This is a genomic window from Paracoccus salipaludis (assembly GCF_002287065.1).
Lineage (GTDB): Bacteria > Pseudomonadota > Alphaproteobacteria > Rhodobacterales > Rhodobacteraceae > Paracoccus > Paracoccus salipaludis.
In genome coordinates this window covers 1-55,806 of the sequence record NZ_NSJZ01000006.1, presented here as the reverse complement: position 1 = coordinate 55,806, position 55,806 = coordinate 1, and the positions used below count along the sequence as shown (strand labels likewise).

Annotated in this window: 47 protein-coding genes, 1 tRNA gene, 1 other RNA gene, 2 pseudogenes and 1 riboswitch (1 of these 52 only partly in view); of the genes and pseudogenes, 21 read left to right on the top strand and 30 right to left on the bottom strand. The window is 68.7% G+C overall.

Going from position 1 to position 55,806, the window contains the following annotated elements:
- Positions 1-1,088 carry the 3' portion of an efflux RND transporter periplasmic adaptor subunit gene (locus tag CK240_RS09185; RefSeq protein ID WP_095640046.1) on the top strand. 124 nt of this gene lie to the left of the window's left edge, so 1,088 of the gene's 1,212 nt are visible here — the last part of the coding sequence; its start codon lies beyond the left edge, outside the window; its stop codon occupies positions 1,086-1,088.
- 3 nt (positions 1,089-1,091) lie between these two features.
- The gene (locus CK240_RS09180) at positions 1,092-4,250 is read left to right on the top strand and encodes an efflux RND transporter permease subunit (RefSeq protein ID WP_095640045.1); all 3,159 of its coding nucleotides are present in this window, start codon (positions 1,092-1,094) and stop codon (positions 4,248-4,250) included.
- A 106-nt stretch (positions 4,251-4,356) separates the two neighbouring features.
- Here CK240_RS09180 and glpX read toward each other — a convergent pair whose 3' ends face one another.
- Both glpX and CK240_RS09170 read right to left on the bottom strand, forming a co-directional pair.
- Positions 4,357-5,325, bottom strand: a complete 969-nt coding sequence (gene glpX, locus CK240_RS09175; RefSeq protein ID WP_095640044.1) for a class II fructose-bisphosphatase — start codon at positions 5,323-5,325, stop codon at positions 4,357-4,359.
- Between the two features lie 96 nt (positions 5,326-5,421).
- Positions 5,422-5,682 carry a BolA family protein gene (locus CK240_RS09170; protein WP_095640043.1) on the bottom strand — a complete coding sequence of 87 codons (261 nt, stop codon included), beginning with the start codon at positions 5,680-5,682 and terminating at the stop codon, positions 5,422-5,424.
- Positions 5,683-5,755: 73 nt separating this feature from the next.
- Between CK240_RS09170 and CK240_RS09165 the strand changes: the two genes are divergently transcribed.
- From CK240_RS09165 to CK240_RS09155, 3 genes are all read left to right on the top strand, one after another.
- On the top strand, positions 5,756-6,382 hold the full coding sequence (locus CK240_RS09165) for a DnaJ domain-containing protein (RefSeq protein WP_095640042.1): 627 nt from the start codon (positions 5,756-5,758) through the stop codon (positions 6,380-6,382).
- A gap of 293 nt (positions 6,383-6,675) precedes the next feature.
- Positions 6,676-8,418 (top strand): single-stranded-DNA-specific exonuclease RecJ, encoded by a 1,743-nt coding sequence (gene recJ, locus CK240_RS09160; protein ID WP_095640041.1) that lies wholly within the window; start codon positions 6,676-6,678, stop codon positions 8,416-8,418.
- A gap of 146 nt (positions 8,419-8,564) precedes the next feature.
- A tRNA-Glu gene (locus CK240_RS09155) sits at positions 8,565-8,639 on the top strand.
- A gap of 89 nt (positions 8,640-8,728) precedes the next feature.
- Here the strand turns inward: CK240_RS09155 and CK240_RS09150 are convergent.
- From CK240_RS09150 to CK240_RS09140, 3 genes and pseudogenes are all read right to left on the bottom strand, one after another.
- The gene (locus CK240_RS09150) at positions 8,729-8,974 is read right to left on the bottom strand and encodes a hypothetical protein (RefSeq protein WP_205957798.1); all 246 of its coding nucleotides are present in this window, start codon (positions 8,972-8,974) and stop codon (positions 8,729-8,731) included.
- Positions 8,964-9,371, bottom strand: coding sequence for a cupin (locus CK240_RS09145; RefSeq protein ID WP_095640040.1), 408 nt, complete (start codon positions 9,369-9,371; stop codon positions 8,964-8,966). Before CK240_RS09145 ends, CK240_RS09150 begins: the two co-directional genes overlap by 11 nt.
- A pseudogene (locus tag CK240_RS09140) lies at positions 9,368-10,246 on the bottom strand (NAD(P)-dependent oxidoreductase); the annotation flags it as partial. The pseudogene CK240_RS09140 and the gene CK240_RS09145, both read right to left, overlap by 4 nt.
- Positions 10,247-10,356: 110 nt before the next feature.
- Here CK240_RS09140 and CK240_RS09135 point away from each other — a divergent pair.
- Positions 10,357-12,981, top strand: a complete 2,625-nt coding sequence (locus CK240_RS09135) for a penicillin acylase family protein (RefSeq protein WP_167650005.1) — start codon at positions 10,357-10,359, stop codon at positions 12,979-12,981.
- Positions 12,982-13,086: 105 nt separating this feature from the next.
- Here CK240_RS09135 and metK read toward each other — a convergent pair whose 3' ends face one another.
- From metK to CK240_RS09120, 3 genes and pseudogenes are all read right to left on the bottom strand, one after another.
- A complete protein-coding gene (metK, locus tag CK240_RS09130) occupies positions 13,087-14,253 on the bottom strand; it encodes a methionine adenosyltransferase (RefSeq protein ID WP_095640038.1) in 1,167 nt (388 codons plus the stop codon).
- A 3-nt stretch (positions 14,254-14,256) separates the two neighbouring features.
- A riboswitch (SAM-SAH riboswitch) is annotated at positions 14,257-14,308 on the bottom strand.
- 26 nt (positions 14,309-14,334) lie between these two features.
- Positions 14,335-15,888, bottom strand: coding sequence for an apolipoprotein N-acyltransferase (gene lnt / locus CK240_RS09125; protein WP_095640037.1), 1,554 nt, complete (start codon positions 15,886-15,888; stop codon positions 14,335-14,337).
- Between the two features lie 809 nt (positions 15,889-16,697).
- Positions 16,698-18,233, bottom strand: a pseudogene (locus CK240_RS09120) (DEAD/DEAH box helicase); the annotation flags it as partial.
- Between the two features lie 263 nt (positions 18,234-18,496).
- Between CK240_RS09120 and argS the strand changes: the two are divergent.
- From argS to nagZ, 3 genes are all read left to right on the top strand, one after another.
- Positions 18,497-20,242, top strand: a complete 1,746-nt coding sequence (gene argS, locus CK240_RS09115) for an arginine--tRNA ligase (RefSeq protein ID WP_095640035.1) — start codon at positions 18,497-18,499, stop codon at positions 20,240-20,242.
- An 80-nt stretch (positions 20,243-20,322) separates the two neighbouring features.
- The gene (locus tag CK240_RS09110) at positions 20,323-21,468 is read left to right on the top strand and encodes an SPOR domain-containing protein (protein WP_095640034.1); all 1,146 of its coding nucleotides are present in this window, start codon (positions 20,323-20,325) and stop codon (positions 21,466-21,468) included.
- Positions 21,469-21,494: 26 nt separating this feature from the next.
- Complete coding sequence (nagZ, locus tag CK240_RS09105) at positions 21,495-22,517, top strand: beta-N-acetylhexosaminidase (protein ID WP_095640149.1); 1,023 nt, start codon at positions 21,495-21,497, stop codon at positions 22,515-22,517.
- A gap of 72 nt (positions 22,518-22,589) precedes the next feature.
- On the opposite strand, the gene CK240_RS09100 is transcribed toward nagZ, so the two are convergent.
- Positions 22,590-23,273, bottom strand: a complete 684-nt coding sequence (locus CK240_RS09100; RefSeq protein WP_167650004.1) for an HAD-IA family hydrolase — start codon at positions 23,271-23,273, stop codon at positions 22,590-22,592.
- 105 nt (positions 23,274-23,378) lie between these two features.
- On the opposite strand from CK240_RS09100, the gene glmU reads away from it, so the two are divergent.
- Genes glmU through CK240_RS09085 form a run of 3 tightly spaced genes read left to right on the top strand, consistent with a single transcriptional unit; the run spans position 23,379 to position 27,210 of the window.
- Positions 23,379-24,722, top strand: a complete 1,344-nt coding sequence (gene glmU / locus CK240_RS09095; protein WP_095640147.1) for a bifunctional UDP-N-acetylglucosamine diphosphorylase/glucosamine-1-phosphate N-acetyltransferase GlmU — start codon at positions 23,379-23,381, stop codon at positions 24,720-24,722.
- Between the two features lies 1 nt (position 24,723).
- On the top strand, positions 24,724-26,541 hold the full coding sequence (glmS, locus tag CK240_RS09090; protein ID WP_095640033.1) for a glutamine--fructose-6-phosphate transaminase (isomerizing): 1,818 nt from the start codon (positions 24,724-24,726) through the stop codon (positions 26,539-26,541).
- 60 nt (positions 26,542-26,601) lie between these two features.
- Positions 26,602-27,210, top strand: a complete 609-nt coding sequence (locus CK240_RS09085) for a phosphatase PAP2 family protein (RefSeq protein WP_095640032.1) — start codon at positions 26,602-26,604, stop codon at positions 27,208-27,210.
- Between the two features lie 4 nt (positions 27,211-27,214).
- Here the strand turns inward: CK240_RS09085 and rarD are convergent, their stop codons facing one another.
- Positions 27,215-28,090 (bottom strand): EamA family transporter RarD, encoded by an 876-nt coding sequence (rarD, locus tag CK240_RS09080; protein WP_095640031.1) that lies wholly within the window; start codon positions 28,088-28,090, stop codon positions 27,215-27,217.
- 133 nt (positions 28,091-28,223) lie between these two features.
- Here rarD and CK240_RS09075 point away from each other — a divergent pair, with 133 nt between their 5' ends.
- Together CK240_RS09075 and CK240_RS09070 are read left to right on the top strand one after the other, a co-directional pair.
- Positions 28,224-29,033, top strand: coding sequence for a TIGR00282 family metallophosphoesterase (locus CK240_RS09075; RefSeq protein ID WP_095640030.1), 810 nt, complete (start codon positions 28,224-28,226; stop codon positions 29,031-29,033).
- Between the two features lie 88 nt (positions 29,034-29,121).
- Entirely contained in the window at positions 29,122-30,900 is a 1,779-nt protein-coding gene (locus CK240_RS09070; protein ID WP_095640029.1) for an SLC13 family permease, read from the top strand.
- Between the two features lie 3 nt (positions 30,901-30,903).
- Here the strand turns inward: CK240_RS09070 and olsA are convergent, their stop codons facing one another.
- The 3 genes from olsA to CK240_RS09055 all read right to left on the bottom strand — a co-directional run bounded on the left by olsA (position 30,904) and on the right by CK240_RS09055 (position 32,844).
- Positions 30,904-31,755: a lyso-ornithine lipid O-acyltransferase gene (gene olsA / locus CK240_RS09065; protein WP_095640028.1), complete on the bottom strand. Its 852-nt coding sequence runs from the start codon at positions 31,753-31,755 to the stop codon at positions 30,904-30,906.
- A complete protein-coding gene (olsB, locus tag CK240_RS09060; RefSeq protein WP_095640027.1) occupies positions 31,752-32,534 on the bottom strand; it encodes an L-ornithine N(alpha)-acyltransferase in 783 nt (260 codons plus the stop codon). The genes olsA and olsB overlap by 4 nt, the downstream gene beginning before the upstream one ends.
- Positions 32,535-32,664: 130 nt before the next feature.
- Positions 32,665-32,844, bottom strand: a complete 180-nt coding sequence (locus CK240_RS09055) for a DUF3553 domain-containing protein (RefSeq protein WP_095640026.1) — start codon at positions 32,842-32,844, stop codon at positions 32,665-32,667.
- Positions 32,845-32,886: 42 nt separating this feature from the next.
- On the opposite strand from CK240_RS09055, the gene CK240_RS09050 reads away from it, so the two are divergent.
- Positions 32,887-33,534: a histidine phosphotransferase family protein gene (locus CK240_RS09050; RefSeq protein WP_095640025.1), complete on the top strand. Its 648-nt coding sequence runs from the start codon at positions 32,887-32,889 to the stop codon at positions 33,532-33,534.
- A 3-nt stretch (positions 33,535-33,537) separates the two neighbouring features.
- On the opposite strand, the gene CK240_RS09045 is transcribed toward CK240_RS09050, so the two are convergent.
- From CK240_RS09045 to ssrA, 3 genes are all read right to left on the bottom strand, one after another.
- Positions 33,538-34,806: a glutamate-5-semialdehyde dehydrogenase gene (locus CK240_RS09045; protein WP_095640146.1), complete on the bottom strand. Its 1,269-nt coding sequence runs from the start codon at positions 34,804-34,806 to the stop codon at positions 33,538-33,540.
- Between the two features lie 5 nt (positions 34,807-34,811).
- Positions 34,812-35,465, bottom strand: coding sequence for a glutathione S-transferase (locus tag CK240_RS09040; RefSeq protein WP_095640024.1), 654 nt, complete (start codon positions 35,463-35,465; stop codon positions 34,812-34,814).
- 73 nt (positions 35,466-35,538) lie between these two features.
- Positions 35,539-35,893, bottom strand: a transfer-messenger RNA (tmRNA) gene (gene ssrA, locus CK240_RS09035).
- Between the two features lie 79 nt (positions 35,894-35,972).
- Between ssrA and CK240_RS09030 the strand changes: the two genes are divergently transcribed.
- Positions 35,973-36,230 carry a PepSY domain-containing protein gene (locus tag CK240_RS09030; RefSeq protein ID WP_095640023.1) on the top strand — a complete coding sequence of 86 codons (258 nt, stop codon included), beginning with the start codon at positions 35,973-35,975 and terminating at the stop codon, positions 36,228-36,230.
- A 15-nt stretch (positions 36,231-36,245) separates the two neighbouring features.
- On the opposite strand, the gene CK240_RS09025 is transcribed toward CK240_RS09030, so the two are convergent.
- From CK240_RS09025 to CK240_RS09015, 3 genes are all read right to left on the bottom strand, one after another.
- Positions 36,246-36,659, bottom strand: a complete 414-nt coding sequence (locus CK240_RS09025) for a PaaI family thioesterase (protein ID WP_095640022.1) — start codon at positions 36,657-36,659, stop codon at positions 36,246-36,248.
- Between the two features lie 46 nt (positions 36,660-36,705).
- Positions 36,706-37,791: a TRAP transporter substrate-binding protein gene (locus CK240_RS09020; RefSeq protein WP_095640021.1), complete on the bottom strand. Its 1,086-nt coding sequence runs from the start codon at positions 37,789-37,791 to the stop codon at positions 36,706-36,708.
- Between the two features lie 84 nt (positions 37,792-37,875).
- Positions 37,876-38,865 carry an ABC transporter substrate-binding protein gene (locus tag CK240_RS09015; RefSeq protein WP_240517362.1) on the bottom strand — a complete coding sequence of 330 codons (990 nt, stop codon included), beginning with the start codon at positions 38,863-38,865 and terminating at the stop codon, positions 37,876-37,878.
- A 240-nt stretch (positions 38,866-39,105) separates the two neighbouring features.
- Between CK240_RS09015 and CK240_RS09010 the strand changes: the two genes are divergently transcribed.
- Positions 39,106-39,810: a 5'-methylthioadenosine/S-adenosylhomocysteine nucleosidase gene (locus CK240_RS09010; RefSeq protein ID WP_240517352.1), complete on the top strand. Its 705-nt coding sequence runs from the start codon at positions 39,106-39,108 to the stop codon at positions 39,808-39,810.
- A gap of 21 nt (positions 39,811-39,831) precedes the next feature.
- Here CK240_RS09010 and CK240_RS09005 read toward each other — a convergent pair whose 3' ends face one another.
- From CK240_RS09005 to CK240_RS08985, 5 genes are all read right to left on the bottom strand, one after another.
- Positions 39,832-40,836, bottom strand: coding sequence for a patatin-like phospholipase family protein (locus CK240_RS09005; RefSeq protein ID WP_167650003.1), 1,005 nt, complete (start codon positions 40,834-40,836; stop codon positions 39,832-39,834).
- Positions 40,837-40,954: 118 nt separating this feature from the next.
- Positions 40,955-41,443 carry a DUF4142 domain-containing protein gene (locus tag CK240_RS09000; RefSeq protein ID WP_095640018.1) on the bottom strand — a complete coding sequence of 163 codons (489 nt, stop codon included), beginning with the start codon at positions 41,441-41,443 and terminating at the stop codon, positions 40,955-40,957.
- Positions 41,444-41,504: 61 nt separating this feature from the next.
- Entirely contained in the window at positions 41,505-42,014 is a 510-nt protein-coding gene (locus tag CK240_RS08995; protein WP_095640017.1) for a ferritin-like domain-containing protein, read from the bottom strand.
- A gap of 159 nt (positions 42,015-42,173) precedes the next feature.
- Complete coding sequence (locus CK240_RS08990; protein ID WP_095640016.1) at positions 42,174-43,121, bottom strand: NAD(P)/FAD-dependent oxidoreductase; 948 nt, start codon at positions 43,119-43,121, stop codon at positions 42,174-42,176.
- A 22-nt stretch (positions 43,122-43,143) separates the two neighbouring features.
- Complete coding sequence (locus tag CK240_RS08985) at positions 43,144-43,890, bottom strand: SDR family NAD(P)-dependent oxidoreductase (RefSeq protein ID WP_095640015.1); 747 nt, start codon at positions 43,888-43,890, stop codon at positions 43,144-43,146.
- A gap of 138 nt (positions 43,891-44,028) precedes the next feature.
- Between CK240_RS08985 and CK240_RS08980 the strand changes: the two genes are divergently transcribed.
- Entirely contained in the window at positions 44,029-44,661 is a 633-nt protein-coding gene (locus tag CK240_RS08980; protein ID WP_095640014.1) for a hypothetical protein, read from the top strand.
- Positions 44,662-44,696: 35 nt separating this feature from the next.
- Here the strand turns inward: CK240_RS08980 and ppk2 are convergent, their stop codons facing one another.
- From ppk2 to CK240_RS08960, 4 genes are all read right to left on the bottom strand, one after another.
- A complete protein-coding gene (gene ppk2 / locus CK240_RS08975) occupies positions 44,697-45,587 on the bottom strand; it encodes a polyphosphate kinase 2 (RefSeq protein ID WP_095640013.1) in 891 nt (296 codons plus the stop codon).
- A gap of 1 nt (position 45,588) precedes the next feature.
- On the bottom strand, positions 45,589-46,515 hold the full coding sequence (locus tag CK240_RS08970) for a homoserine O-succinyltransferase (RefSeq protein WP_095640012.1): 927 nt from the start codon (positions 46,513-46,515) through the stop codon (positions 45,589-45,591).
- Positions 46,515-47,375 carry an ATPase gene (locus CK240_RS08965; RefSeq protein ID WP_095640011.1) on the bottom strand — a complete coding sequence of 287 codons (861 nt, stop codon included), beginning with the start codon at positions 47,373-47,375 and terminating at the stop codon, positions 46,515-46,517. The genes CK240_RS08970 and CK240_RS08965 overlap by 1 nt, the downstream gene beginning before the upstream one ends.
- A 104-nt stretch (positions 47,376-47,479) precedes the next feature.
- Positions 47,480-48,631, bottom strand: coding sequence for an OmpP1/FadL family transporter (locus tag CK240_RS08960; RefSeq protein WP_095640010.1), 1,152 nt, complete (start codon positions 48,629-48,631; stop codon positions 47,480-47,482).
- Between the two features lie 176 nt (positions 48,632-48,807).
- On the opposite strand from CK240_RS08960, the gene CK240_RS18665 reads away from it, so the two are divergent.
- Together CK240_RS18665 and guaB are read left to right on the top strand one after the other, a co-directional pair.
- The gene (locus tag CK240_RS18665) at positions 48,808-49,806 is read left to right on the top strand and encodes a TDT family transporter (RefSeq protein WP_095640009.1); all 999 of its coding nucleotides are present in this window, start codon (positions 48,808-48,810) and stop codon (positions 49,804-49,806) included.
- Positions 49,807-49,879: 73 nt separating this feature from the next.
- On the top strand, positions 49,880-51,328 hold the full coding sequence (gene guaB, locus CK240_RS08950; protein ID WP_095640008.1) for an IMP dehydrogenase: 1,449 nt from the start codon (positions 49,880-49,882) through the stop codon (positions 51,326-51,328).
- Between the two features lie 208 nt (positions 51,329-51,536).
- Here the strand turns inward: guaB and CK240_RS08945 are convergent, their stop codons facing one another.
- Positions 51,537-53,735 carry a sugar nucleotide-binding protein gene (locus CK240_RS08945; RefSeq protein ID WP_095640007.1) on the bottom strand — a complete coding sequence of 733 codons (2,199 nt, stop codon included), beginning with the start codon at positions 53,733-53,735 and terminating at the stop codon, positions 51,537-51,539.
- A 452-nt stretch (positions 53,736-54,187) separates the two neighbouring features.
- Positions 54,188-54,451: a hypothetical protein gene (locus tag CK240_RS08940; protein ID WP_135058816.1), complete on the bottom strand. Its 264-nt coding sequence runs from the start codon at positions 54,449-54,451 to the stop codon at positions 54,188-54,190.
- 464 nt (positions 54,452-54,915) lie between these two features.
- Between CK240_RS08940 and CK240_RS18235 the strand changes: the two genes are divergently transcribed.
- Positions 54,916-55,434 carry a hypothetical protein gene (locus tag CK240_RS18235; RefSeq protein WP_135058815.1) on the top strand — a complete coding sequence of 173 codons (519 nt, stop codon included), beginning with the start codon at positions 54,916-54,918 and terminating at the stop codon, positions 55,432-55,434.
- The last annotated feature ends 372 nt before the right edge of the window (positions 55,435-55,806 follow it).

The window sequence follows — 55,806 nt, the reverse complement described above, 5'->3', positions numbered from 1 at the left end:
CCATCGACTACACCCTGACCGCGCGTCTGCCGGGCCGGATCAAGGCCTCGACGATCTCGGAGGTGCGGCCGCAGGTGTCGGGCATCATCCGCGATCGCCAGTTCGACGAAGGCACCGAGGTCGAGGCAGGTCAGCCGCTTTACCAGATCGAGGACGAAAGCTACGCCGCCGCGGCCGCTGCCGCGCGGGCAGGGGTGGCGCAGGCCCAGGCGAACTTCGAACTCGCCGAGCGCGAGGCGAAGCGCGCGGAAGACCTGTTCAGCAATCGCACCACCTCGGCCGCCGCGCGCGACGCAGCGACCGCGGCGCGCGACGCCGCCGCCGCCGCGCTGCAACTGGCCGAAGCCCAGCTTCAGTCGGCCGAGATCGACCGCGAGCGCACGACGATCCGCGCGCCCATCTCGGGCGTGATCGGCTTTTCGCAGGCCACGCCCGGCTCGCTGGTCGCGGCACAGCAGGTCAGTCCCCTGACCGTGATCCGCACGCTGGACCCGGTCTATGTGGACGTGACCCAGTCGGCGAACGACCTGCTGCGCTGGCGGCAGTCCCAGCATGGCGGCGGCGTCCTGGCCACGGGGCAGGTGACGCTGATCCTGCCCACCGGCGACGAATACCCGGTCAAGGGAGAACTGCGCGCGGCCGAGCCGCAGGTCGAGCCGACCACCGGCATGATCACCCTGCGCGTCGCCTTCCCGAACCCCGAGAAGCTGCTGTTGCCCGGCCTTTATGTCGAGGTCATCCTGCCCCAGATGGAGGAAAAGGGCGTCTATCTGGTTCCCCAATCGGCGGTGATGCGCGACCAGAGCGGCGCGGCAAACGTGTGGGTCGTGGAGAACGGCACCGTTGCGGTGCGCTCGCTGACGGTTCTGACCTCGGACGAGAACAACTGGGTCGTCTCCGAAGGGCTGAATCCCGGCGACCAGATCATCACCACCGGCTTCCAGAAGGTTGCGCCCGGCGCTCCCGTCGAGATTGCACCCGATCCGGCAGAAACGGCGGCGCAATCCGCGCCCGGCGCGGCTTCGGCCCCGGAGGCCCAGGCCGCACCGGGCGCTGAAGCGCCGGCCGCTCCGGCGCAAGGGGACTGAGGCATGGCCCGCTTCTTCATCGACCGGCCCATCTTCGCCTGGGTCATCGCGATCATCATCATGGGGCTGGGGGTCCTTTCGGTCCTGCGGCTGCCCATCTCGCAGTATCCCTCGATCGCCGGTCCCTCGATCGTCGTCACCGCGGTCTATCCCGGCGCCTCGGCCCAGACCTCGGCCGACACGGTCGTGCAGCTCATCGAGCGCGAGATGACCGGTCTGGACGGGCTGAGGAACATCGAATCCTCGACCACCTCGACCGGCATCGCCCAGATCACCCTGAGCTTCGCCCTGGGAACCGATGCCGACATCGCGCAGGTGCAGGTCCAGAACAAGCTTGCACAGGCCGAGGCGGGGCTGCCCGCCGAGGTCACGCGCCAGGGCATCACGGTCGAGAAATCGGCCACGGGCTTCCTGATGGTCGTCGCGCTGGTGTCGTCCGACGGGACACGCACGGCGACGGACCTGTCGGACTATCTCAACTCCTACATGGTCGAGCCGATCTCGCGCCTGACGGGCGTGGGCAAGGTGCAGGTCTTCGGGTCGGAATACTCGATGCGCATCTGGCTGGACCCCACCAAGCTGAAATACTACAACCTCACGCCCGACCTGGTCGTGGGCGCGATCCGCGCGCAGAACGCACAGATCTCGGCCGGCGCCTTCGGCGCGATGCCCGCGCCCGAGGGCCAGCAGCTGAACGCCACGATCACCGCGCAGTCGCTGCTGCGCACGCCCGAGGATTTCGAGCGGATCGTCCTGCGGGCCGAGGTGGACGGCGGGCTTGTCCTTCTCCGCGACGTGGCGCGGGCCGAACTGGGGGCCGAGAACTACGAGATCGCCGGCTTCTTCAACGGCCAGCCCGCCTCGGGCATGGCGGTCCAGCTTGCCTCGGGCGCGAACGCGCTTGAAACGGCCGAGCTGGTCAAGGCGCGCATGGCGGAACTGGCCGAGTTCATGCCTGCGGGGGTCGAATACGTCATTCCCTACGACACGACGCCCTTTGTGCTGCTTTCGATCGAGGCGGTGGTCCACACGCTGATCGAGGCGATCGTCCTGGTCGTGATCGTGATGCTGATCTTCCTGCACAACCTGCGGGCGACGCTGATCCCGACGCTGGCGGTTCCGGTCGTGATCCTGGGCACCTTCGGGATCATGGCGCTGCTGGGCTTCAGCATCAACACGCTGACCATGCTGGCGATGGTGCTGGCCATCGGCCTTCTCGTGGACGATGCCATCGTGGTGGTCGAGAACGTCGAGCGGATCATGCGGGACGAGCATATCGGCCCCGTGGAGGCGACGCGGAGGTCGATGGACGAGATCTCGGGCGCGCTGGTCGGCATCGGCATCGTCGTCTCGGCGGTGTTCGTCCCCATGGCCTTCTTCGGCGGCTCGACCGGCGAGATGTACAAGCAGTTCGCCGTCACCATCGTCTCGGCCATGATGCTGTCGGTCTTCATCGCGCTGACCTTCACGCCCGCGCTTTGCGCGACGATCCTCAAGCCGCACAACGGCACGGCGCAGGGCCGCAGGCAGAGCATGCTGGGCTGGCTGGGCACGAGCTTCGGGGGCTTCTTCGAACGCAACTTCGGGCACGTGACGAACGGCTACGGCGGCATCGTGCGCTTTGCCACCGGACGTCCGCTGATGATGATGCTCGTCTACGGCCTGCTGGTCGGGGGCATGGTGCTGATGTTCCAGCGCACGCCCACCGCCTTCCTGCCCGAAGAGGATCAGGGCGCCCTTCTGACCATCGTGCAGGCGCCCACCGGTACGACCGCCGAGGCGACCGAGGCGATCCTGTCCAGGGTCTCGGAGTACTACACCACCGCCGAGGCCGAGAACGTCGAGTCGGTCTTCTCGGTCCGCGGCTTCTCCTTCGCGGGGCAGGGGCAGAACATGGGCATGATGTTCGTCCGCCTGAAGGACTGGGAGGAGCGTGCCGATCCCGAGCGCTCGGCCCAGGCCATCGGCGCGCGCGCCTTCGGTCCTCTGATGGGCGGCATCCGCGAGGCGATGGTCATTCCCATCGTGCCTCCCGCGGTGATGGAACTCGGCAACGCCAGCGGCTTCTCGGCCTACCTGACGGCGGCCGCCGGCCAGACGCACGAGCAGTTGCTGGAAGCGCGCAACATGCTGCTGGGCATGGCAAGCCAGAGCCCGGTGCTGACGGCGGTGCGCCCCAACGGGGTCGAGGACGCTCCCCAGTTCGAACTGAACATCGACTGGGCCAAGGCGGGCGCCGTGGGCGTGACCGCGACCGACGTGGGCGCCTTCCTGGCCACCATCTGGTCGGGCAGCTATGTCAACGACTTCATCTACGAGGGCCGCATCAAGCGCGTCTATGTCCAGGGCGAGCCCTGGGCCCGGACGGCGCCCCGGGACCTGGAACTGTGGCGGGTGCAGAACGCGAACGGCGATTTCGTCGATTTCTCGACCTTCGCGACGCAGGACTGGGTTTATGGTCCGCAGCAGGTCAAGCGCTACAACGCGCTGTCCTCGATGGCGATCGACGGGATGCCCGCGCCGGGCTATTCGACCGGCGACGCCCTGACCGAGATGGAGCGTCTGGCGGGCCAGCTGCCGCCCGGGTTCGCCCTGCAGTGGACCGGCCTGTCGCTTGAGGAAAAGGAAGCCGGGGCAGGGGCGATGGCGCTTTACGCGCTGGCGCTGGCGACCGTCTTCCTGTGCCTGGCCGCGCTTTACGAAAGCTGGACAATCCCGATCGCGGTTCTGCTGGCGATGCCCGTGGGCGTTCTTGGCGCCCTGATCGGTGCCTGGTTCGGCGGCCAGGCGAACGGCGTCTATTTCCAGGTCGGCCTGCTGACCGTCGTGGGTCTGACCGGCAAGAACGGCATCATGATCGTGGAATTTGCCCGCGAGCGGATGGAAGTCTACGGGGAAGGCGCCGTCGAAGCGGTCCGCAAGGCCGCCGGGCTGCGCTTCCGCCCGATCGTGATGACCTCGCTGGCCTTCGGTCTGGGTGTTCTGCCGCTGGTGCTGTCGTCGGGCGCCGGGGCGGGTGCGCGGCACGCGATCGGCTATGCGACCTTCTTCGGTACCTTCACCGGGACGGCGCTGACGCTGATCTTCGTTCCCGTGTTCTTCGTGCTGATCACGCGGTTGTTCAGCCGCAAGCGCGCAACACAGGAAGCCAAGGCGACTTGAGCGGGCCGGGAAGGTCCCCGTTACCGGGGGGCCTTCTCGTCACCAGAAACGGAACGGCCGCCGCAGGGAACTGCGGCGGCCGTGCCTTTTTGCTGGGGGAGAGGGATCAGCGGATCGGGTTGCGATAGATCATCCGCCGGACCGAGCCGGTCTTGGACCGCATCAGGATCGTTTCCGTCTCGATGAAGTTCGGCTCGCGCCGCAGGCCCCTGACGATCGAGCCGTTGGTGACGCCCGTGGCCGAGAAGATCACGTCCGCCGTCACCATCTCGTCGCGGGTGTAGATGCGGTTCAGGTCGGTGATGCCGGCCTTGGCCGCGCGGCCGCGTTCGTCGTCGTTGCGGAACAGCAGCCGGCCCCACATCTGGCCGCCCATGCATTTCAGGGCCGAGGCCGCCAGCACGCCTTCCGGCGCCCCGCCCGAGCCCATGTACATGTCGATGCCGGTCTTCTCGGGCTCGGCCACGTGCATGACGCCCGCCACGTCACCGTCGGTGATCAGGCGGATCGCGGCGCCCGTCGCGCGGACCTCGGCGATCATCTCCTCGTGGCGCGGACGTTCCAGGATGCAGACGGTGATGTCCTCGGGACGGACGCCGCCCGCCTTGGCCAGTGCATGGACCCGCTCGCTGGGGGACATGTCCAGGCTTACCACGTCCTTGGCATAGCCGGGACCGACCGCCAGCTTGTCCATGTAGACGTCCGGCGCGTGCAGCAGCGTGCCGCGCGGGGCCATGGCGATCACGGTCAGCGCGTTCGGCATGTCCTTGGCCGTCAGGGTGGTGCCTTCCAGCGGGTCCAGCGCGATGTCCACCTCGGGGCCTTCGCCGCTGCCGACCTCCTCGCCGATGTACAGCATCGGCGCCTCGTCGCGTTCGCCTTCGCCGATGACCACGACACCCTTGATGTCGAGCATGTTCAGCTGCTCGCGCATGGCGTTCACGGCGGCCTGGTCGGCGGCCTTCTCGTCACCACGGCCGATCAGCCGCGCCGAGGCGTGGGCTGCCGCCTCGCTGACGCGGGCGAGGCCCAGCGACAGCATCCGGTCGTTGAAGTCGGTGGTAGAGGCGTTCATCGGTGGTTTCCCTCGCTGGCCGTTTGCAGGCGCTCTTAGGCCCGCCCCGGGGTTGCGTCCAGTCTGGGGGCGCTAACAGCCTACAAATGAGGGCAATCAGCCCGCCGACAGCTCCAGCGCCAGGGCGTGGATGCGCGGCACGATGTCGCCAAGCGTCCGGTTGACCAGCCGGTGCTGTTCCACCCGGCCGAGGTCCCGGAAGCGGGGCGAGGCCATGCGGATGCGGAAATGCGTCTGCCCGCCGTCGCGCCATCCGGAATGCCCGCGGTGCTGCTCGCTTTCGTCGATCACCTCCAGCCGCGAAGGCTCCAGCGCTGCCAGCCGCGCCTGCATTTCCTGGGCAATACTCTGCTTCATTTCGGGCTCTCCCCCTTTTTCTTCCGGCGAAAAGCCCTACACTCCCCGTCCCGAGTCGAAAAGCAGGCCCTTCATGTCCAACAGCGACCCGTTTGGTTTTGATATTTCCGCCGCCTCGGACAAGAAGCGGCGGTCCAAGGGTCGCCGCGGCATGTCCGGCGCCTTTGAGACATCGACCCGCAAATGCGACAAGGCCGGCTGCACCCAGCCCGGCCAGTATCGCGCGCCCAAGTCTCCGAAGCATCTGGATGACTACTACTGGTTCTGCAAGGACCACGTGCGCGAGTACAACACCAACTGGAACTACTTCCAGGGCCAGTCCGAGGCCGAGTTTCAGGAGTTCCTGGACAACGCCACCGTGTGGGAGCGTCCGACGCGTCCCTTCGGCCGGGCCACGCAGGAACAGGCCTGGGCGCGCCACGGCGTCGACGACCCGCTCGAGATCCTGGGCGCCAATGGCACCAGCCCCGAGGCGCGCGCCCGCGCGACCCGCAAGCTGCCCCCGACGGAGCGGCGTGCGCTGGAGATTCTGGATGCCAAGGATAGCTGGACCAAGCAGGAAATCCGCAAGCAATACAAGTCGCTGGTCAAGGACCTGCATCCCGACATGAACGGCGGCGACCGTTCGGACGAGGACCGCCTGCAGGAGGTGGTCTGGGCCTGGGACCAGATCAAGGACAGCCGCAGCTTCAAGGACTGAGCGGCGGACCTGCCTGAGACGCCGGACCGGGGCGCTGCCCCGGACCCCGGGATATTTTAGGCGAAGAAGAACAACAGCCGCCGATCGGACGGGAGGGGCGGCCTCCTGCCGCGTCAGTTCCCTCGCTGTCCGGCTGATCCCTGAGCCGGGCGCCGTGATTCTTCCTGACGCAAGTACCCCGGGGTCCGGGGCAGCGCCCCGGTCCGGCCACGACGCGGGCGCGCCATTCACATCGGCGGGACGGATGACCTGTCGGCCTTGCACTGTATGCCCCGGGTGGAGACAAGCGGACCATGACTGCCTTCCTTAATGTCGAGCGCTCGCTGACCGGGCGGCGCTGGTCCGGCCCCGACCCTGCCGAAGAACGGCTGGCCGAGGGCCTTGCGCAATCCGCGGGCCTGCCGCTGCCGGTCGCCCGCATCCTCGCCGCCCGGGGCGTGACCGCCGCCGATGTTCCCGGCCACCTGGAGCCGCGCATGCGCGAGCTGCTTCCCGATCCCCTGCGCCTGCGCGACATGGGGCCCGCGGCCGAGCGGCTGGTGGCTGCCGTCGTGGCGGGTGAGCGCATCGCCGTCTTCGCCGATTACGATGTGGACGGCGGTGCCTCGGCGGCGCTGATCCTGTGCTGGCTGCGCGCGCAAGGCCGCGACGCCACGCTTTATGTCCCCGACCGCATCGATGAAGGCTACGGCCCCAATGTCCCGGCCATCGACCGGCTGGCGCAGGACCACGGCCTGATCATCTGCGTGGACTGCGGCACGCTGAGCCACGAGGCGCTGGAGGCCGCGCGCGGCCGGGCCGACGTGATCGTGCTGGACCATCACCAGGGCGGCGAGACTCTTCCCCCCGCTCTGGCCGTGGTGAACCCCAACCGGGCCGACGAGGATGGCGCCCTTGGCCATCTCTGCGCGGCGGGTGTCGTGTTCCTGACGCTGGTTCAGGCAAACCGCGTCCTGCGCGCGCAGGGGCGGCCCGAGCCCGAACTGATGCCGTTGCTGGACCTGGTGGCGCTGGCGACCGTCGCGGACGTGGCCCCGCTGGTCGGCGTCAACCGCGCCTTCGTGCGGCAGGGGCTTGCCATCATGGCGCGTCGGGCACGGCCGGGGCTGGTGGCGCTGTCGGACGTGGCGCGGCTGGACAGCGCGCCCTCGGCCTTCCACCTGGGCTTCCTGCTGGGGCCGAGGATCAACGCGGGTGGCCGGGTGGGGCGGGCGGACCTTGGCGCGCGCTGCCTCAGCTGCACGGACCCGGCCGAGGCCGGGGCGCTGGCGCAGGAACTGGACGCGCTGAACCGCGACCGCCGCACGATCGAGGGCGCGGTGCGTGAAGCGGCGCTGGCGCAGTCGGAAGCGCGCGCCGACCCGACGCTGTCCTGGGCGGCGGGCGAGGACTGGCACCCCGGCGTCGTGGGGATCGTGGCGGCGAGGCTCAAGGAAGCCACCGGCCGCCCCTCGGTCGTGATCGGCGTCTCGGGCGGAATCGGCAAGGGCTCGGCGCGGTCGGTCCCCGGCGTGGACATCGGCCGTGCGATCCAGCGGCTTGCCGCCGAGGGGCTGATCGTCCGGGGCGGGGGCCACGCGATGGCTGCGGGCCTGACGGTCGATGCGGCCGGCATCCCGGCCGCCATGGCCCGGCTGTCCGAGCTGGTCGCCGGGTCGATGCAGGGGCAGGTGACGGGCGCGCTGCGGATCTCGGGCCTGCTGGACGCCCGCGCCGCCAGCTTCGAGATGATCGAGGCGCTGGACCGCGCCGGTCCCTTCGGCGCGGGCGCGCCTGCGCCCCGCTTCGCCCTGTCCGACCAGATCCTTGAGCAGGTCCAGACCATGGGCGAGGGCCACCTGCGGCTGCGCGCCCGCAGCCCCGGCGCGCCTCCCCTGGACGTGGTTGCCTGGGGGGCGATGCAGGGTCCGCTGGGTCCGGCGCTGCTGGGCGCGCGGGGGCGGCGGTTCCATCTCGCGGGGAAGCTGGAACTGTCCACCTACGGGGGGCGCCAGCGCGTCAGGCTGCGCCTGGACGACGCCGCCGAGCCGGTCTGAGCGGCACAACATCGGGCCTTTCCAAGGATTTGAGAGGAAAGATGAAGAAAAATCACCGGACCCTGATTTTTCCTCTTGCGGCCCTCCGGAGCTTTGCCTAAACACCGCTCCACGCCACGCAGCAAACGCTGCAAGGCGCCAAAGGTGGCCCGTTCGTCTATCGGTTAGGACGTCAGGTTTTCAACCTGAAAAGAGGGGTTCGACTCCCCTACGGGCTGCCACTTTACTTCTCACGTCAAGATAGTTTCCCGCCCTTCGGCGGCCCCGGGCCTATTGCCGACGCGGCCGCGCGCAAGTGGCGTGCTCCTGCTTATTCCAACCGCTGCTCGTAGAGATGATAGGTCACGCGGCTGATGAATGTCGCGAGCCCTGCGCCCGCGCGAGCCAGCCGGGCCATCTCGTCCAGATTCGTGCGTCCCGCCGACAGGACGGAATAGCGGTAGATGCCACCTTCCCGAAAAGCCACGTCGATGTGGTCGCGCCCGATCCGATAGGCGGCGACGCCCGAATCCGGGTTGGGGTAGGGCGTGAAACCTGCGGGCAGGTCAGGCGGCAAAGCCGCGCCCCCGGCCCAGCACCGGGTCGCAGTCGGGCCGGGGCAGGGCGATGGAGGGATCGCCCTCGCCCTCCTGCATGTCGGGGGTGAGGCCGCCGGGATACGCGCCGACCACCGAGAAGTCCTCGCTCTGGCCGCAGTTGCGATGGGCGAGGCCCGCGGGAATCACGACAACATCACCGGCCTCGATCCGGTGGATCTCGCCCTGGGGACCGCCAAGCTGGATGTCGGCCCAGCCGGCATGGCAGCCCAGCACCTCGTGCGTGGTCGCGTGGTAATGGTGCCAGTCATAGACACCGTTGCGCCACGATCCGCTCCAGCCGTTCGCCGCAAAGGTTTCCTCGAACCATTCGGGGCGCGGCTCGCCCGCGCCCTTGTGGATGATCGGGCCGTTCATCGCCGCAGCCGGGCGATCAGGGACGAGGTGTCCCAGCGTCCGCCCCCCATCTGCTGCACGTCCTTGTAGAACTGGTCCACCAGCGCGGTGACGGGCAGGCTGGCACCCGTCTCGTCGGCGGTGGAAAGGCAGATCCCAAGGTCCTTGCGCATCCAGTCCACGGCGAAGCCGAAGTCGAACTTGCCCTCGGCCATGGACTTGTGACGGTTCTGCATCTGCCAGCTTCCGGCCGCGCCCTGGCTGATGACCTCGACCACCTCGGGAATGGACAGGCCCGCGCGCTCGGCGAAGTTCAGCGACTCGGCCAGGCCCTGCACCACCCCGGCAATGGCGATCTGGTTGCACATCTTGGTCAGCTGCCCCGCACCGCTGTCGCCCATCCGGCGGCAGATGCGCGCATAGGCGGCCATGACCGGCTCGGCTGCGGCGTAATCCTCGGGCGAGCCGCCGCACATGATGGACAGCTGGCCGTTCTCGGCCCCGGCCTGGCCGCCCGATACGGGCGCGTCCACGAAGCCGAAGCCTGCGTTACGCGCGACCTGCGACAGTTCGCGCGTGACCTGCGCGGACACGGTGGTGTGATCGACGAAGATCGCGCCCTTTGTCATGCCCGCGAAGGCGCCGTCCTCACCGGTGCAGACCTGCCGCAGATCGTCGTCGTTGCCCACGCAGGCCATTACGAACTCGGCGCCCTTGGCGGCGGCGCGCGGCGTTGTCGCGTGCCGGCCCTTGTGGCGCGTGGACCAGGCCTCGGCCTTGGCCGGGGTGCGGTTGTAGACCGTCACCTCATGCCCCGCGGCAGCCAGGTGGCCTGCCATTGGAAAGCCCATAACGCCCAGTCCCAAGAATGCCACTCGCGCCATCGAATATCTCCCGGTCTGCCGCGTTGAAAAGCCGTCGTGCCTGCCCTATCAGCCATGCACATTCCATTGCCCCCGTGCCCCGGTCAACCGGCGGCCCTCGTTTTCAAGGACCTCCGCCCCTCATGCTCTCGCTGTTTCGCTGGCTGGTCCGGCTGACCATCGGCCTGATGATCGGCTTCGTCGGGGCGGCGGTGCTGGCCTGGTATTTCGCCGTCCGCTCGCTGCCGGACTATGACGCCCAACTGGCGTTGCCGGGGATCGAGCAGCGGGTCGAGATCGTCCGCACGACCGAGAACGTCCCCCACATCCTGGCCACGACCGATCACGACGCCTTCTTCGCGCTGGGATTTGCCCATGCGCAGGACCGCTTGTTCCAGATGGTCGTTCTGCGGCGCGCGGCGCAGGGGCGGCTGGCCGAGATGTTCGGCGAACGCGCCTATGCGGCCGACGACCTTTCCCGCCGGCTGGGGCTGTGGCGGAACGCCGAGGCGTCGCTGGAGGCACAGGACGAGCCGACCCGCGCCGCGCTGCAGGCCTATGCGGACGGGGTGAATGCCTGGGTCGAGCAGGTGAACAAGGGCGCCCTGGGACGAGGCGCGCCCGAGTTCTTCCTGCTGCCCGGCGACATCGCCTATTGGCAGCCTGCGGATTCGCTGGCGATCCTGAAGCTGGTGGCGGCAGGGGCCTCGGGGCAGGTCGCGGCCGAGGTGACGCGGGCGCGCGTCTCGCTGGCGGTGCCTGAGCGGGCAGGCGATCTGACGGGCGGCGTGGGCGAGCCGCCGCTGCCGCCCTATGCGTCGCTGTTCGGCGGGGGCGCGCGCTTCGTGACCCCGGCCGAGGAAGCGGCGCCGGACTGGTTCGCGTCGCTGGTGGGCTACGTGGGCGTGGGGCGCGGCGCCACCGCCAACGCCTTCGCCGCCGCGCCCGAGCGCACGGCCGCAGGCGCACCGCTGCTGGCCAACGACCCCCATGTCGCGCTGACGACGCCGTCGCTGTGGTACCTGGCGCGGATGGACCTGCAGGCGGGCAGCGTCATCGGCGGGACGATCCCCGGCATTCCCGCGATCCTGACGGGACGCAATCCCGGCCTTGCTTGGGGGCTGACGCCCGCCTGGGTGGACGACCAGGACATCGTGATGGAGGAGGTCCAGCCCGGCGCCCCCGACCGCTACCTGGCCGACGGGGGCTGGCGCGACTTTGCCACGCGGCAGGAGGTGATCCGCGTGCTGGACGCCGAGGACCGCCGCATCACCCTGCGCGAAAGCGACGCGGGCCCCGTCATTCCGCCTGCGCACCTGGGCCTGGCCGAGGTGACGCCCGCCGGCTACGTTCCCTCGCTGCGCTGGACCGGCCTGTCCGAACAGGACACGACCATGACCGCCCTGATCGCGTTGATGCAGTCCACCGATCGCGGACAGGCGCAGCGGGCCGTCGCCGGCATCGTGGCCCCGGCGGTCGAGGTCACGCTGGCAGATGCCAAGGGCGTGGCGCAGGTGCTGGCAGGAACGATCCCGCGCCGCCCGGCGGATCATCCCACGGGCGGCCGGATGCCTGCGCCGGGCCGCGACGCGCGCGCCCGCTGGCTCGAGCCGCTGCCATCCGACGCCCCGCTGCGCGTGACCTCACCCCTGCAGGGCATCGTGGCCGCCACTGGCGCCGAAACGGCGGTGGGTGCCGGAACGGCGCTGATCCCGCCGCCCGCCCAGCCAACGGTGCCGGCCGCCGGGGTGGCGGTGGTTCCGATCGCGGCGGGCGTTCCCTCGCAGGAGCCGCAGGCCGGCCCTGCCGGGAGCGCGGCCGGTTCCGATGCCGCGACGCCCGAGATCGCGCCCCCGGTCCCCGAAAGCCTCGGCCATGACCGCGACGATCCGCTGCGGCTGTCGCGGCTGTCGCGCCTGCTGGCCCTGCGCGAGATCCACTCGCGCGACAGCTTCATCGATGCGCAGCTCGACACCGTCAGCCCGGCGGCCCGCGCGCTTCTGCCGCTGGTGGGGGCGAACCTGTGGTTCACGGGCGAGCCCGCCGCCCCGGGCACGCCCGAGCGGCAGCGGCAGGACGCCCTGGCGCTGCTGGCCGAATGGGACGGCAACATGGGCGAGCATCTGCCCGAGCCGCTGATCTATTCCGCCTGGATGCGCCGCCTTCAGGAACGGCTGACGCATGACGAGCTTGGCGGTCTGGCGACCCAACTGGCGGGTCGCCTGCGCCCCGCCTTCATCGAGCGTGTCTTCCGCAATACCGACGGTGCCGCCGCCTGGTGCGACGTGGTCCAGTCGGCCCCGGTCGAGGACTGCGCCACCATTGCCCGGCAGGCGCTGGACGCGGCCCTGATCGACCTTTCGGCGCGCTTCGGCCCGGATGTCGAAAGCTGGCGCTGGGGCGATGCGCATGTCGCGCGCCACGACCATCCCGCACTGGGGCGGATGCCGATCCTGAACTGGGTCGTCAGCCTGGTGCAACCCACCTCGGGCGACGGCTCCAGCATCGCGCGCGCACCGGTTCTGGGCGCCGAGGAAAACCCCTGGGCCGCCGTCGGAGGCGCGGGTTATCGCGGCGTCTATGATCTTGCGGACCCGGACAGCTCGGTCTTCGTGATCGCCACGGGACAGTCCGGGCATCCCCTGTCGCGCCATTACGACGACCTGTCCGAACGCTGGCGGCGCGGCGAATACGTGACGATGTCGCTGGACCCGACGCTTGCCCGCGCGGGCGCACGGGGGATCACGGTGCTGTCCCCGGCCGAGTAGAAGGAAGCCCCCGCATGCCGGGATGGCCCGGCATCGGCGGCCCGGGACGGAAAAAGGCCCGCGCGGATGTTTCCGGCGGGCCTTTCTGCTGACGTTCCGAGGGGATCAGACGGCCTTCTTCAAAGCCTCGACCAGGTCCGTGCGTTCCCAGCTGAAACCGCCGTCCGCTTCGGGCTTGCGGCCGAAATGGCCATAGGCCGCGGTGCGGCGATAGATCGGCTTGCACAGGTCCAGCTGGTCGCGGATGCCCTGGGGCGTCAGCTCCATGACCTCGGCCACGGCCTTCTCGATCTGCGCGTCGGGCACCTTCCCGGTGCCGAAGGTGTCGGCATAGATGGACAGGGGCCGCGCCACGCCAATGGCATAGCTCAGCTGGATCACGCAGCGATCGGCAAGGCCCGCCGCCACGACGTTCTTCGCCAGGTAGCGCGCCGCATAGGCGGCCGAGCGGTCGACCTTGGTCGGGTCCTTGCCCGAGAAGGCGCCGCCGCCATGCGGTGCCGCGCCGCCATAGGTGTCCACGATGATCTTGCGCCCCGTCAGTCCCGCGTCCCCGTCAGGGCCGCCGATGACGAACTTGCCGGTCGGATTGACGTGCCAGACCGTGTTCCCGGTCAGCCAGCCCTGCGGCAGCACCTCGCGCACATAGGGTTCCACGATGGCGCGGATGTCGTCCGAGGTCTGCGCCTCGTCCTTGTGCTGGTGGCTGACGACGATCTGCGTGACCTCGACGGGCTTGCCGTCCTCGTAGCGCAGGGACAGCTGCGACTTGGCATCGGGGCCGAGCGTCGGTTCCGCGCCTGACTTCCGGGCCTCGGCCAGACGGCGCAGGATCGCGTGCGAATACTGGATCGGCGCGGGCATCAGCTCGGGCGTCTCGTTCACGGCATAGCCGAACATGATCCCTTGGTCGCCGGCGCCGCCGTTGCCCACGCCCTGCCAGATATGGGCCGACTGCTGGTGCAGGAAGTTCAGCACGTGGCAGGTGTTCCAGTGGAACTTCTCCTGCTCGTAGCCGATGTCGCGGATCACGGCGCGGGCGATCTCGGGCACGTCGCCCATCACCTGCGCCAGCCGGGCCTCGTCCTTGAGGCCGATCTCGCCGCCGATCACGACCGTCGCGGTGGTGGCGAAGGCCTCGCAGGCGACGCGGGCGGCGGGTTCCTCGGCCAGCAGCGCGTCAAGAACCGCGTCAGAAATCTGGTCGCACAGTTTATCAGGATGCCCTTCCGAGACGGACTCGGAGGTGAAGACGTAGTTCTGACGGGACATGATCGCTCCATTGGGTTCAAGACCGCGCCACGCCAGGAAGCCGTTGTGGGGGTCAGGAACTGGCCTACGCGAGTGGCCCTTTCACGTCAATGTCTTGCGCCTGCGGCCAAATGCCAGCACAGCCAGCGCCGCGGCCATCAGCCCCAGCATCGGCGCATCGCCCCAGCGCCACCACAGCGTCGGGGGCAGGGCGCCGGGCAGGCGTGCATCGATCACGCCCGCCTGGTTCAGCGGCAGGGTGGCGCGGATGCGGCCCTGCGCGTCGATGGCCGCCGAGACACCGGTGTTGGCCGCGCGCAGGACCGGCAGCCCCGACTGCATCGCCCGCAGCCGCGCCTGCGCGAGGTGCTGGTAGGGGCCCGACCAGGTGCCGAACCAGGCGTCGTTGGTGATCTGCAGGATCCAGGCCGGGCGTTCGGCGCGGATCAGGTGGCGCTCGAAGATCGCCTCGTAGCAGATCATCGGCTGGAAGGGGGGCAGTCCCTCCAGCTTCAGGACCTGCGGACCGGGGCCCGAGCTGTAGCCGTTGCCATGTTGCGCCGCGAAGGCGGTGATGCCGAAGCGCGCCAGCGCATCGCCCCAGGGGATGTATTCGCCAAAGGGAACCAGGTGGAACTTGTCGTAAACCGTTCCGATGCGGGCATCGGCGGTGAATTCGGCCAGGCTGTTGAACCAGGCGGCGCCCTCGCTGCGCTGGATGCCGGTGATCGTGGGCGCGCCCGAGGACAGCGCAATGTCGGCCAGCACGGGCCCGGCGTCCTCCAGCAGGAAGGGCACGGCCGTTTCGGGCCAGACCACCGCGTCGGGGAAGCCGATCCCCATTTCCGGCTTCAGCGGCAGGGCCGAGAGCTCCGTCAGGCGCTGGTAGAAGACGGGCGCCCACTCGGGGCTCCACTTGAGGGTCTGGTCGGCGTTCGGCTGCACAAGGCGGATGATCTCGGGCCGGTCAGGCGGCAGCGGCTGGTCCAGCCGGGCGAGCCCCGCAAACCATGCGGCGGCGACCAGCATGGCCGCGCTGGCCAGCCCGTGCAGGGGGCGGCGATCTGCCGCGCCAAGGGCAAGCAGCAGCGCCGCCGCCAGCGTCAGCGCCGAAAGACCCATCGCCCCGAACCAGGCGGCAAGTTGCCCCGCTGGCGTGTCGATCCACACATGGCCCGTCAAAGCCCAGGGAAAGCCGGTGAAGATCCAGCCTCGCAGCCAGTCCGAGATCAGGAGGGCCAGCGCGACCGCGCCGAGGCGGCTGCGCGCGTCCCAGCCCAGCCGATGCGCGGCCCAGGACGGAATGGCCCAGAACAGCCCGCCGCCCGCCGCCGTCAGCACGAGGGCAAAGGGGGACATCCAGCCATAGATCTCGGCTTCCACAAGGAAGGGCTGGATGATCCAGAACAGCGCCAGCGCGAAATGCCCGGTGCCGATGACCAGCGCCTGCAGCGCGGCGGCGCGGGCCGAGGGCGCCCGGCCCACGCGCCACAGCGTTGCCGCCAGCGCCAGCACCGTCAGCGGCCACAGCCCCCAAGGGGCCTGGCCCAGGGCGGCGGCAAGGCCGATGGTGATATCCGCCGCGATCCAGCCGAGCGCGCCGCGCCGGGCGAGGCGCGGCCGCGGGGGGGCAAGCGACGCCTCGGCCGGGCGCATGGCCGGGATCAGGCGCCTTCGGCGCCGTTCACCGCGACGGCGGGCTCGGCGTCCCGCGCGGCATCAGCCTCGGCCTCGGTGCCGGAACGGTCGTCCCCGGCCACGGGCAGGGCAGCGTCCGCCTGGGCGTGATCGTTGCGCTCGGCGGCTGCGTCCGGTTCGGAACGGTCGTCCTGGGGGACATCCGCCTCGATCCCGGCAACGGCCTCCGACGCGGATTCCGGGGCGCCGGCGCGGGTTGCCTCGCTGCCCTCCGCCGCCTGAGCGGCAGTTTCGCCCGCGGAAGCCGTGGCCTCGTCCGCCTGAGCGGCCGCGGCATCGGCGCCGCCGCTTTCGGCCTCGGACCCGGCGGGAGCTTGCGGCATCGCGTTCCCGTCCGCCTCAGGTGCCACCGGCTCGGCCTGAGCGGCCTCGACGGCGCTTTCCTTTGCCTCCTTGGCGGGGGACTTGCGGCGCGTGCGGGTCGTGCGCTTCTTGGCGGCAGGCTTCTCGGCCTGCGCTTCGGGCGCGGGCTCTGCAGCAGCCTCGACCTCGGCCACCGCCGCATCGCCCGAAGGCGCAGCCTCAGCCTGTCCGGCAACCGTCTCGGCCTCCGCCACCGCGCGGGTCGAGCGGCTGCGGCGCGTACGGGTCCGCTTCTGGGGCGCTTCAGCCTCGGGGGCCTCGGCCTGCGGGGTTTCGGCAACGGCAACGGCAACAGGTTCCGCTGCGGGCGCTTCGGCCTTCGGCTCGTCGCGCGCAGGCTCGAGCGGCGCGGGCTTGTTGGCGTTCGCGGCCATGCGCGCTTCGGTCACGGCCAACGCGTCGCTGAAGCTGGTCAGCAGGAAGTCGGGAGTGTGGTCGCCCATGCCGACCACCGAGGGCCCCCGGTCGCGGTCGCGATAACGCTCGCGCCGGTCGTCGCGGCGGTCATCACGCCCGTTGTCACGGCGCTCATCGCGGCGTTCGGACGGACGCTCCTGGCGTTCCTCGGCGCGACCATTGCGTGCGGCGCCGCCATTCGACGCGCGCGGCTCGGGGGCACGTTCGGACGTGCGCTTTTCCTCGACGACCACCTCGGCTGCCTCCACCGGTTCTTTCACGGATTCCTCGCGCAGCGGACTGCGGCGCGAACGGGTGCGGGTCGGCGCGCCGCGCGAATTGCCGCGCTCGGACGCAGGCCGCGGCGGCTTCTGCGCCGCATCGGACAGGCGGAAACCTTCGGGCGCACTGGCGCGGGGCAGGGTCTGCTTCACCAGGTTCTCGATGGCGGAAAGGTACTTCTCGTCCGACGGCGTGGCGATCGAGATGGCCGTTCCCTCGCGCCCGGCACGGCCGGTGCGGCCGATGCGGTGGACATAGTCCTCGGCATGGCTGGGCAGGTCGAAGTTGAAGACATGGCTGACCGCCGGAATGTCGAGCCCGCGCGCAGCCACGTCCGAGGCCACGAGGAAGCGCAGCGTGCCTTCGCGGAAGCCGTCCAGCGTGGCCATGCGGACGCGCTGGTCCAGGTCGCCGTGGATGGGCGCCGCGTCATAGCCATGCGCCTTCAGCGACTTGGCGACGATGTCCACGTCCGTCTTGCGGTTGCAGAAGATGATGGCGTTCTTCAGCCCCTCTCCTTCCGAGTCGATCAGCGCGCGCAGCAGCTCGCGCTTCTGCTTGGCGGTCTGGTCCCTGCGGGTGGGGGTCAGTTCCACCAGCCGCTGGGTGATCGTCTCGCTGGTCGTGGCCTGGCGCGCGACCTCGATCCGCTCGGGCGCGTGCAGGAAGGTGTCGGTGATCCGCTCGATCTCGGGCGCCATGGTGGCCGAGAAGAACAGCGTCTGCCGGGTGAAGGGGGTCAGCTGGAAGATCCGCTCGATGTCGGGGATGAAGCCCATGTCCAGCATCCGGTCGGCCTCGTCCACGACCATGATCTGCACGCCCGTCAGCAGCAGCTTGCCGCGCTCGAAGTGGTCGAGAAGGCGGCCGGGCGTCGCGATCAGCACGTCCACGCCGCGGTCGATCAGCTTGTCCTGCTCGCCGAAGGACACGCCGCCGATCAGCAGCGCCTTGGTCAGCTTGGTGTGCTTGGCATAGGTGTCGAAGTTCTCGGCCACCTGCGCGGCCAGTTCCCGCGTCGGCGCCAGCACGAGGCTGCGCGGCATCCGCGCCCGCGCCCGGCCGCGCCCCAGCAGGGTGATCATCGGCAGGGTGAAGCTGGCGGTCTTGCCGGTGCCGGTCTGGGCGATGCCCAGCACGTCGCGGCCTTCCAGCGCCGGGGGAATGGCGCCCGCCTGGATGGGGGTAGGGGTCTCATAGCCCGCTTCGGCAATCGCCTGCAGAACCTTGGGGTCGAGCTTGAGATCGGAGAATTTCGTCATCGGGGTCTTTCGAAAGGAGGTGTCGCTGTCCGACGCGCGAAATCGCGCGATAAGCGGGACGCGGCCTTCCATGCGCCCCTCGGTCGCCCGCCGGATGCGGGCCCCGCGCCCCTACAGCAGAACGTGCCGCAGGTCAATGAAAAGCGCGTGCAGATGAAGGTGGGAGCGCCCCGCAACCGTTTCAAGTTGCGCCGGAACATCGCGCCCTTGGTTGCGGCGGACCGGCCGCTTCGCTATCGCAGGGTGGACAGGATGAGAGAGACATGAACATCTTCGCAGACATCCGCGCCCTGGTGATCCGCGCGCTGACCGACCTGACCGAAGCGGGCCAATTGCCCGGCAACCTCGATTTCACCGCCGTCGCGGTCGAGCCTCCGCGCGACGCCGCCCATGGCGACATGGCCACGAATGCCGCGATGGTGCTGGCCAAGCCCGCGGGCATGAAGCCGCGCGAGATCGCCGACCTGCTGGCCGCCCGCCTGACGGGCGATCCCCGCGTCGCAAGCGCCGAGGTCGCGGGGCCGGGCTTCCTGAACCTGCGCCTTGCCCCCGGCATCTGGGCCGAGGTGCTGCGCGCGGCACTCTCTGCCCCCGAAAGCTATGGCCGCGTCCCGGCCGGGCAGGGCGAAAGGATCAACGTCGAGTTCGTCAGCGCCAACCCCACCGGGCCGATGCACGTCGGCCATATGCGCGGCGCGGTCTTCGGCGACGCCCTGGCGAACCTTTTGCAGTTCGCGGGCGAGGACGTCACCCGCGAATACTACATCAACGACGGCGGGGCGCAGGTCGACGTGCTGGCGCGCTCGGCTTACGAACGCTACCGCGAGGCGCACGGGCTGGAGCCCCAGATCGTCGAGGGCCTTTATCCCGGCGACTACCTGATCCCCGTGGGCGAGGCGCTGAAGGCGCGCTATGGCGACAGCCTGCTCGACAAGCCGGAATCGGAGTGGCTGGCCGAGGTCCGCGAGTTCGCCACCGACGCCATGATGCAGATGATCCGCGAAGACCTGGACCTGCTGGGCGTCCGCATGGATGTCTATTCCTCGGAAAAGGCGCTTTACGGCACCGGCCGGATCGAGGCCGCCATTGACCGCCTGCGCGCCGAGGGCCTGATCTACGAGGGCGTGCTTGAACCTCCGAAGGGCAAGACCCCCGAGGACTGGGAGCCGCGCGAGCAGACGCTGTTCCGCTCGACCGCGCATGGCGACGACGTGGACCGGCCGGTCAAGAAGTCGGACGGCTCCTGGACCTATTTCGCCCCCGACATCGCCTATCACTGGGACAAGATCGACCGCGGCTATGACGCGCTGATCGACATCTTCGGCGCCGACCACGGCGGCTATGTCAAGCGGATGCAGGCGGCGGTTTCGGCCCTGTCGGGCGGGCGCGTGCCGCTGGACGTCAAGCTGATCCAGCTGGTCAAGCTGTTCAAGAACGGCGAGCCCTTCAAGATGTCCAAGCGCGCGGGCACCTTTGTCACCCTGCGCGACGTGGTGGAACAGGCGGGCCGCGACGTCACCCGGTTCCACATGCTCACGCGCAAGAACGACGCGGCGCTGGACTTCGACTTCGACAAGGTGCTGGAACAGTCCAAGGACAATCCCGTCTGGTACGTCCAGTACGCCAGCGCCCGCATCAACAGCGTGCTGCGCCGGGCCGAGGAGATGGGCGCGGACATTTCCGACACGGCGCTGGCGCAGGCGGACCTCGCTTCCCTGGATCATCCGGCGCAACTGGCGCTGGCCCGCCGCATCTCGGAATGGCCCCGCACGGTGGAAATCGCGGCCCGCGCGCATGAGCCGCACCGGATCGCCTTCTTCCTCTACGACCTCGCCTCGGACCTGCACGCGTTGTGGAATCGCGGCAACGACGAGACCACGCTGCGTTTCGTCCAGGATGGTGACATCGCCGCAACATCGGCGAAAATTGCACTTGCCCGTGCGGTCGGCGTTGTCATTTCAGCGGGTTTGGGTATCTTGGGCGTCACTCCGGCAAAGGAAATGCGCTGACCAAGACGCACCCGGCCAAGGAGTGACGAGCGGTCAACGAAAGCCGGGCCATAACCGGTGGACAGGCAGGACAGGATACGATGACGGTGGTGGATTTCCGCTCCGGCGGGTACGACGACTCGCGCGGGTCTTACGGGCACGGCGACACGGACATTCCCTACAGGGCGCATGACTGGCACGCCGAGGACTGGGACGAGGCGCGCTTCGAGGCCCAGCCGGACGTCGGCCGCCTGTCCGATCGAACCGGCGTCCTTGGCCGCGTCGCGCGGCTGACCCACTATCTCGGCGCGCTGGTTTCGGTCGTGCTGATGTTCGCCCTGGCCGTCTGGGGCTATCAGCTGGTCGTCCGCGACGTGTCGGGTGTCCCCGTCATCCGCGCGGTCGAGGGCGAGGCCCGGATCGCGCCCCAGGAACCCGGCGGGATGCTGTCGGACCGCGAAGGCCTGGCCGTCAACGACGTCGCCGCCGGCACCGAAAGCGCCCCGGTCGAGCGTGTCGCCATCGCTCCGGCGCCCACCGCGCTGGACGGGCAGGATGTGGCCATGGGCGAGCTTGGCGCCACCGCGCGCGAGCCTGCCACCATCGACGAGGTCGTCGAACCCGCCGGTGCCCCGGCCATCGCCATGACCGACGCCGAAACCGCGCGGCAGGCCGTCCTGGAAGCCGAGGCCGAGGCCGCCGCCATGGCCACGGGCGTGCCCGCCGTGGCACCCGGCGAGGCCGACAGCGTCTCGATCGCCGAAGCCGTCACGGACACGAACGGCCAGCCTGCGATGGATACCGCCATCACCGCGGCCCTGGCCGAGGCGGGCGCCGCCCCCGCTGTCGCCGACGCCAGCCGTCCGCTGCCGCGTCCGCGCCGCATCGCCGCGGTGGCCCCGTCCGTCGCCGAGCCTGCCGCAGCCGAGACCGTTGTCACCGACGCCGCGCCTGCTGCCGAGGCGCCTGTTGAGACCCCGGCGGTGAAGGTCGCCTCGGGTGCGCCCCTGGTCCAGATCGGCGCCTTCGACAGCGGCGCCATCGCCGAAAGCGAGTGGAGCCGGATCTCGGGCCGCTACGGTGACCTGTTCGCGGGCAAGGCCCCGGTGGTCCAGCCGCACAAGGCGGGCGGCCGCACCTTCTATCGCCTGCGCATCGCCGGCTTCGAATCCCGCGACGAGGCGCGCAAGTTCTGCGCCGCCCTGATCGCTGCCGGCAACGACTGCATCCCCGCAGCGGCGCAGTGACCGGCACGACGGCTCCTGGCCCCGCGATCACGACAGCCCCGTCCGTCCAGGCCGGGGCTTCGTCGTCCGCAAACCACGGCGCGACGATCCTCGGGGTCGAGGGCCTGTCGCTTTCGCCCGACGAGCGCGCCTTCCTGCGCGAGGCGGACCCCTGGGGCTTCATCCTCTTCGCCCGCAATGTGGACAATCCCGACCAGCTGCGGCGCCTGACCTCGGATCTGCGCGCGGCGGTGGGCCGGGACGCGATGGTGATGGTCGATCAGGAAGGCGGCCGCGTCCAGCGCCTGCGCCCGCCGCACTGGACCGATTGGCCCGCCGCCATGGACAGCGCCGCCGACGGTGCCCACGCCGTGCGCCTGCGGCACCGCCTGATGGGGCAGGAACTGCGCGCCGTGGGCATCGACGCGGATGCCGCGCCCTGCCTCGATGTCGCGGACGAGGCGACCCATCCCTTTCTGCGCAACCGCTGTTTCGGCACGGATGCCGAAACCGTGGCCCTGATGGGCCGGGCAGCGGCAGAGGGGCTGCTGGCTGCCGGAGTGCTGCCCATCGTCAAGCACATGCCCGGACACGGCCGGACGCGGGTGGACAGCCACCATGACCTGCCGGTGCTGGACATGGCGGTGGACGACCTCGACGGCAGCGACTTTGCCCCCTTCCGCGCGCTGAACGACCTGCCCCTGGGGATGACCGCGCATATCCGGCTGACGCAACTGGACGACCGCCCCGCGACAGCCTCGCCCGCCGTGATCCGGCTGATCCGAGAGCGCATCGGCTTCCGGGGCCTGCTCATGAGCGATGACATCGGCATGAACGCGCTGAGCGGCACCCCCGCCGAGCGCGCCGGCGCCGCAATCGCCGCGGGCTGCGATCTGGTGCTGGCCTGCAATCTCACCCGTGCCGAGTTCGCCCAGGTCGTCGAGGCCGCCGCCCGCATGAGCCCCGAGGCGCAGGCCCGCGCCGATGCAGCGCTGGCCCGCCGGGGCGCGCCCGATCAGGCCGACGCCGCCGGCCTGCGTGCCGAACTCGCCGCGCTTCTCGCTGGCTGAGGCCCGGAAGGCTTCTTCTTCGCCCAAATATCCCGGGGTGAGCGCCGCAGGCGCGAGGGGCGGCGCCCCTCGCTACGCCAGCCACTCCCGCGCGAGCGCTGGCAGGTCCGCGAACCGGTCCAGCACATGATCCGGCGCAAGCCGCGAGATGCCTGCGCCTTCCGGTCCGAAGCCGATCAGGGACACGCGCACGCCCGCAGCCCGTGCAGTCTTCACGTCCGTCTCGGTATCGCCCAGCAGGAAGGACCGGGCGACCTCTCCGCCTGCCTGCGCGACAGCGGCGCGATAGGGTCGCGGGTCGGGCTTGCGGACGGGCAGGCTGTCCGCCGCGATCATGCCCTTGAAATGTTCACGCACATTCAAGGCTGACAGGAGTTTCTCGGCCAGCGTCAATGGCTTGTTCGTGCAGACCGCCAGCTGGAAGCCGTCTGCGGCCAAGGCGTGCAGCGCAGCCTCGACCCCGTCGTAAAGCCGGGTGCTGTCGGCCAGACAGTCGTCGTAAAAGGACAGCAGCCGGGGGAAGTCCACCTCCTCGGCGTCCGGCGGCAGCAGCGTGTCGGCGGGCACCCTCGCATAGCCCGCGCGCAGCATGGCGCGGCCCCCGTGGAACGCGATGCCCGCATCGGCGGCCGGGTCTAGCAGCCGCCCCAAGGCACGGCTTTCGAAACAGGCGTTGGCGGCGGCGATCAGGTCCGCTGCGGTGTCGGCCAGCGTGCCGTCCAGATCAAAGACCACCGTGCCGCGATCCATGCCCATGTTCCGTAACCTTTCGACAAATTCTGTGACCGGGCGCACCCTTCCGTCTTGCAGCGCGCCTAGCTAGAACACGGGCAAAGATCAATGAACGGGCGGGACAGGCGGATGACGGATCAGGCGGTGGCGCTGGTGGTGCTGGCGGCGGGGCAGGGCAGCCGGATGCTGTCGGACCTGCCCAAGGTGCTGCACCGGCTCGGGGGCGTGCCGCTGGTGGGCCATGCGCTGGCCGCAGGCCGCAGCCTTGATCCAGAACGGGTAATCGTCGTCGCGGGACATGGCGCCGATGCGGTCGGGAAGGCGGTCGCGAAGCTGGACCCCGAGGCGCAGATCGCGCTGCAGGAACAGCAGCTCGGGACGGGCCATGCCGTCGCGCAGGCCCTGCCGCTGTTGGACGGTTTCGAGGGCAAGGTCGTGGTGCTGTACGGCGACACGCCCTTCATCGGCGCGGATACGCTCGCCGCGCTGGTCAGCCATCCGGCGGACGTGGTCGTTCTGGGCTTCGAGGCCGCCGATCCGGGCCGTTACGGCCGCCTGGTGGTGCGGGGCGACAAGCTGGACCGCATCGTCGAGTACAAGGACGCCGACGAGGCGACGCGGGCCATCGCGCTCTGCAACTCGGGCGTGATGGCGGCCGACGCGGGGCTGCTGCGGGACCTCGTGGGCCGCCTGGGCAACGAAAATGCCGCGGGGGAATACTACCTGACCGATGTCGTGGGTCTGGCGCGTCAGGAAGGCCGCAGCGCCGCCGTCGTCACCTGCGACGAGGCCGAGACGCTCGGCATCAACACGCGGACCGAGCTGGCCGCCGCCGAGGCCGCGTTCCAGGCCCGTCGCCGAGACGAGATGCTCGAGAACGGCGTGACGATGGCCGACCCCGCGACGGTCTGGTTTTCGCTCGACACCTTCATCGGCCGCGACGCGATCCTTGGGCAAAACGTGGTCTTCGGCCCCGGCGTCACCGTCGAAAGCGGGGCCGAGATCCTGCCCTTCTGCCATCTCGAGGGCTGCCACGTCAGCGCCGGCGCGACTGTCGGTCCCTTCACCCGCCTGCGGCCCGGGGCGGAACTGGGCGGCGATGTCCATGTCGGGAACTTCGTCGAGATCAAGAACTCGGTGCTGGCCGAGGGGGTGAAGGTCGGCCACCTGACCTACCTTGGCGATGCCGAGGTGGGCGAGCGCACGAACATCGGCGCGGGCACCGTCACCTGCAACTATGACGGCGTCGGCAAGCACCGCACGGTGATCGGGGCCGAGGCCTTCATCGGCTCGGACACGATGCTGGTCGCGCCGGTCAAGGTCGGCAACCGGGCCATGACGGGCTCGGGGTCGGTCATCACCCAGGACGTGCCGGACGAGGCACTGGGGCTGGGCCGCGCCCGCCAGGTGACCAAGGCGGGGCTGGCGAAACGGATCATGCAGGCGCTGCGGGCGGCGAAGGGAAAAGCGTAAGATGTGCGGAATCATCGGGATACTGGGCAAGAACCAGGTGGCGCCGCAACTGGTCGAGGCGCTGAAACGGCTGGAATACCGCGGCTATGACAGCGCGGGCGTGGCGACCGTGGACGGCGAGGGCCGGCTGGACCGCCGCCGCGCCGTCGGCAAGCTGGTGAACCTGTCCGACCTGCTGGTGCTGGACCCGCTGGAAGGCCGGGCAGGGATCGGACATACCCGTTGGGCCACCCACGGTGCCGCCACCCAGGGCAATGCGCACCCCCACCGGCATGGCCCGGTGGCGGTTGTTCACAACGGCATCATCGAGAATTTCCGCGAACTGCGCACCTGCCTCGCCGCCAACGGCATCGCCGCCCAGACCGAAACCGACACCGAAACCGTGGCCCTGCTTACCGGGCTGCACATGGCGCAGGGGATGGACCCGGTGCAGGCCGTGCGCGCGACGCTGGCGCGGCTGCAGGGGGCCTTTGCCCTGGCCTTCCTGTTCGAAGGCGAGGGCGACCTGATGATCGGTGCCCGCAAGGGCAGCCCACTGGCGCTGGGGCACGGGGACGGCGAGATGTTCCTCGGCTCGGACGCCATCGCGCTGGCGCCCTTTACCGACCGCATCACCTATCTGGAAGACGGCGATCACGTCGTCATCACGCGTGACGGCGCGGCGATCTTCGACGCGGAGGGACAGCAGACCAACCGCGAAACGGCGCGGATCGACGTGGGTGCGACCGCCATCGACAAGGGCGGCTACCGGCACTTCATGGCGAAGGAGATTGCCCAGCAGCCGGTCGTCCTTGGCGACGCGCTGAGCCACTACATCAAGGACGGGCGGATCGTGCTGCCCGAGGCGGTCGATTTCCGCGACGTGGACCGGCTGACGCTGGTCGGCTGCGGCACCGCCTATTACGCGGCCTATGTGGCTAAATACTGGTTCGAGCGGCTGGCGGGCCTGCCCTGCGACGTCGATGTGGCGTCCGAGTTCCGTTACCGCGAGCCGCCCCTGTCGCCCCGCAGTTGGGCCCTTTTCGTCAGCCAGTCGGGCGAGACGGCGGACACGCTGGCCGCGCTGCATTACTGCAAGGACAAGGTGGCCAAGACGGTGGGCGTGGTGAACGTCGGCACCTCGGCCATCGCGCGGGATGCGGACATCGCCCTGCCAATCCTGGCGGGGGTCGAGGTGGGCGTCGCCTCGACCAAGGCCTTCACCTGCCAGTTGGCAGTGCTGGCCGTGCTGGCGCTGAAGGCCGCCGCCGACCGCGGCGTGATGTCCCCGGCGGAACTCTCGGCGCAGATCCGGGATCTGACCTCGGTCCCCTCGCTGGTCAGCCAGGCCGTCGGTGCCGGCGATGACTGCCGCCGCTTGGCCGACTGGCTGTCCGAAGCGCAGGACGTGCTGTTCCTCGGCCGCGGGGCGCTGTTCCCGATCGCGCTGGAAGGCGCGTTGAAACTGAAGGAAATCAGCTACATCCACGCGGAAGGTTATGCGTCGGGTGAACTCAAGCACGGACCCATCGCGCTGATCGACCGCAACGTGCCCGTGGTGGTGATCGCGCCCACCGACCCGCTGTTCGACAAGACCGTGTCGAACATGCAGGAGGTCATGGCGCGTCACGGTCAGGTGCTGCTGGTGTCCGACGCCGAGGGAGTCGAGGCGGGCGGCGAGGGCGCCCATGCGGTGCTGACGATGCCCTCGGGCGGCGGCGCCTTTGCCCCGATCATCTACGCAATCCCGATGCAGTTCCTCGCCTATCACACGGCGTTCGCCAAGGGGACGGACGTGGACCAGCCCCGTAACCTCGCCAAGTCGGTGACAGTCGAGTGATCGCCGCCTGATTCCGGCGGGCGTGCGGCAACCTTTGCACGCCGGCCGGGTTCATCCGGCATGAGCGACACGATCATCGACACGATCCACGAGGCCGACGTCGCCCTGTCCGTCGAGGCGGGGCAACTGCGCGACCATCCTGCTGTCGAAGCCCTGGGCTTTCTCAGCGAGATCAGCGACCAGCCTCCGGCCTTCACGCTGGCGGCAGCGGCGACCGTCGCGGGACTTCTGACCCGCCAGCCGCGGCTTGCCGAAGGGGGGGCGAGGGCGCTTGCCTCGCTATGGCTCGCCACGCAGATCAAGGGGCGGATCAAGTCGGCAGTCGTGCGCACCCGTCCCAACAAGCTGCTGGACGAGGGGCATTACGAAACCGGCCTCAACGGCCCGGACGAGCATGACTTCAATTCCTTCCCCTCCGGCCATACCGCCGATGCGGTTGCGGGTGCCCGCGCCATCGGCCGCGTGGCGCCGGGCGCCCAAGGCGCGCTGCTTGCGGCGGCAGGCGTGGTCGGGCTTGTCCAGGTGCCGCGCGCCAAGCACCACCTGACGGATGTCGTGGCCGGGGCCATGGTCGGGCTGGTGGCCGAGGCGGCGGTCGATGCCGTCTTCACGGCGGTGCGCGCGCGTCCCCGGCTGCGCGTCGCCCTTCACAAGCGGGACGCGGACTGACACGTCAGGCCCGGCGCGGGATCAGCGTCAGGGTGTAAAGAACCAGCGCGGCCCAGATCAGCGGGAAGGCGACCTGCTGGACGCCGCCGAACGGCTCGCCAAAGGCAAGCACGGCGATCAGGAAGACCATCGTCGGCGCGATGTATTGCAGCACGCCCATGGTGGACAGGCGGACCAGCTTCGCGCCGTTCGCATAAAGCATCAGCGGCCCGGCAGTGATGACGCCGGTGCCCGCAAGCAGCAGCGTGTCATGCAGGTTCGCGCCGAAATGGCTCTGGCCCGTCGCGGACAGCCACAGCACATAGGCCAGCGAGGGCACGAGCAGCAGCAGCACCTCGACGGTGAAGCCCTCGTTCGGGGGCAGCGGCAGGCGGCGCTTGCAGTAGGCGTAGATGCCCCAGGTCAGCGTCAGCGACAGCGCGACGACCGGCAGCTCTCCGGAGGCGACGGTCAGCAGGGCGACGGCCACAGCCGCCAGCGCGACCGCGCCAAGTTGCGGGCGGCTCAACCGTTCGCCCAGCAGGCCCCAGCCAAGAAGGATGTTGAACAGCGGGTTGATGTAATAGCCCAGCGCGGCCTGCAGCGCCTGGCCGTTCGATACCGCCCAGACATAGACCAGCCAGTTGGCCGAGATCAGCACCGCCGTCAGACCCGCCATCGCCACAAGCCGCGGCTGGCGCAGCGTCTCCACCACGGTTCCGACCTGCCCGTTGTGGCGCAGCACCACCAGCGCGATCGGCAGGGACCACAGGATGCGGTGCGCGATCACCTCGGCCGCCGGCACATGGGCAAGGCTGTGCAGATACAACGGCATCAGCCCCCAGACCAGGTAGGCGCCGATCGCAAGGGCAAGTCCTCGGGGGGAATCTTGGGGGCTCATGCCGCCTTCGATAGCGCGGCCCCATGGCAGTGGCGAGGGGAGACTTTCGGCCGATCCGGGGCTTTCCGTTCCGCGGAAGGCATTCCCCGCCACGATGCTTGAGTCGACCCTTGCGCAGGAGTAACCCTGCCCCATGCGAATCCTCTTTCTTGGCGACGTGATGGGCCGGTCGGGTCGGCGGGCGATCACGGAACGGCTGGCGGGGCTGAAGGCGCGGCTGAAGGCCGACTTCACGATCGTCAATGGCGAGAACGCGAGCGGCGGCATGGGCCTGACGGGCCCTCATGCGCGGCTGATCCTCGACGCGGGTGCCGACTGCATCACCCTGGGCGACCACGCGTTCGACCAGAAGGACATGCTGTCCTTCGTGGCCGAGGAGCCGCGCGTCCTGCGGCCGCTGAACTTTGCCCGCGAGGCGCCGGGCCGGGGCCACCGGGTCTTCCAGGACGGGCGCGGCCGCAAGGTGCTGGTGGTCCAGGCGCTGGGGCAGGTCTTCATGAAGCGACCCTTCGACGACCCCTTCAGCGCGGTGGACCAGGTGCTGCGCGCCCATCCTCCGGGCGGGCTGGTGCAGGCGGCGGTGGTGGATTTCCACGCCGAGGCCACCAGCGAGAAAATGGCGATGGGCCATTTCTGCGACGGCCGCGCGAGCCTTGTCGTTGGCACCCATACGCATGTGCCCACTGCCGATGCGCAGATCCTGTCGCGCGGCACGGCCTATCAGTCCGACGCCGGAATGTGCGGCGACTATGACAGCGTCATCGGCATGGACAAGGCCGAGCCGATGCGCCGCTTCCTGACCGGCATGGGGCGCGACCGCTTCACCCCGGCCGAGGGCGAGGCCACCCTGTCGGGCGTGCTGGTGGTCACCGACGACCGTACCGGTCTGGCCACCGAAATCCGGCCAGTGCGCGACGGCGGGCGGCTGCAACCCGCCGCCTGAAGGCGTCCCCTTCCTTGCGGCCTGTCCGGAAATCGGGCATCCGTCGCCTCCGCCGCTCTACCGCGGATTGCAGCACGAGGTTTCCCGCATGTTCGGCATCGCGTTGACCGGCCAGACTGCCGCCATCACCACTCTTGTCATCATTGCCCTGATGTTCGTGATGTTCGTGCGCGAACGCCATCCCCCCGAGGTGATCGCGGTCGGCGTCGCGGCGCTGATGCTGGTGCTGGGGCTTGCGCCTTTCGACGATGCGGTCGGGGTGCTGTCCAACAGCGCGCCCTGGACCATCGCCTTCATGTTCATCATCATGGGCGGCCTTCTTCGCACCGGGGCGCTGGACCACCTGAGCCGGATCGTGTCCTCGCGGGCCGATATCCAGCCGCTGATGACCATTGCCGCGATGTTCGCCTTCGTCTGCGTTGCCTCGGCCATCATGAACAACACGCCCGTCGTGGCGGTGATGATCCCCATCGTCATCCAGGTTGCGCGCAAGGCGGGCATCTCGCCTTCCAAGCTGCTGATGCCGCTGAGCTACTTCACGGTCATGGGGGGCATGATCACCCTGATCGGCACCTCGACCAACCTGCTGGTGGACGGCGTCGTGCGCGCCCGCGGACTGGAACCCTTCGGCATCTTCGACATCGCCCCCGTGGGGCTGGCCGTGACGGCGGCGGGTGCCACCTTCATCGCGCTGGTCGGATGGCGGCTGCTGCCCGACCGGGGCTCCATGGCCTCGTTCCTGACCGACCGCTCGCAGATGCGCTATTTCACCGAGATCGCGATCCCCGAAGACAGCAACATCGTCGGCATGGGCATCGCCGACGTGAAGATCTTCCAGCGCGAAGGCGTGCGCGTCATCGACGTGCTGAGGGGCGACGCCTCGCTGCGCCGCAACATGGCCGAGGTCGTGCTCGAGGCCGGCGACCGCGTCGTGCTGAGGTCGGGGATGGCCGATCTGCTGGAAATGCAGCAGGACAAGTCGCTGCGGACGCTCGACAAGCTGTCATCGGTCCAGACCGAGATGGTCGAGGTGCTGATCTCGCCCGGCGCGCGGATGATCGGACGGCGCCTGGGCGACCTGCGCCTGCGCCGCCGCTACGGCGTTTACCCCATCGCCGCGCATCGCCGGAACCAGAATATCGGTCGGCAGCTCGACGACCTGGAGATCCGGGTGGGCGACACGCTGCTGCTGGAAGGCGCGCGCGAGGACATTGCCCGCCTGGCCGCCGACATGGACCTGGTGGACGTGTCGCACCCGACGACCAAGGCCTTCCGCCGCCGCCATGCGCCCATCGCCACGGCCGCCCTGCTGGCCGTCGTGCTGCTGGCCGCGCTGGACGTGGCGCCCATCATGGGGCTGGCGTTCCTGGCCGCGGCCGTCGTCCTGATCACCGGTTGCGTGGACCCCGACGAGGCCTTCGGCTTCGTCGAGGCGCGGCTACTGGCGCTGATCTTCGCCATGCTGGTCATCGGCGAGGCGCTGGAGGCCACGGGCGCGGTCAAGCTGATCGTGGATGCCGTGGCGCCGTCGCTGTCGGGCCTCAGTCCCTTCTGGACGCTGATCGCGGTCTATTTCCTCGGGCTGGTCATGACCGAGATCCTGTCGAACAACGCGGTCGCGGTGATCCTGACGCCCATCGCCATCGAGCTTGCCACGCAGCTCGGGCATGACCCGCGCCCCTTTGTCGTCGCGGTGATGTTCTCGGCCTCGGTCGCATTCGCCACGCCCATCGGCTATCAGACGCACATGATGGTCTATGGGCCCGGAGGCTACAGGTTCACCGACTTCATGCGGCTGGGCATCCCGCTGGACATCGTGACGGGGATCGCCGCCTGCCTGATGATCCCGCTGGTCTGGCCGCTGTAACCTCTAGGCGGCCGAGCGGACGGCGTGCTCGGCCGCTGCGGCCAGTGACTTGCGGTCGTGACCCGCGACGGGAGCCGGCGGGTGCAGGGTGACGGTGATGCGGCCCTGCCGGGGCTGCGCCAGCACCGCAAGCAGATGGGGCCCGAGGTCCATGTCGCCCCACCACCCGTAAAAGCGCGGGTCGCGCCCCGCGGGCGCCTCGTAGCAGACGCTGACCGGCTGGATCGCAAGGCCCGGCGGCAGCGCGGGGTCAAGGAAGGCCTGGAACAGGGTTGGCTTGAAGGGCAGGACGCGGCGGCCATCGGTGCTGGTGCCCTCGGGGAAGAACAGCAGCCGGTGGCCGAGCGCGGTCCGTTCCGCAAACTGGGCCGCCTGCTGCCGCGCAAGGCGCGGATCGCGGGTGACGAAATGCGTCTCGGTCACGCGGGTCAGGACGTTGATGCCGGGCCAGCCGGAAACCTCGGCCTTGCTGACGAAGAAGACCGGCGCCGCCGCGTTCAGGGCGAAGATGTCCAGCCAGCTGGAATGGTTGGCCACCATCGCCCCTGCACCCCGCATCGGCCGGCCCTGCCTGCGCCAGCGGATGCCCAGAAGCCACAGGCACAGGCGGCACACGCCCTGAACCCAAGGGCCGGTGACAGGGCGGCGGCGGCCGGCGGCCAGGCTTTCGGCGGCGCGCATCGGCAGGATCAGAAGAACGCCAGCCATCAGGACAGAGATGACCGCCGTTCCCCGCAGGGCGACCAGCAGCCAGCCAAGAGGCGTCGGCCGGGGCGGCAGGGGGGGCGGCTCCCCCCTCCATGTGCCCGAGAAGCCGCGCTGGGGGGCAGGATCGGCGTCGTGCGGGGCCGTCATGCGCCCTGCCAGCGATCCTGATAGTATTTCCGGTGCCGGTCCGACATGGCTGCGGTGTCCATCAGCAGGAAGACGTCGGTGGTGTTGAAGGCGCGGTCGATCCACGCCCCTTCGCCCACGACGCCGCCCAGCCGCAGGTAGGCCTTGATCAGCGCGGGCATCGCCGCCATCGCAGCACGCCGGTCAAGCTGATCCGAGGGCACGAGGTCCATCCGCTGGAACTGCGGCCCCCGCGCGACGGGGCGCAGGTCAGGCGGCGCAAGGTGATGGTGATGCAGCCAGGACAGCGCCTGCGCCAGCGGCGCGACATCCGTGCCGTGGAAGCTGGCGACGCCGAACAGGATCTCGATCCCGTGGTCCAGCACATAGTCGGCCAGCGCGTTCCACAGCAGGAACATCCCCGAGCCGCCCCGGAAATCGGGGTCCACGCAGGACCGCCCGAGTTCCACCATGCGGCGGCCCGAGGCGCGCAGCGGCGTCAGGTCGTATTCGTCGTCGCAGTAGTAGCGCCCGAAGCCTTCGGCGACGTCGCTGCGCAAAAGGCGGTAGGCGCCGACGACGTGATCGCCCCCGGCCGGGTCGCGGCGGGTATCGACCAGCAGCAGGTGGTCCACGACTGCATCGAACTCGTCCCGTTCAAGCCGGGCCGCGTGATCGACCAGCGGGCCGTCACCGCCGAGTTCCTTGACGAAGACGCGGTAACGCAGGCGTTGCGCGGCGTGCAGATCATGCTCGTCGGCTGCGAGACGGACGGACAGCCAGCCCGGATCGGCCTTCATGACGCACTCCCATGCGGCTGCGTTGCAAAGGGGCTGCAGCCCTGATGCGACGACATCATCGTCGGCGGAAATCCGCTTGACACGCTTAATGGTTGCAAGGAAGTCATGAACTCAATTGAATTTTATCGAGTTAGGAGTTGTCCGTGACCAGTTCCAGGCGAACCCTGCGGCCGTCCAGAACCTGCTTTCCCATTTCAGGAAAGTTGACCGTCACCCGTTCGCCGATGCGGGACTGCACCTGTCCCACGCCCCACTCGGGCGCCTCGCGGTTGCGGACCAGCATTCCGGGTTCGAGGATTTCTATGGTCATCGGCCTTCCTTCGCTTGGCGGGCCTGCGGAGGCTAGCGGACGATGAACCCGGTCACAATCCCGGTGGAACCGTTGGACACCACGACCGGTGCGGGTCTTGCCAGCCTGGTCGCGGCGCGGCTGTGCCACGACCTTGTTTCTCCTCTGGGCGCGATCGGCAACGGCGTCGAGCTGCTCGAGATGTCGGGCGACCATCCCGGACTTGCCAATTCGCCGGAACTGACGCTGATCGGGGACAGCGTGCGCGCGGCGCGGTCGCGGGTGCGCTACTACCGGATGGCCTTCGGCCATGCGCCGGCGGACCAGCGCGTCGCCGTGGCCGAGATCACCCAGCTTGCGCAGGGCTATGCCCGGGACGCACGGCTGACGGTGGAGGTCGAGGGCGGCGGAGACGCCTCGCGGATCGAGACGCGGATGCTGCTGCTTGCGCTGATGTGCATGGACTCGGCGATGCCCTGGGGCGGAAAGGTGACTGTCGCCCGCAAGGGGCAGGGCTGGCGGCTGGCGGGCCATGCCTCGCGCACCCGGCCCGAGCCTTCGCTGTGGCGCTGGCTGGACGCGGGCCCGGGCCAGAACCCCAGTCCCGCGCCCTCCGAGGTGCATTTCGCCGTCCTGGGGACCCTGGCGGCCGATCATCGCCTTCCCATCGCCTGGAAGGTGGATGCCGGCGGGGCCGAGATCAGCTTCTGACGCTCAGCCCCGGATCGTCCCGTCGCCGGTCACCAGGTACTTGAAACTGGTCAGCTGCTCGGCCCCCACAGGGCCGCGCGCATGCAGCTTGCCCGTGGCGATGCCGATCTCGGCGCCCATCCCGAACTCGCCCCCGTCCGCGAACTGGGTCGAGGCGTTCCGCATCAGGATGGCCGAGTCGAGGCCGCGGAAGAAGCGCTCTGCCACGGCGTCTTCCTCGGTCAGGATCGACTCGGTATGGCCCGAGCCATGGCGGCGGATATGGGCGATGGCCTCGTCCACGCCGTCCACCAGCCGCGCGGCGATGATGCTGTCCAGGAACTCGCGCCCGAAGTCGTCGGGCCGGGCGGGAACGGTGCCGGGAACCTCGGCCAGTTCGCCCTCGGCCCGCACCTCGACGCCCGCTTCCAGAAGGTCCCGGATCAGGATGTCGCCATACGTCCCGTAAAAGGCGCGGTCGATCAGCAGGCATTCGGCGGCGCCGCAGATGCCGGTGCGGCGTGTCTTCGCGTTCAGCACGACACGGCGGGCCTTGTCGAGGTCGGCCGCGCCATCCGCGTAAACATGGCAGATGCCTTCGAGGTGAGCGAAGACGGGCACCCGTGCCTCGGCCTGCACCAGCCCGACAAGGCCCTTGCCGCCGCGCGGGATGATGACGTCGATCAATCCCTGCGCCCGCAGCATGGCCGTCACCGCCGCACGGTCGCGGGTGGGCACGATCTGGATGGCGGCTTCGGGCAGGCCCGCCTGCCGCAGGCCCTGCGCCATGCAGCGCTGGATCGCGGCCGAGGAATGGATGCTGTCCGTGCCTCCGCGCAGGATCACGGCATTGCCGGATTTCAGCGCAAGCGCGCCCGCGTCGGCGGTGACGTTCGGGCGACTTTCGTAGATCACGCCCAGCACGCCGATGGGCGTCGCCACGCGCCGGATATGCAACCCGTTGGGCCGGTCCCATTCGGCCAGCACGCGACCCACCGGGTCGGGCTGGGCAGCCACGGTGCGCAGCCCGTCGGCGATGGCGCGGATGCGGGCGGGGTCCAGCCGCAGGCGGTCGGTCATCGCCGCCGACAGGCCCTTTTCGGCGGCATAGGCCAGATCCTCGGCATTGGCCTGCGTGATCGTGGCTTCCGCCAGCAGGATCGCATCGGCGGCGGCATTCAGGGCGGCGTCCTTCTGATCGGACGGGGCCTGCGCCAACTGGATCGCCGCGTCGCGGGCAGAGGCGCCCATGCGGGCGATCAGGTCTTCGGGGGTCTCGGTCATGTCGTTCATCGTCATCAACCTGCGGCCGCGCCGCTGTAGGGGCCGCCCGCCTGCAGGGCCCGGACATAGGCGGGACGGGCGTGGATCCGGGTCAGCCAGTCGCGCGTGGCGGGCCGCGTGGAAAGGTCGGAACGCAGGGCCGCCATCTCGACCGGAAAGCTCATCATCACGTCGGCGGCGGTCAGGCGGTCGCCCGCGAACCAGCCGCTGCGGGCAAGCGTCTGTTCCCAGAAGGCGGCATGGCGGTCGAGTTCACGGCCGAGGTAAGCCTTGTTAACCCCGGCCACCAGCGCACGGGCAACGGGACGCATGAGGCGGGGCGCGCTATCCGGCACCTTGGACAGCACCAGCTTCATCACCAGCGGCGGCATGGCCGAACCCTCGGCGTAATGCAGCCAATAGCGCACCGCGTCCCCGGCGGGCCCCTCGGCCAGCAGGTCGGTGCCGCGCGCAAGGGTTTCCACGATGAAGCCGGTTTCCGCCAGGATCTGGCCGTCGCGTTCCACCAGCGGGGCCTTGCCCAGGGGGTGCAGGCGCTTCAGGCTTTCCGGCGCAAGATAGTCCGACCCGCGGCTGTGATGCTGGATGCGGTAGGGCAGGCCCAACTCCTCGGCCAGCCAGATCACCCGCTGCGAGCGACTTTCGTTCAGGTGATGGATGATCAGCATCGTCGCCCCATGTCTGGGCCAAAGACGTGCCACATCCACCGGGGAAACGGAAGCAGCAGGAAAAGAAAAGGGAAGTGCAGGCTTCTGTTGCCAGGTGCCTGCGAACCCCGCCTTACGCGGCTAAGCGCAAGGACTTAGGTTTCGATAACTCGAACTGCTTACGCAGCCAGAGCCACCGGAGCACGGTTGTCGTTGGCAACTGTACTTTTTGCACCGATAACGGTGGTAGCTCACCGAGACAAAGCAAACAGCTTTAGACGTTCGTCGATCCTGTTTCGGCCCCATTTGCCCCCAACGAAGGGATTCTGGTGGAGCCGCCGGGTACCGCCCCCGGGTCCGATCCGCTTATTACCTGCGCGTTTATGTCCATAGTCCGGGCGAACCCGAACGCGACCAATCTAGGGGGCCTCCGCAGCCCTTGCAAGGGGGCGGGGACGCATGGCCGCCGGCCGGAACACCCGCGCCCGAGGGACGTTGTGGGCGGTGTCGGAGAAAAGGAGACAAGACATGATCCGCACCGGATTCGCCGCGCTGGCCCTTGCCGGACTGACCCTGCCCGCGGGCGCGATGGCCGACACGCCTCCTCCGCCCAACGCGCAGCCATTGTCGCGCATCATCGCCACCGTCGAGGGCAGCGCGCAGAACCTCGCCTACATCGAGGACGTGTCCTGGGACGACGACGGCTACTGGGAGGTCGAATACAGGACCACCGAGGGCCGCGAGGTCGAGATCCGGGTCGATCCCGTCACCGGCCAGAACCGCTGACGGCGGGTCGCGACGTCATTCCTTCCAGTCGATCACGACCTGGGTCTGCGTGACGATGGCGGCGGTCTTGCCGTCCCCGCGCGTGATGGTGGTCTGCCAGACCATCGTCGTGCGCCCCTTGTGCAGCGGGACGCAGCGCGCCCGCGCCGTGTCGCCGATGCGGATCGGGCGCAGGAAGTTCGTCTTGCTTTCCAGCGTCGTGGTCGTCTTTCCTTGAGGCAGGTTGATCATGGTCGCGGTGCCGCCGATGTTGTCGGCTAGGGCCATGATCGCGCCGCCGTGCATGACGCCGTTGCGGTTGGACAGGTCCTCGGTCACCGACAGTTCGGCCAGCACCTCGTCGGGCTCGGCCGAGACCAGTCGGAAGCCCAGGAGCCGGGCGAAGGCGGGCTGGTCGAAGGCGATGCGGTCAAGTTCCTCGCGGGTCATCACTCACCTCTGATGGGAATGGGCGGCCCCGGGGGCCGCCCTGTCGTCAGCGCCCGACCTGACCGGACGTGAAGTAATCATAGGGCAGTTCCGCCACGCGCAGCCACTGCTGCTGCTTCTGCCAATAGGCGGACCAGTGCTCGTAGATCTTGCGGAAGTTCTCGTTGCCTTCGGCATATTCGGCGTAAAGCTTGCGCGATTCCGCGAAGGCTGCCGCCAGCACGTCGTCGGGGAAGGCCTGCACCTGCGCACCTGCCGCGATCAGCCGCATCAGCGCCTCGGGGTTGCCGTTGTCGTATTTCGCCACACAATGGGTCAGCGCCTCGGTGCAGACGGTCTCCAGCGCGGCCTTGTAATGCGCGGGCAGGGCGTTCCAGGCGTCGAGGTTGATGTAAAGGCCGACGTTGGCCGTCCCCTCCCACCAGCCGGGATAGTAGTAATGCGGCGCGACGCGCTGGAAACCCAGCTTCTCGTCGTCGAAGGGCCCCGAGAACTCGGCCGCGTCGATGGTGCCGCGTTCCAGCGCCGCATAGATGTCGCCACCCGCGATCTGCTGGGGCACGACGCCCAGCCGCGACAGGATGGTGCCGCCCAGTCCCGCGATCCGCAGCTTCAGCCCGCGCAGGTCCTCGACCGAGGTGATCTGCTTGCGATACCAGCCGCCCATCTGCGCGCCCGTGTTGCCGGACGGGATCGTGCGGACGTTGGCGCCGGCGATGAATTCGTTGATGAGGTCCAGCCCGCCGCCATGCAGCAGCCAGGCCGTCGTCTGGCGCGTGTTCATCCCGAACGGCAGCGAGGTGTCGAAGGCCCAGGTCGGGTCCTTGCCGATGTTGTAGGTGCCCAGCGTGTGGGCGCATTCGACGCTGCCGTCGCTGACCGCGTCCAGCGCCTGAAGGCCCGGCACCAGTTCACCCGCCGCGAAGGGCTGGATCTGGAAGCCGCCGTCCGTCACCTCGGCGATGCGGCGCGAGACATGGTCCGAGATGCCGTAAAGCGTTTCGAGACTTTTCGGATAGCTCGAGGTCAGCCGCCAGGTGACGGTCGGCTGTGCCTGTGCCAGGGCCGGGGCGGCCAGCATCGTGGCGGCCGAGCCGAAAGCGGCAGTGGACAGGAAGTTGCGGCGTTTCATGGCAGGTCTCGTGCGGTCAGGGGTGGGCGCGGTCATGCGAAGGGGCGGCCTTTCGGGCCGCCCCGGGGACGTCGAAGCGTCGGCTCAGAAGCCGGCCTTGATCTTTTCGAACTCGGCCAGCTGACGTTCGCGCTGCGCGGGGTCGTTCGGGGTCTGGGCCAGCACCGGGGCGTCGATGGCCCCGAGGTTCTGGACCACGCGAGGATCGTCGGCGACGGTCGCCAGCGCCTTGGTGCTCGTGTGGCCGTAGCCGATGGTGTCCAGCAGGCCCTTGGCGGCCTCGGGCGCCAGCCAGGCGTTGACGAAGTCATAGGCCTTGTCTTCGCTGCCCGGCCCGTTCTTCAGGTTCACGAAGCCACAGAAGAAGGTGGACGAGCCTTCCTTGGCCTGGCGCTGGAAGCCGATGGGATAGTTTTCCGCTTGCAGCAGCGGGATCGCGTCGTTCCAGGACCAGGCCACGTCCACCGCGCCCGAGGCCATCAGCTGCGACTGCTCCGCCGGGTCGGCCCAGTAGGCGGCGACGTTCTGGTGGGCCTGGCGCAGCCAGTCGGCGGCGGCCTTGAACTGTTCGTCGGTGACGCTGGTCCAGTCGGTCACGCCGGTCGCGAGGTAGGCCAGCGCCCAGACGTCATCGGCCGAATCGGGCAGCGAGGTGCGGCCCTGATAGGCCGGGTTGACGAAGACCTGCAGGGTCGAGACATCCTCGGCCGGGACGTTCTCGGTGTTGTAGGCGATGGCGGTCGCGCCGAAATCGGTCGGGATGTACCACAGCCCCTCGGCGTCCTTGAACACCTCGGAGTTCAGGAAGCGGGGGTCGATATCGGCCACTGCCGGGATGCGCGCCGCATCCCACGGCTCGATCAGGCCGGCGTCGCGGTATTTCGACACCATCTGGCTGCAAGGATGGGCCACGTCGGCGCGGAAGCCCGAGGACAGCTTCTGGAACGCCTCGTCATCGTCGCCGTAGAAGGCGAAGGTCGGGCTGTCGCCGTGCTTGTCGATATAGCCCTGGAAGATCACCGGTTCCTCGAAGCCTGCCCAGTCGAAGACGGTCAGCTGGGGATCGGCGGCCATGGCGAGGCCGGGCGCGGCAAGGGCCAGGGCAAGGGCGGAAGTGCGCAGGAAGGTCACGGGCAGGACTCCGGGGTTGGTGCTTGAACAGGACGCTAGCGGCGGCCCGGCAGCGGGGCAAGCGGCGATGCAGCCGTGACATCGGACTGGCAGGGATGTGACCATGCCTTGGCAGCAAGGAACGCTTTTCTCGGCGAGCGGCATCTGGCAAGTCCCTGATCGGGATCAGCGAAAGGGCGGACGATGGACGGAATGGACGGCAGCGGGGACAATATCGCCACCCTGCGCCCCGTGCGGCTGGACGCGCGGCCGGACGCCCAGCCACGTCCCAACCTGATCGGAAGGCACCGCGTGTTGTTTGTCATGGCCGCGCCCGAGGAATACGGCCCCGCGCTGCGCCAGCGCGTGACGCCCCTGATGACCGGCATCGGCCCGGTCGAGGCAGCCCTGACCGTCTCGGCCGCGCTGGCGCGCCTTGCCGCAGAAGGCGGGCTGCCGGATGCGGTCGTCTGCATGGGCAGTGCGGGATCACGCGCGCTGGAACAGGGGGGCGTCTATCAGGCGGTGTCCGTATCCTATCGCGACATGGACGTGTCGGCCCTGGGCTTCCCGCGCGGGATCACGCCGGGGCTGGACCTGCCGGCCGAGGTGCCGCTGCCCTTCCGCATTCCCGGCGTCCCGCAGGCGCGCCTGTCGTCGGGCGCCGCGATCGTGTCGGGATCGGGTTACGACGCGATCGATGCCGATATGGTGGACATGGAAAGCTTTGCCGTATGCCGCGCCTGTCTTGCCTTCGGGGTGCCGATGATCGGGCTGCGCGGCATCTCGGACGGCGCGCAGCCCCTGTCCGGCTACATGGACTGGACGCGTTATCTGCGGGTGATCGACGACAGGCTTGCAGCCGCCATCGACCGGCTGTCCGAAGCGTTCGACACCCTGCCGGCCTGACGGGCATGCCGGCCGCAGGCGTCAGTTCTCAAGGACGTGGCGGAAGACGCTGAACCCGCCCCCTTGCAGCGGCGCATGGCCGGACAGCACCCGCGTCATCTCGGCCGCCCCCGCCCGGCGGCGCCGTTCCAGCGCAGCCCGCGAGTAGTCGAAGGCCTTGGCCGCAACCTCCCAGTCGCCGCCATCGTAGCCGAGGTGATGCACCGCGACCCCGATCCCCGCGTCCTGCAGCCGAGGAGAGAGCGCCTCGGTCAGCCGCTCCAGCGCGTGGCGGCTTTGGGCCGCGAACATCAGGTCCTGCGCACGGCGCGCCACCGTGTCCGGCGAAGGCGCCCGTCGAGCCGTGGGAGGCCAAAGGTCGATAGCCCAGCACACCGTGTTCCGTTCCGGCGGGTCGCTGAAGATCGCGGTGACCGGAAGGTTCGCCGAAAGGCCCGCATCCACCAGCAGCCGCCCGTCCAGCCTGACCGGAGGAAAGATCAGCGGCAGGGCGCTGCTGGCCATCAGGTGATCGACGGTCAGGCGTGTGGTCGCGCTGTCAAAGACCACATCCTCGGAGGTTTCCTGATCCAGGGCACTGATGATCAGGCGCGTCTCGCCGTTGTTCAGGTGATCGAAGTCGATCAGTTCGGCCAGGGTCTGGCGCATCAGCGCGGTGGAATGAAGATGGTCATCATTGGGCGCAAGGAAATGCATGGCCCAGATGCCCGGCAGGGTCGGATTGAACAGCCACGGCCGCCCGCCCAGCAGCGCCCGCAGCGCCGAGGTCTGCCGCGCAGGCCTCGTCCCCGCAAAGACCGACCGGTCCACGGCCCGCGCCCAGAAGGCCCGCATCCTTTGCTTCGCCATCTCTCTGGGGCCGCCCAGCCACAGAGCGGCCGTGATGGCCCCGATGGAAGCGCCAGCGACACGGCGAACGGGCAGTCCCGCGTCCAGCAGCACCTCGATCGCGCCAAGATGGAAGGCACCCAGCGCATTGCCGCCCGCAAGGCACACCCAATGTTCGGTCAAGCTGTCTTCGGCCATGATGGTTTCGGCGATCTGCGGCGATGTGGGGGAGTTCAATGGCTTTGCCCGATGAATGGCGAACGCAGGAAAACTGCCGGCGTCCTGGACACCGGCAGTCGTCGTGAGATCCGGCGGATTACTTCTTGGCCATGCCCTGGACATGCTCCAGGTGCTGCTGCAGCGCGGGCAGGCTCTTCTGGGCGTAGGCCACCAGCGCCTGGTTGTCGCCGCCCTGGGCATAGGTCTGGTACAGCGTCACCGCCGTTTCATGCGCGGTGGTCTGGGCCTGCACATAGGCGGTGTCGAAGGCATCGCCTTCAGCACCCTGGATCGTCTGCATCAGCTCGGCCTGGGGGCTGGAGATCTGGGTCGGCACCGTCAGCCCCTCGGCCTGGGCGGTCGCAATCAGTTCCTGGTTGTTCGCCGTGTGATCGGTGATCATCTGCTTGGCGAATTCCTGGACGTTCGCATCCTGCGATTTCTGCAGGGCCAGTTCGCTGGACTGGACCTCGAACAGGCCGCCGCTGGCCGCCTGGTTGACGAAGTCCTGCGCGGTCATGCCCTGGGCCCAGGCCGCGCCTATCGTCGCAAGGCCGAGGGCGGTGGAAAGGATCAGCGTTCTCATGGTCTCTCCTTCGCGGGGTGAGGCCCGGTCTGTCCGGGCTCGCGGTTGAGGGTGGGAGGTGTCAGCGCTTGGCCGCGGGGTCGCCCGCAGCGGCGCGGTCCAGGAAGGCACGCGTGGTGCCGGGCAGGTGGCTGCTCAGCCAGTCGGCCATGGCGACCTCTTCCTGCAGGTTGGTGCGGGCGGCTTCGGCCACCTTTGTCTCGCCCAGGTGTTCGGCCGCGGCGATGATCGCGGTATAGGCGGCGATCTCCATCTGCTCGAAGGTATAGCTGACCAGCGAGCCCTTCATGATCTCGTCGCCCGCGAAGGCGCCGCCCACGGCCTGCGCGGTGGCCATCAGCTTGCCGCTGGCATCCTTGAGCACCGAGGTGCCTTCCCCCATGCCTTCAAGGCACTCGCGCAGACGGTCAGCCTGGCCTTTGGTTTCCTGAAGATGCTGGCGGATGCGCTGTTCAAGCTCGGGATAGTTGTCGATCCGCTCGGCCTGAGCAGCAAGCATGGTTTCGGCCTGCTCCTCCATGGCATGAGCGTCGCGCAGCCACATGACCAGCCATTCGCGGGCGTCCGTCATCTAGACCTCCGTGGGATGTTGCTGGGATGAGAACCGCCCCAGCGGCGCGAAGTTCCGGCTGCGACACCCCCAAGCCAGCAACAATTGTGTCTTTGGCCGGCGGGCGAGGGGCATGGATCGCGCGCATGAAAAGGCGCGGCGGTCACGACCCTCTGCGGTTCACCCGGGCAGCGTGTGGCCGTCCTCTTTCCGCAGGTCGTTGTGGATGGCCACGGCTGCACGGGCGCCAGTGCCGATGGCCACGCCGATCTGGTCCAGCCCCTCGACCGCATCGCCCGCGGCATAGACGCGCGGCACCGTCGTGTGCTGGTGGTCGTCCGTCACGAAGCACTGGCCGTTTTCCAGATCAGTCCCCAGCATCGCACCCAGGTCGTTGCGGGTGTGCGACCCCAGCGCGACATAAAGCGTGTCGAAGGTCACATGGTCGCCGTCGGCCAGCGTGACCTCGACAGAGCTGTCCTTGAACTGCAGCGCGGACATGGGTGAATCCAGAACGGTGATGCGGGCCTGATCGGCCTGGGCATGCTCGTCCGCGGTCAGTTCGACATGGCTGAGGGCGACGCAGGTGACGTCCCGGCTGTAGGTGCGCAGGAACAGCGCCTCGGCCAGCGCGTGACGGTCGCCGCCCAGGACGCCGATGCGCTTGCCCGTCTGCTCGAAGGCGTCGCAGATCGGGCAGTACCGCAGCAGGCCACGCGCGACCGCGTCGGCATGGGTCTCCTCGTCCACGGGCGGGCGGTGGTTCACGACCCCCGTGGCCAGCAGGACCGTCCGCGCCTTCATCTCGCCCTGGCCCGTATCGGCCACGATCAGGTCACCGTCGCGCCGCAGAGCCGTGACCTCTCCGGTCAGAAGGCTCGCCCCGTATTGAACGGCCTGCTCGCGCATGTCGGCCAGCAGCTGGCTTCCGGTGACGCCCTGCGGGTAGCCCGGATGGTTGCGGGTGCGCGGGATCATCTGCAACCGCCCCTCGGCCTTGTCCACCACGGTGACGCGGCGGTGGAACCGCGCAAGATAGATCGCCGCCGTAAGACCGGCGGGCCCGCCGCCGACGATCAGGCAATCGAGGGGGCGGCTGTTGTCGGGTGGGACGGCTTCGTCGGTCATCTGGGTCTCGGGCGCGAGGGGTTCAGCGCATCCGCAACGCCCCGTCGATGCGGATCGTTTCGCCGTTCATGTAGCCGTTCTCGACGATGAAGGCCGCGAGACGGGCAAATTCCTCGGGCTCGCCCAGGCGCTTGGGGTTGGTGACCTCGGCGGCCAGGCTGTCTTGCACGTCCTGCGGAAGCCCGCGCAGCATCGGCGTGCCGAAGATGCCGGGTGCGATGGCGCAGACGCGGATCTTGTTGCGGGCCAGGTCGCGGGCGATCGGCAGCGTCATCCCGGCGATGGCGGCCTTGGACGCGGCATAGGCCGCCTGTCCGCTTTGCCCGTCGAAGGCGGCGATCGAGGCAGTGTTGACGATCACGCCATTGTCCTCGTCCCGGCCGTTCCGGGCCATCTCGGCGGCGGCGAGCCGCAGGACGTTGAAGGTGCCGATCAGGTTGACCTCGATCGTTCGGCGGAAGCTGTCGAGGCTGTGGGGTCCGTCCCGGCCGACAGTCTTTTCCCCCACGACGATGCCCGCGCAATTCACGCAGATGTCGATCCCGCCCATGCGATCAACCGCCTGAGCAATGGCCGCGGCGACCGAATCCCCGTCCGTGACGTCGGCCCGGGCGAAATGCGCGCCAAGTCCGGCCGCGGCTTCGGCGCCCGCCTCGTCACGGTCCAGCACCGTGACCTGCACCCCGCGCGCGCGGAAATGCCGCGCGGTCGCCGCGCCAAGCCCCGAGGCGCCGCCGGTCACGATGGCGCGGGCGTTCGACAGGTCCATGTTTTCCCTCCCGGAAATGAACGTTTGTTCAGATACTAGGCTGGACCCGGAGGCCCGGCAAGCAAGCAGAAGGCATGCCCCGCGTTAACCTTATATCAACCATCGCTGACCTAGACCGGGGGGCGAAGGGAATCGCCCATGCGCCTTGCCGTCCTGACGATCGTTCCGCTTTTGAGCCTCGGGTCCCCGGCCGCCGCAGGCGATGGCACATGGACGCAGGTGGATCTGTGGAAGGACGGCGGGTTGCTGGCCACCAACGTCGAGCGGGGACGTGTCGTCTGGGGCCTGGCCATGGGACAGGACGACGACGAGCCCTGGGCCCGCGCCTCGGCCCTTTATACATGGCAGGTCGGGCCGGACCGCGCGCCCTGGAAGCTGCGTGCGGGTCCGGCGCTCAAGGCCGAACAGATCGGCTGGTGGGAGGTCGAGGACGAGCGATGGGCGCATTGCTTCGACGCCGAGGGCGACCGCTGCGCCAACCTTCGCCTGGGCATTCGCCTGTCAGTGGACCGCTGGGCCGAATACGGCGACTGGGGGACTTTCCTGATGGCGGATTATACCAGCATCGAGGATGCGTCCCTGCTGGTCGGCGGGCTGACGCACATGCCCTCGGGTCTGGGCGCACAGCTGTCCCTGTGGCACGAGGAGGGTGGAGAACCGACGCCGACGGTGCTGGTCTCGGCGCCGGTGACGAAAAGACTGTCGATCCGACTGGGGCACAAGTTCGTCGAGGAGGACACCTTCATCGGCTTCAGCTTCTCGACCTACTGATCGGCGGGCGGGCTGCCGGTCTGCGATGCAGCCGCCTAGCGCACGAGCATCTCGGGTCCGCCGGTGATCTGGGGGTCGGGCGTGCCGACGGCGGCCGGATCCTTGCCCGCGTAATCGATGCGGTTCAGCACCGTCTGCATGGCCGCAATCCTCGCCCGCCGCTTGTCGTCGGAACGGATCACCGTCCATGGCGCGACCGGCGTGTGGCTGAGCGACAGCGTTTCGCGGATCGCCACGGTATAGTCGTCCCAGCGCCCGAGACCCTCGACGTCGATGCGGCTCAGCTTCCACTGCTTGAGCGGGTCCTTCTCGCGGTTGAGGAAACGGCGCAGTTGCTCGGCGCGACCGACGTTCAGCCACAGCTTGACCATGGCGATGCCGTCATCGACCAGCATCTTTTCGAAATCAGGGAGTTGCCGGAAGAACTGCACGCGCTGCGCATCGGTCGAGAAGCCGAACACCCGCTCTACCACGCCGCGGTTGTACCAGCTGCGGTCGAACAGGGCGATTTCCCCCGCGGTCGGCAGCTGGGCCACGTAGCGCTGGAAGTACCATTGCCCGGCCTCGCGCCCCGTCGGCGTGGGCAGCGCGACGATATAGGCGGAACGCGGGTTCAGGTTCTCGCGCATGGCTTCGATCGTGCCGCCCTTGCCGGCGGCGTCTCGGCCCTCGAACAGCACGACGACGCGCTTGCCGGTGGCAATCACGTCGCGCAGCATCTTGACCAGTTCGACCTGTAAGGTCTGGGCCCGGCTTTCGTAATCCCGCCTGGACATTTCCCCCCGATACGGGAAGTCGGGATCGAGGATGTCGTCCTTGCCTGCCTGCCCGATCGTGCGACGCAGATCGGGCGGGGCGTCGTGCTGGAAGAAGCGGCTGATCGCACCGACGAAGGGGATCTCGGGCGAAGCCGTCTTCCGTGCCATCTCAATCCCTTCCGATGTCGTTCAGGTCGAATGGAGTGTTCTGGTAGATCTCGTTGATCCAGTTGCCGTAAAGCAGATGCGCGTGGCTGCGCCAGCGGTTCGAGGGGCAGAGCGCGGGGTCGTCATCGGGATAGTAATTCGCGGGCACCCCGATGGGTTTCCCCGCCGCCACGTCGCGGTCGTATTCGTCCTTCAGCGTCCCCGAGTCATATTCCAGATGATTGAAGATCAGGAGCGTGCGGTTTGCCGCGTCCTCGACCAGGCAAGGCCCCACCTGGTCCGAGGCGAGCAGTGTCCTCAGTTCGGGCCGTGCGTCGATGTCTTGCTGCCGCACCTCGGTCCAGCGGCTGACCGGGATCAGCACGTCGTCCGAAAAGCCCCGCAGATAGGGCGAGGCGGGGGCGAGGTTGCGATGCCGGAAGCAGCCGAAGGCCTTGTCGTCCAGCAGATGCTTGGGCAGCCCGTGGAAGTGCCAGGCCATCGCCATGCCGCCCCAGCAGACACCGAAGGCCGAATGGACATGGGTGCGCGTCCAGTCGAAGACACGACGCAGTTCGTCCCAGTAGGTGACTTCCTCGAAGGGCAGGTGCTCGACCGGGGCGCCCGTGACGATCAGCCCGTCGAAGCGGTCGCCCGACGCCTCCACCTCGCTGAAGGGACGATAGAAGGACTCCATGTGGTCGGCGGCGGTGTTCTTGGATTCGTGGTCCGACATGCGGATCAGGGACAGGTTGATCTGCAGGGGCGTCGCCCCGATCAGGCGGGCGAACTGGTTTTCCGTCTGGATCTTCTTCGGCATCAGGTTCAGCAGCGCGATGCGCAGCGGGCGGATGTCCTGGCGCGCGGCGCGGTCGGGGCTCATCACCATCACGCCCTCGTTCCGCAGGATGTCGAAGGCGGGAAGGTTCTCGGGCAGGGTGATGGGCATCAGTCTTCCTTTCGGTCTTGCCGGTCGATTGCAGCAGCGATCAGATCGACGAAATCCCGGGGCGAGGCGACACGGGCGACCTCGTCCGCCTCGACCGTGACGCCGCGCCGGGCCATCGCCGCATAGCGCGGGCGCCGGTGGGCCAGAGCGCGGGCATAGGTCCAGCGGATGAAGGCGTCGGGATCGACGTTGCCGGGGTTCTCGCGGCCGTAATCCTCCCACGCCGCGGCAAGGAACGCGGGTTGGTAATACATCGGTTTGGGCGCCTGATCGAAACGGCGGATCAGCTCGGAGGTATGTGCTTCGGTGCCGCGAATCCAGACCGGCAGCATCAGCGACGACAGGGCCCGCAGCACGGGATCGTCGGGGTTCTCGGGGTCTACGACCTCGCAGATCGACCCCGAGGTGTCGCAGACGAAATGCCGGTAGCCATAGATTTCCCTGGCGCGGGTGATGAAATGGCCCGAATCCAGCATCGCGGCGATCTCGGCCGTGCGGTGCTGGTCCTGCCGGCGCTTGTAGTCGTGAAAGGCCAGGCCGCCGCGCGCGGGATCGCCGGGCTTGCCCAGATAGGTCGAAAGCGGCGCGAGGTTGTCGAAGGTGATGTTCGACTCGATCCGCACCGAGTCCGTCATCAGAAGCTCGCGCAGCAGCGGCACCTTCATGGCGTGGCGCTTGAAGTCGTCGGCGATCAGTTCGCCCATGTAGCGGGTGCCGATGCGGTAATCGACGCTGTAGTGGAACCACTCGCCTGACCGGCGCAGCATGGATGCGACATGGGTCTTGCCCAGGCCCGACATCCCGAACAGCATGACCCGTTTCTCGGGCGCGTCGCGCCATGCCTTGCCGCTGGAATACATCTGCTGGCTCACCTCTGATCGCACCGGAGGGTTTCCTAGGCCGCAGTGCCGGAAAGGAAAAGGCCCCGCCGTGGCGGGGCCTTGGTCGACTGATAAGGCAGGGGTCAGAAGCGGTAGCCGATCCGGATGCCGAAGCCCAGCGCGTCGCTGTCGCGGATCTCGGCGCGCTTCTGGTCGGGCGTCCCGGTTTCGGGGTCCGCGTCGCCCAGCTTGACGTAGCTGATGCCCGTCGTGATCTTCCAGTTGTTCTGGTTGTAGACCGCGGCAAGCGTCACGCCCTGCCGCCCGGTCGTCGGAGCCAGCGGCGAAACCAGGCGGTCTCCTTCCTTTTCATAGGCGAAGGACACCGAACCCGACCAGTTCTCGGTGAACTTGCGGCCCACGCCGATGGTGTAGGTGGTCGTGTCCTCCAGCTCGACCAGCCCGCCGCCGGTCACCGTCACGAACCGCTCGGGGTCCACCCGGAACTCGGACCAGTTGACCCAGCGGATCGAGCCGAACAGCAGCGTGTCCGGGGCGATCCCGGTCTGCGCCTCGAGGTTCCAAGACCGCGGGGTCGAGACGGTGGTCTCCGACTCTCCGTTCAGCAGCGGCAGCGAGGGCAGGGGACCGGGGCCATCCGGGTCCACGCCCGGGCCGCTTTCGGTCGTGTCGAAGTCGTGCTCGATTTCCGAGTTGTAGGTCAGCGAGATGCGCGCCGCGATCTCGGGCTTTTCCCAGCTGACGCCCACCGCGTAGCCCCAGCCCCAGGCGCTGTCGAGTTCGACGTTGTAGCCCGAGACCGGCCCATAGGCGAGGCCCTGCAGGTTGACCTCGCCGTTCGCCTCGGACCCGCGCAACCCGCCGTGGACACCGAAGCCGTTGTCCATCTTGTAGCGCAGCAGCGCCGTGTAGGTGGTCGAGTCCACATAGGCGTAGGTGCCGCCAAGAGCGAGCGAGCCGTCGAGCGGATAGGAAATGTCCTCCCCGTAAGGCTGTTCCACGATCAGGGCCGCGGACAGCTGGTCGTTGAACTGATGCTTGTAAGCGAGACCGGCGAAATTATAGTCCTCGGCCACGTTGCCGGTCGAGCGGCCACCGAACAGTGCAACGTCGCGGCCCGACGCATCGGGATTGACGCGACCGGCCGAGAATTCGACGTAATTGCCTTCCTCGAACAGGATGGCGAGCGACTGCGGCGCGCGCTCGATCCCGCCGGCGAAAAGCGGCGCTGCCGTCAGCATCAATGCAGCGGCACCAGTCAAAGTCAGTTTCATGCATTCCCTCCCGAAATCCGCCCTTCAGCGGGTTCTTGCCCTACATCTGTGGGGCCTGAAGCAATTGGGTCAATCATTGAAGTTCAAGTGACGCAACGTAGCCTTGAAGGCGCGGCAGGGGGCGTATCTCAACCGCCACGCTTGGCAGCGGGCGGTCCGCCTGCGATCATGCCGGCATGAGCCGTGACCGCCTGCATTTCGCCATGCCCCGCCCGGTGCCGCAGGGCCGTTTCCGCCGCGTCCCCCCGGTGATGTTCCTTTCCCTGCTGGCCGCGCTGGAACTGTCGCTCGCCTGGGCCGGAGGCGTTCGCGCTTTCGCGTTGCCCGCAGGATTGGCGCAGCTCTTGGGAGGCATGGTCACGGCACTCGCCGCGTTTGCGCTGTTCGCCTATGCCTGCAAGCTTGCGCGGCGCCCTGCCGTGCTTGCCGAGGAGGTGGCGATCCTGCCGGGCCGGACGGGAGTCGCCGCGGGGGTCCTGTGCCTCTACCTGCTGGCGGCGCTGGTCGGCGCGATGATGAACAGGGGCGCGGGCCTTGTCCTGCTATGCCTGGGACTGCTGTGCCATGCGGTCCTGCTGGCAACGCTGGCGCGCGTCCTGCGCGAGGGACCGGCGGAACGGCGGCAGGTGTCGCCGGACTGGCACCTCAGCCTTGCAGGGCTGGCAGTCGCCTCTCGGGCCGCGCTGGCACTGGGTTGGCCGATCCTTGCAGGAGCACTGGCCCTGCCTGCGATACTTGCCGCGCTGGCGATCTGGGTGCTGAGCCTGCGGCAGATCCTGACCGCGCGCGTTCCCGCGCCGCTGCGGGTGCTGCTGGCGCTGCACTCCGCTTCCGTGGCCGCTATGGCGATCCTGGCGCTTGGGCTAGGCTGGACCGGGGCGGGAACGCTGCTCGCATGGGCCGCGCTGGGGAGTGTGCTGGCAATGGTCTTCGGCGCGCGCTGGCTGCTGGCGGGGGGCTTCTCGGCCTTCTGGGGCGCGCCCGCACTGGCACTTGCCTTGACGGCCTCGGCCTGGGTGGCGCTGTGGACGGCGCAACCGACCGAGCCGCACCGGGTCATCGCGGGACTGCTGCTGGCGCTGGCCACGCTGGTCGTGCTTCCCGTCTTCGTGATGGTGCTGCGGGAATGGATGCAGAACCGCCTTCCGGCACGCTCGAACGCCGCGATTGCCTGACGGGGCCGCTGGACTTTCCCGCGCCTGCGTGAAAGGGAAAACTGCCAAACGAACCACTGACAGGATCACTCCGATGCAGATTCGAGAGGCGCTGACCTTCGACGACGTTCTTCTGGTTCCGGCCGCCTCCAGCGTGATGCCCTCGACCGCGGACGTGACCACGCGCGTGTCGCGCCGCATCCGCATGAACATCCCGCTGGTCAGTTCCGCCATGGACACGGTGACGGAAAGCCGCATGGCCATCGCCATGGCGCAGGCGGGCGGCCTTGGCGTCATCCATCGCAACCTGACGCTGGAAAAGCAGGCCGAGGAGGTCCGGCGCGTCAAGCGGTTCGAATCCGGGATCGTCTATGACCCGATCACCCTGACGCCCGACCAGACGCTGGCCGACGCCAAGGCGCTGCAGTTGCGCTATAACGTGACAGGCTTTCCGGTGGTGGACGGGACCGGCCGCGTCGTCGGCATCGTCACCAACCGCGACATGCGCTTCGCCAGCGACGACCGGACGCCCGTTCGCGTGATGATGACCTCGGACAACCTGGCCGTGCTGCATGAGCCCGCCGACCGCGAAGAGGCGATCAGCCTGATGAAGGCCCGCCGGATCGAGAAGCTGCTGGTGACGGACGGGCAGGGCAAGCTGACCGGCCTTCTGACGCTGAAGGACACCGAGCAGTCGGTGCTGAATCCGCTGGCGTCGAAGGACGACCAGGGACGGCTGCGCGTCGCGGCCGCCTCGACTGTGGGCGACGAGGGGTTCGCGCGGTCCTCGGCCCTGATCGACGCGGGCGTGGATCTGGTCGTGATCGACACGGCGCATGGCCATTCCGAGGGCGTGGCGCTGGCCGTGTCGCGGCTGAAGACGGCCTTCCCGGATGTCGAGATCTGCGCGGGCAACGTCGCCACCGCCGATGCGGCGCGTGCGCTGGTCGATGCCGGGGCGGACGCGGTCAAGGTCGGGATCGGGCCGGGCTCAATCTGCACGACCCGGATCGTCGCGGGCGTGGGCGTGCCGCAGCTGACAGCGATCATGGATGCCGTGTCGGGTGCTGGCGACGTGCCGGTGATCGCGGACGGCGGGATCAAGTATTCGGGCGACTTCGCCAAGGCCATTGCCGCTGGCGCGACCTGCGCCATGGTCGGCAGCGCCATCGCCGGCACCGACGAGTCCCCGGGCGAGGTGATCCTGTACCAGGGCCGTTCCTTCAAGTCCTACCGCGGCATGGGCTCGCTGGGAGCCATGGCCCGCGGCTCGGCCGACCGTTATTTCCAGAAGGACGCGGCGTCGGACAAGCTGGTCCCCGAGGGGATCGAGGGGCAGGTGCCCTACAAGGGCGCGGTCGCGGCGGTGCTGCACCAGATGGTCGGCGGCCTGCGCGCCGCGATGGGCTATACCGGCAACGCCACCATCGAGCAGATGCGCGGCGGCTGCCAGTTCGTCCGCATCACCGGCGCAGGGCTGAAGGAAAGCCACGTGCACGACGTCCAGATCACGCGGGAAAGCCCCAACTATCGCCTTGGATGATCTGCTGCGGATCCAGGGCGCCGTGTGCCGGTGCCCTGGTTGCTGAGCGGTTGCGGGTGCCTGCGTGGCACCCCGCCGTTTTCGTCGTCTCGTGAACGTACGGTCGCCGGGGCTTTGGCTGTCTGCCCGAGATAAGAAGGCCAGACAGTAGCCCTCAACTCGAACACTCAAGTTTTGGCGGCCAGCACAGGGCGATTTCCCTGAATCTTCAGCACGCCTGCGGCGCCGAGGCCGGATAGTCGCGCAGGAAGCGCGCGATGGCATCGTCGATTTCCGCAAGCAACTGCCCATGTTCGCTGGCAAGCGCCGCGTCGGCCGGACGCTCGGCCGGCAGGCTCAGGCTTGCGGCCTCGACCGGATCGACCAGCGCGGGATCGAGGCCGGCCGCCGTGGCGATCCTTTGCGCGAACTCGGCCCAGGACAGGCGGCCGTGGCTGGCCAGATGGCGGATGCCGCTTTCCCCGTCCAGCAGCAGGTCCAGCGCGGCGTCCACGAGGTCGGGCACATAGGTGGGCGACACGAAATTGTCCTGCGCGGCGGCGAAGGGACGGCCTGCGCGCAGCGCCTCGACCGCATGGACGGCGAAGTTGTGGACGTCGTGGGGCGAAAAGAAGGCCGCGGTGCGGATCACAAGCGCCTCGGGGTTGATGTCCAGCACGCAGCGCTCGGCCTCGGCCTTGCTGCGGCCATAGGTGTTCAGGGGACTGGTGGGATCGCCTTCAAGATAGGCGCTGCCCTTGGCGCCGTCGAAGACCTGATCCGAGGAAAAGGTCACAAAGCCGATGCCCCGATCCCGGCAGGCGCGGGCAAGGTTCGCAGGGCCCTCGACATTGGCGGCGAAGCACAGTTCGGGCTCGGCCTCTGCGCGGTCGATGTCCACCAGCCCGGCGGTGTTGATCACGGCCGCAGGCTCAAGCTGATCAAGCGCGGCCGCGACCGAATCCGTGTCGTGGATCGCCAGCACCCGGCGATCGGTCAGCGCGAAGGGCAGGCCGCGCAGGTCGCAGACATGGGCGAACATCCGGCCCAGCGTCCCGCTTTTCCCCGTGACGAGGATCGGCCGCGCAGTCATCTGCGCGCAGGTTGGGTCGGGGGCCGGTTCGGCAACCGCCGGAGGGCAGGACGGCGGCGGCGGACTGGCGCAGGGCCAGAGCCGCCGGTCACTGTCCCACCATCCCGGCATATCCAGGATCGCGGCGTGAAGCGGGCGGTCCCCGCGCACCAGCGCCCGCAGCAACGCGGCCATGGCGGTCGGGCGCGGGCTGCCGGCGCGCATGTCGAAGACGCCGCATTCGTAGCGGCCCGCGTCGGTCATCACCAGCCGGTCCCAGTCATAGGCCCCAAGCAGCGACCAGGCGGTGACGGCCTCGACCTCGGCTCCGTGCGCACGGGCACGCTGCGCCGCGCGCCAGACCTGAAGGAACCAGCGTGCCTGTTCCTCGCGCGTGCAGCCGTTGTGGCATTCGGTGATTGCGAGGGGGCGGCGGTAGCGGTTCCAAGCCTGCAGCAGCAGCGCCTCGATGCCGACCAGCGCTCCCGGAACGGCACGGATCGCCTCGACATTGACATAACGGCCGCCGCTTTCGGCCGAAGGGCCGACGCCGGGATAGCGCGTGATCCGATGGTCGATCAGCCGCTCGCTGGTCAGGTAGTGGTTGACGCCGATGACATCGGGCGGGCAGGGGTCGTCGGCAATCGCCTGAAGGCGTTGCGCAAAGCCTCGTTCAGCCAGCAGCGTCCACATCGGATGGCCGGGCACCACCTCGCCGCAAAGCAGATCCCACGTCAGCCAGCGGCGGGCGTTCTCAAACGCAGCTTCCCGGACCAGCGGCGGCGTGGCATGGCAGAACCCCAGATCCTCGGTCTGCACCAGCCGCGCCGCAGGGTTCACGCGCCGGATTTCCCGCATGGCGGCGCGGGTGGCGTCGATCTGGTTCAAGAGGGCCAGCCAGCAGGCATCCTCATCCAGCAGGTGAGGATACCAGTGGCCGTAAAGGCAGGAAAACCGCGCCGTGGTCAGGGGTTCATTGACCGGTGTCCAATCCTGCACCCAAGGGTAGCGCTCGGCGGTGGCGCGGGCATGGGCAGCAAGGCCGGGCGCGAAGCTGTCCTCGACAAGGCTGGTATAGGCAGGGCCGCTGCCGTGATGCACGAGGCCCAGGATGGGCCGCAGGTCCAGCCGGCGCAGCTCGGCCAGGCGCTCGTCGCTCCACCCGAAATCATTCTGGCCCGGATAACGGGGCGAGACGCGTTCCCACAGCACCGGATAGCGCAGCGCGCGCAGGCCAAGGCCCGCGAACAGTTCAAGGTCGCCGATGCGGTCGTGATGGCCAGAGCGGATCGACTGGTCGAAGAAACGGTCACCCACGCGGTTCACCGTGTATTCGCAGCCGCCCCAGAGCTGCATGTGGGGCACCGCCGGGTCGGCGTCCCACAGACATTCTCCCGTAGGGTCGAGGCGCGTGGGCGCTGCTCGGGGGAAAGGAAAAGCTTCGCCTTGGAAGGACATGGGCGCCTCGCTGCACCACCACTCCCTCGGACTACCACGCAGCGAGGGCGAGAGTTCCGGTTCAGCCTGCGCTCAAGACGGCAACATATGTGGCTTCATTCATCCCCTACTTCCGGGATTTAGCAGGCTTCGGCCAACATTCTTGAATCCATCCCGTCGGAACGTGCGCTTCCGGCAGGGGTTTCCCTTCCGGCAGTTGATGCCGAGCATGATGGGAGGAAAGTCATGCACTATCTTGCACGCAAGCTAGCGATTGCAGGCATCGTGGCGAGCTTCGGGGGGAGCGCGTTCGCCCAGGCGTCAGATCCGGCAACCATGACCTGCGCCGACTTCATGGCGCTCAGCGCCGATCAGCAGATGACCGCCATGAGCACGCTTCGCACCGCGAACATGGGGTCCTCTACCGGATCGACAGGCGCCGCGGGCGGGTCCTCGACCGGGGCGGACAGCGGTGCGACCGGCGCCGGAGGCACAAGCGGTTCGGCCGGCTCGACCGGCGGCACCGGGGCGGACATGTCCGGCAGCGGGTCGGCCGGGGCAGCAGGTTCTGCGGCCTCCGGCGGCAGCGCCTCCGGCACGTCCGGTGCTGCCTCGGGCAGCGGAGGGTCCGGCATGTCCGCAGGTACGGCAGGCAGCGGCAGTGCGTCCGGGTCGTCCGACGTGGCAGGCGGCGCGGGCTCGTCCGGTGCGGGCATGGGAGCGTCCGGTGGAGACAACTCCACTTCGGGCGGAACCATGGCAGCGGGAGAATCCGGGGCAGGGGCATCGACCAATGCAGGCGGCAGCACCTCGTCCGACCCGCAGGTCGCGGCCCTGATGGCTGCCTGTCAGGGGAACGAGACCTCGCTCGTGATGGACCGGATGTCTTCGATGTAAGCGCAACAAGAGGGCTGCGGCGGGTGCATGACCTGCCGCAGTTCCGCAAGCGAACGCGAGGCCGCGCGGCAATGCGACGGGCGGCTCGTGCCTCGGTGCCGGATAAAGAAACAAATTACTTCAATGGCTTTATACAGATATGTCGGCCTTGGTGGTCTTGGGGCATCGGTCCAGGATCACAGCTGGTCGGGAATGAGATGCCTTGGCTGGCAGGAAGGTCCGCAACCTCCTGGACCATCTGCCCCATCTGAGTGATGACTGGAAGAATTCGTCTTCGACTATCGCATCGCGACAGCCGTGCGCCGCCGCGAGCGACCAGACAGCAGCGATCTTGATTACACACGCTTTTGTCCGTCCGCGTACTATCCCGCGCTCAAGTCAGCGCGACATTTGGCGGCAGGTGGGCAACAGCAACGCTTTGATGCGCGTACTCATTCGCTGGTCGGTAGAAAGCGCCACAACGGTGGACAGCTATGCCGGGCACCTGAAAGGACGCATGGACGTGATCTGGCGCATCCTCCAGTCCGTCATGCGCAATCCGGCCGCTTCGTTCGACCTGGGCGATCTGATCATGGATGCGTTGAACCAGCAGCACGCTAGTGACGGACGGGCCGACTGGTCGCCCAACGGCCCGCCGGTGAGCCGGAACACTGCAGCGGCCGAGGTGATTGGGCTGCTGTTTCACACTTGTCACCAACTCGATCGAACGTGGCGAACTTGACTAGGGCGAAGGGGGCGAACTGCGGGTGTCCCAGAGGATCAAGCCGGAAATCGACGGCAGCGAGGCGATGTTGTTCTGCGCAGAAGGGAGGATCGGCCACCACGCACAATGTTGTCACCAAGTTAATGTGTCGCTGTCGGGGCAATTTAGAAATGTCGCAGTTGGACCCGCCGGAGCATGGCCGGGTCGGGCGGAGACCTCCGCCATCGCAGCCCGGCCCGGACATGCGGGGAAGCAGGGATCGCCGCTGCTCTGATCGCCTCGACCCTCATTCGGCTGCATGCCGCGCCTGAGCCTGCTCGGCTGCGCGCCGCTCCTGGCGCCTTTCCACCCAACCCTTGTTCCCGCGCCTCGGCTCCCGCGCCTCGGCTT

What these genes read in the sequence shown, in the direction of transcription:
- CK240_RS09110 (WP_095640034.1), top strand. Translation starts at nt 20,323, where the DNA reads ATGACGGTGGTGGATTTCCGCTCCGGCGGGTACGACGACTCGCGCGGG.
- CK240_RS08940 (WP_135058816.1), bottom strand. Translation starts at nt 54,451, where the DNA reads ATGCCGGACCCTCCGCTGCCCGAGGCAGCACCGGACGTGCCGGAGGCG.
- glpX (WP_095640044.1), bottom strand. Translation starts at nt 5,325, where the DNA reads ATGAACGCCTCTACCACCGACTTCAACGACCGGATGCTGTCGCTGGGC.
- CK240_RS09025 (WP_095640022.1), bottom strand. Translation starts at nt 36,659, where the DNA reads ATGACCCGCGAGGAACTTGACCGCATCGCCTTCGACCAGCCCGCCTTC.
- CK240_RS09005 (WP_167650003.1), bottom strand. Translation starts at nt 40,836, where the DNA reads ATGGCCGAAGACAGCTTGACCGAACATTGGGTGTGCCTTGCGGGCGGC.
- CK240_RS09135 (WP_167650005.1), top strand. Translation starts at nt 10,357, where the DNA reads ATGCTCTCGCTGTTTCGCTGGCTGGTCCGGCTGACCATCGGCCTGATG.
- CK240_RS08970 (WP_095640012.1), bottom strand. Translation starts at nt 46,515, where the DNA reads ATGCCCATCACCCTGCCCGAGAACCTTCCCGCCTTCGACATCCTGCGG.
- CK240_RS09010 (WP_240517352.1), top strand. Translation starts at nt 39,106, where the DNA reads ATGGACGGAATGGACGGCAGCGGGGACAATATCGCCACCCTGCGCCCC.
- glmU (WP_095640147.1), top strand. Translation starts at nt 23,379, where the DNA reads ATGACGGATCAGGCGGTGGCGCTGGTGGTGCTGGCGGCGGGGCAGGGC.
- CK240_RS09045 (WP_095640146.1), bottom strand. Translation starts at nt 34,806, where the DNA reads ATGAACGACATGACCGAGACCCCCGAAGACCTGATCGCCCGCATGGGC.
- lnt (WP_095640037.1), bottom strand. Translation starts at nt 15,888, where the DNA reads ATGCGCCCGGCCGAGGCGTCGCTTGCCCCCCCGCGGCCGCGCCTCGCC.
- CK240_RS09015 (WP_240517362.1), bottom strand. Translation starts at nt 38,865, where the DNA reads ATGGCCGCCGATCCCCAGCTGACCGTCTTCGACTGGGCAGGCTTCGAG.
- CK240_RS09050 (WP_095640025.1), top strand. Translation starts at nt 32,887, where the DNA reads ATGAACCCGGTCACAATCCCGGTGGAACCGTTGGACACCACGACCGGT.
- ppk2 (WP_095640013.1), bottom strand. Translation starts at nt 45,587, where the DNA reads ATGGCACGGAAGACGGCTTCGCCCGAGATCCCCTTCGTCGGTGCGATC.
- CK240_RS09070 (WP_095640029.1), top strand. Translation starts at nt 29,122, where the DNA reads ATGTTCGGCATCGCGTTGACCGGCCAGACTGCCGCCATCACCACTCTT.
- CK240_RS09030 (WP_095640023.1), top strand. Translation starts at nt 35,973, where the DNA reads ATGATCCGCACCGGATTCGCCGCGCTGGCCCTTGCCGGACTGACCCTG.
- CK240_RS09020 (WP_095640021.1), bottom strand. Translation starts at nt 37,791, where the DNA reads ATGAAACGCCGCAACTTCCTGTCCACTGCCGCTTTCGGCTCGGCCGCC.
- CK240_RS09055 (WP_095640026.1), bottom strand. Translation starts at nt 32,844, where the DNA reads ATGACCATAGAAATCCTCGAACCCGGAATGCTGGTCCGCAACCGCGAG.
- CK240_RS08980 (WP_095640014.1), top strand. Translation starts at nt 44,029, where the DNA reads ATGCGCCTTGCCGTCCTGACGATCGTTCCGCTTTTGAGCCTCGGGTCC.
- CK240_RS09040 (WP_095640024.1), bottom strand. Translation starts at nt 35,465, where the DNA reads ATGCTGATCATCCATCACCTGAACGAAAGTCGCTCGCAGCGGGTGATC.
- CK240_RS09100 (WP_167650004.1), bottom strand. Translation starts at nt 23,273, where the DNA reads ATGGGCATGGATCGCGGCACGGTGGTCTTTGATCTGGACGGCACGCTG.
- olsA (WP_095640028.1), bottom strand. Translation starts at nt 31,755, where the DNA reads ATGACGGCCCCGCACGACGCCGATCCTGCCCCCCAGCGCGGCTTCTCG.
- CK240_RS09165 (WP_095640042.1), top strand. Translation starts at nt 5,756, where the DNA reads ATGTCCAACAGCGACCCGTTTGGTTTTGATATTTCCGCCGCCTCGGAC.
- glmS (WP_095640033.1), top strand. Translation starts at nt 24,724, where the DNA reads ATGTGCGGAATCATCGGGATACTGGGCAAGAACCAGGTGGCGCCGCAA.
- CK240_RS09000 (WP_095640018.1), bottom strand. Translation starts at nt 41,443, where the DNA reads ATGAGAACGCTGATCCTTTCCACCGCCCTCGGCCTTGCGACGATAGGC.
- CK240_RS18665 (WP_095640009.1), top strand. Translation starts at nt 48,808, where the DNA reads ATGAGCCGTGACCGCCTGCATTTCGCCATGCCCCGCCCGGTGCCGCAG.
- olsB (WP_095640027.1), bottom strand. Translation starts at nt 32,534, where the DNA reads ATGAAGGCCGATCCGGGCTGGCTGTCCGTCCGTCTCGCAGCCGACGAG.
- guaB (WP_095640008.1), top strand. Translation starts at nt 49,880, where the DNA reads ATGCAGATTCGAGAGGCGCTGACCTTCGACGACGTTCTTCTGGTTCCG.
- CK240_RS08985 (WP_095640015.1), bottom strand. Translation starts at nt 43,890, where the DNA reads ATGGACCTGTCGAACGCCCGCGCCATCGTGACCGGCGGCGCCTCGGGG.
- CK240_RS09170 (WP_095640043.1), bottom strand. Translation starts at nt 5,682, where the DNA reads ATGAAGCAGAGTATTGCCCAGGAAATGCAGGCGCGGCTGGCAGCGCTG.
- CK240_RS09085 (WP_095640032.1), top strand. Translation starts at nt 26,602, where the DNA reads ATGAGCGACACGATCATCGACACGATCCACGAGGCCGACGTCGCCCTG.
- CK240_RS08990 (WP_095640016.1), bottom strand. Translation starts at nt 43,121, where the DNA reads ATGACCGACGAAGCCGTCCCACCCGACAACAGCCGCCCCCTCGATTGC.
- CK240_RS09075 (WP_095640030.1), top strand. Translation starts at nt 28,224, where the DNA reads ATGCGAATCCTCTTTCTTGGCGACGTGATGGGCCGGTCGGGTCGGCGG.
- CK240_RS08995 (WP_095640017.1), bottom strand. Translation starts at nt 42,014, where the DNA reads ATGACGGACGCCCGCGAATGGCTGGTCATGTGGCTGCGCGACGCTCAT.
- metK (WP_095640038.1), bottom strand. Translation starts at nt 14,253, where the DNA reads ATGTCCCGTCAGAACTACGTCTTCACCTCCGAGTCCGTCTCGGAAGGG.
- argS (WP_095640035.1), top strand. Translation starts at nt 18,497, where the DNA reads ATGAACATCTTCGCAGACATCCGCGCCCTGGTGATCCGCGCGCTGACC.
- CK240_RS09180 (WP_095640045.1), top strand. Translation starts at nt 1,092, where the DNA reads ATGGCCCGCTTCTTCATCGACCGGCCCATCTTCGCCTGGGTCATCGCG.
- CK240_RS09145 (WP_095640040.1), bottom strand. Translation starts at nt 9,371, where the DNA reads ATGAACGGCCCGATCATCCACAAGGGCGCGGGCGAGCCGCGCCCCGAA.
- recJ (WP_095640041.1), top strand. Translation starts at nt 6,676, where the DNA reads ATGACTGCCTTCCTTAATGTCGAGCGCTCGCTGACCGGGCGGCGCTGG.
- CK240_RS08965 (WP_095640011.1), bottom strand. Translation starts at nt 47,375, where the DNA reads ATGTATTCCAGCGGCAAGGCATGGCGCGACGCGCCCGAGAAACGGGTC.
- CK240_RS08945 (WP_095640007.1), bottom strand. Translation starts at nt 53,735, where the DNA reads ATGCAGCTCTGGGGCGGCTGCGAATACACGGTGAACCGCGTGGGTGAC.
- CK240_RS08960 (WP_095640010.1), bottom strand. Translation starts at nt 48,631, where the DNA reads ATGAAACTGACTTTGACTGGTGCCGCTGCATTGATGCTGACGGCAGCG.
- rarD (WP_095640031.1), bottom strand. Translation starts at nt 28,090, where the DNA reads ATGAGCCCCCAAGATTCCCCCCGAGGACTTGCCCTTGCGATCGGCGCC.